This is a genomic window from Pantoea sp. ARC270, assembly GCF_003236725.1.
Taxonomy (GTDB): Bacteria; Pseudomonadota; Gammaproteobacteria; order Enterobacterales; family Enterobacteriaceae; genus Pantoea; species Pantoea anthophila.
In genome coordinates, this window is sequence record NZ_PUGA01000012.1 from 1 (window position 1) to 57,671 (window position 57,671).

General features: G+C 56.8%; 45 protein-coding genes and 1 pseudogene (1 of these 46 running past the window's edge). 17 read left to right on the forward strand and 29 right to left on the reverse strand.

Annotation, left to right across the window (positions count from 1 at the left end):
* The 5 genes and pseudogenes from CKF42_RS08050 to cmoM all read right to left on the reverse strand — a co-directional run.
* Positions 1 to 842: pseudogene (locus CKF42_RS08050) on the reverse strand (L,D-transpeptidase); the annotation flags it as partial.
* Between the two features lie 149 nt (positions 843 to 991).
* Entirely contained in the window at positions 992 to 5,479 is a 4,488-nt protein-coding gene (gene mukB, locus CKF42_RS08055; protein ID WP_111207940.1) for a chromosome partition protein MukB, read from the reverse strand.
* Positions 5,476 to 6,201 carry a chromosome partition protein MukE gene (mukE, locus tag CKF42_RS08060; protein WP_009091092.1) on the reverse strand — a complete coding sequence of 242 codons (726 nt, stop codon included), beginning with the start codon at positions 6,199 to 6,201 and terminating at the stop codon, positions 5,476 to 5,478. Before mukE ends, mukB begins: the two co-directional genes overlap by 4 nt.
* A complete protein-coding gene (mukF, locus tag CKF42_RS08065; RefSeq protein WP_009091093.1) occupies positions 6,182 to 7,504 on the reverse strand; it encodes a chromosome partition protein MukF in 1,323 nt (440 codons plus the stop codon). Before mukF ends, mukE begins: the two co-directional genes overlap by 20 nt.
* Positions 7,501 to 8,286: a tRNA uridine 5-oxyacetic acid(34) methyltransferase CmoM gene (gene cmoM, locus CKF42_RS08070; protein WP_058957450.1), complete on the reverse strand. Its 786-nt coding sequence runs from the start codon at positions 8,284 to 8,286 to the stop codon at positions 7,501 to 7,503. The genes mukF and cmoM overlap by 4 nt, the downstream gene beginning before the upstream one ends.
* Positions 8,287 to 8,411: 125 nt before the next feature.
* On the opposite strand from cmoM, the gene elyC reads away from it, so the two are divergent.
* Positions 8,412 to 9,197 carry an envelope biogenesis factor ElyC gene (elyC, locus tag CKF42_RS08075; RefSeq protein ID WP_111207941.1) on the forward strand — a complete coding sequence of 262 codons (786 nt, stop codon included), beginning with the start codon at positions 8,412 to 8,414 and terminating at the stop codon, positions 9,195 to 9,197.
* Here elyC and CKF42_RS08080 read toward each other — a convergent pair.
* From CKF42_RS08080 to serC, 12 genes are all read right to left on the reverse strand, one after another.
* Entirely contained in the window at positions 9,177 to 10,070 is an 894-nt protein-coding gene (locus CKF42_RS08080; RefSeq protein WP_111207942.1) for a hypothetical protein, read from the reverse strand. The genes elyC and CKF42_RS08080 overlap by 21 nt on opposite strands.
* A gap of 111 nt (positions 10,071 to 10,181) precedes the next feature.
* Entirely contained in the window at positions 10,182 to 10,931 is a 750-nt protein-coding gene (kdsB, locus tag CKF42_RS08085) for a 3-deoxy-manno-octulosonate cytidylyltransferase (protein ID WP_009091099.1), read from the reverse strand.
* Positions 10,928 to 11,110 carry a Trm112 family protein gene (locus tag CKF42_RS08090; RefSeq protein WP_009091101.1) on the reverse strand — a complete coding sequence of 61 codons (183 nt, stop codon included), beginning with the start codon at positions 11,108 to 11,110 and terminating at the stop codon, positions 10,928 to 10,930. The genes kdsB and CKF42_RS08090 overlap by 4 nt, the downstream gene beginning before the upstream one ends.
* 104 nt (positions 11,111 to 11,214) lie before the next feature.
* A complete protein-coding gene (locus CKF42_RS08095; RefSeq protein WP_111207943.1) occupies positions 11,215 to 12,429 on the reverse strand; it encodes a winged helix-turn-helix domain-containing protein in 1,215 nt (404 codons plus the stop codon).
* Between the two features lie 40 nt (positions 12,430 to 12,469).
* The gene (gene lpxK / locus CKF42_RS08100; RefSeq protein ID WP_111207944.1) at positions 12,470 to 13,456 is read right to left on the reverse strand and encodes a tetraacyldisaccharide 4'-kinase; all 987 of its coding nucleotides are present in this window, start codon (positions 13,454 to 13,456) and stop codon (positions 12,470 to 12,472) included.
* Positions 13,453 to 15,201, reverse strand: coding sequence for a lipid A ABC transporter ATP-binding protein/permease MsbA (gene msbA / locus CKF42_RS08105; RefSeq protein WP_046101523.1), 1,749 nt, complete (start codon positions 15,199 to 15,201; stop codon positions 13,453 to 13,455). The genes lpxK and msbA overlap by 4 nt, the downstream gene beginning before the upstream one ends.
* Positions 15,202 to 15,235: 34 nt before the next feature.
* Complete coding sequence (locus CKF42_RS08110) at positions 15,236 to 17,491, reverse strand: DNA internalization-related competence protein ComEC/Rec2 (protein ID WP_199559862.1); 2,256 nt, start codon at positions 17,489 to 17,491, stop codon at positions 15,236 to 15,238.
* Between the two features lie 204 nt (positions 17,492 to 17,695).
* A complete protein-coding gene (gene ihfB, locus CKF42_RS08115) occupies positions 17,696 to 17,980 on the reverse strand; it encodes an integration host factor subunit beta (protein ID WP_003849360.1) in 285 nt (94 codons plus the stop codon).
* 82 nt (positions 17,981 to 18,062) lie between these two features.
* Positions 18,063 to 19,736 (reverse strand): 30S ribosomal protein S1, encoded by a 1,674-nt coding sequence (gene rpsA / locus CKF42_RS08120; RefSeq protein WP_009091109.1) that lies wholly within the window; start codon positions 19,734 to 19,736, stop codon positions 18,063 to 18,065.
* A 108-nt stretch (positions 19,737 to 19,844) separates the two neighbouring features.
* The gene (gene cmk, locus CKF42_RS08125; RefSeq protein ID WP_009091111.1) at positions 19,845 to 20,531 is read right to left on the reverse strand and encodes a (d)CMP kinase; all 687 of its coding nucleotides are present in this window, start codon (positions 20,529 to 20,531) and stop codon (positions 19,845 to 19,847) included.
* Between the two features lie 198 nt (positions 20,532 to 20,729).
* Entirely contained in the window at positions 20,730 to 22,016 is a 1,287-nt protein-coding gene (gene aroA, locus CKF42_RS08130) for a 3-phosphoshikimate 1-carboxyvinyltransferase (protein ID WP_111207946.1), read from the reverse strand.
* Positions 22,017 to 22,098: 82 nt separating this feature from the next.
* Positions 22,099 to 23,184: a 3-phosphoserine/phosphohydroxythreonine transaminase gene (serC, locus tag CKF42_RS08135; protein WP_111207947.1), complete on the reverse strand. Its 1,086-nt coding sequence runs from the start codon at positions 23,182 to 23,184 to the stop codon at positions 22,099 to 22,101.
* A gap of 314 nt (positions 23,185 to 23,498) precedes the next feature.
* Here serC and ycaO point away from each other — a divergent pair, with 314 nt between their 5' ends.
* The 4 genes from ycaO (at position 23,499) to pflA (ending at position 29,755) form a co-directional block, all read left to right on the forward strand.
* Entirely contained in the window at positions 23,499 to 25,262 is a 1,764-nt protein-coding gene (ycaO, locus tag CKF42_RS08140; protein WP_111207948.1) for a 30S ribosomal protein S12 methylthiotransferase accessory factor YcaO, read from the forward strand.
* Between the two features lie 372 nt (positions 25,263 to 25,634).
* The gene (gene focA, locus CKF42_RS08145; RefSeq protein ID WP_111207949.1) at positions 25,635 to 26,495 is read left to right on the forward strand and encodes a formate transporter FocA; all 861 of its coding nucleotides are present in this window, start codon (positions 25,635 to 25,637) and stop codon (positions 26,493 to 26,495) included.
* Positions 26,496 to 26,567: 72 nt separating this feature from the next.
* Positions 26,568 to 28,850, forward strand: coding sequence for a formate C-acetyltransferase (gene pflB / locus CKF42_RS08150; protein WP_009091120.1), 2,283 nt, complete (start codon positions 26,568 to 26,570; stop codon positions 28,848 to 28,850).
* Positions 28,851 to 29,014: 164 nt separating this feature from the next.
* Complete coding sequence (gene pflA / locus CKF42_RS08155; RefSeq protein WP_009091122.1) at positions 29,015 to 29,755, forward strand: pyruvate formate lyase 1-activating protein; 741 nt, start codon at positions 29,015 to 29,017, stop codon at positions 29,753 to 29,755.
* A gap of 53 nt (positions 29,756 to 29,808) precedes the next feature.
* Here the strand turns inward: pflA and CKF42_RS08160 are convergent, their stop codons facing one another.
* From CKF42_RS08160 to CKF42_RS21055, 7 genes are all read right to left on the reverse strand, one after another.
* On the reverse strand, positions 29,809 to 30,960 hold the full coding sequence (locus CKF42_RS08160; RefSeq protein WP_058957478.1) for an MFS transporter: 1,152 nt from the start codon (positions 30,958 to 30,960) through the stop codon (positions 29,809 to 29,811).
* A 319-nt stretch (positions 30,961 to 31,279) separates the two neighbouring features.
* Entirely contained in the window at positions 31,280 to 32,572 is a 1,293-nt protein-coding gene (gene serS, locus CKF42_RS08165) for a serine--tRNA ligase (protein ID WP_046101518.1), read from the reverse strand.
* 92 nt (positions 32,573 to 32,664) lie between these two features.
* Positions 32,665 to 34,008, reverse strand: coding sequence for a replication-associated recombination protein A (locus CKF42_RS08170; protein ID WP_111207950.1), 1,344 nt, complete (start codon positions 34,006 to 34,008; stop codon positions 32,665 to 32,667).
* A gap of 7 nt (positions 34,009 to 34,015) precedes the next feature.
* A complete protein-coding gene (gene lolA / locus CKF42_RS08175; protein WP_009091130.1) occupies positions 34,016 to 34,627 on the reverse strand; it encodes an outer membrane lipoprotein chaperone LolA in 612 nt (203 codons plus the stop codon).
* A 177-nt stretch (positions 34,628 to 34,804) separates the two neighbouring features.
* Positions 34,805 to 38,413, reverse strand: a complete 3,609-nt coding sequence (locus CKF42_RS08180) for a DNA translocase FtsK 4TM domain-containing protein (protein ID WP_111207951.1) — start codon at positions 38,411 to 38,413, stop codon at positions 34,805 to 34,807.
* 118 nt (positions 38,414 to 38,531) lie between these two features.
* Positions 38,532 to 39,026 (reverse strand): leucine-responsive transcriptional regulator Lrp, encoded by a 495-nt coding sequence (lrp, locus tag CKF42_RS08185; RefSeq protein ID WP_006118610.1) that lies wholly within the window; start codon positions 39,024 to 39,026, stop codon positions 38,532 to 38,534.
* Positions 39,027 to 39,200: 174 nt separating this feature from the next.
* Positions 39,201 to 39,434, reverse strand: a complete 234-nt coding sequence (locus CKF42_RS21055) for a hypothetical protein (protein ID WP_140028290.1) — start codon at positions 39,432 to 39,434, stop codon at positions 39,201 to 39,203.
* A gap of 110 nt (positions 39,435 to 39,544) precedes the next feature.
* Here CKF42_RS21055 and trxB point away from each other — a divergent pair, with 110 nt between their 5' ends.
* The 5 genes from trxB to infA all read left to right on the forward strand — a co-directional run bounded on the left by trxB (position 39,545) and on the right by infA (position 45,444).
* Positions 39,545 to 40,510: a thioredoxin-disulfide reductase gene (trxB, locus tag CKF42_RS08190; protein WP_009091134.1), complete on the forward strand. Its 966-nt coding sequence runs from the start codon at positions 39,545 to 39,547 to the stop codon at positions 40,508 to 40,510.
* A gap of 144 nt (positions 40,511 to 40,654) precedes the next feature.
* Positions 40,655 to 42,424, forward strand: coding sequence for a cysteine/glutathione ABC transporter permease/ATP-binding protein CydD (cydD, locus tag CKF42_RS08195; protein WP_111207952.1), 1,770 nt, complete (start codon positions 40,655 to 40,657; stop codon positions 42,422 to 42,424).
* Complete coding sequence (gene cydC / locus CKF42_RS08200) at positions 42,424 to 44,154, forward strand: cysteine/glutathione ABC transporter ATP-binding protein/permease CydC (RefSeq protein WP_111207953.1); 1,731 nt, start codon at positions 42,424 to 42,426, stop codon at positions 44,152 to 44,154. Before cydD ends, cydC begins: the two co-directional genes overlap by 1 nt.
* Before the next feature lie 33 nt (positions 44,155 to 44,187).
* Complete coding sequence (gene aat, locus CKF42_RS08205; RefSeq protein WP_033736359.1) at positions 44,188 to 44,880, forward strand: leucyl/phenylalanyl-tRNA--protein transferase; 693 nt, start codon at positions 44,188 to 44,190, stop codon at positions 44,878 to 44,880.
* Positions 44,881 to 45,225: 345 nt separating this feature from the next.
* Positions 45,226 to 45,444 carry a translation initiation factor IF-1 gene (gene infA, locus CKF42_RS08210; protein ID WP_002211347.1) on the forward strand — a complete coding sequence of 73 codons (219 nt, stop codon included), beginning with the start codon at positions 45,226 to 45,228 and terminating at the stop codon, positions 45,442 to 45,444.
* 86 nt (positions 45,445 to 45,530) lie between these two features.
* On the opposite strand, the gene clpA is transcribed toward infA, so the two are convergent.
* Entirely contained in the window at positions 45,531 to 47,807 is a 2,277-nt protein-coding gene (clpA, locus tag CKF42_RS08215; RefSeq protein WP_009091142.1) for an ATP-dependent Clp protease ATP-binding subunit ClpA, read from the reverse strand.
* 52 nt (positions 47,808 to 47,859) lie between these two features.
* On the reverse strand, positions 47,860 to 48,180 hold the full coding sequence (gene clpS / locus CKF42_RS08220; protein WP_003849318.1) for an ATP-dependent Clp protease adapter ClpS: 321 nt from the start codon (positions 48,178 to 48,180) through the stop codon (positions 47,860 to 47,862).
* A gap of 316 nt (positions 48,181 to 48,496) precedes the next feature.
* Here clpS and cspD point away from each other — a divergent pair, with 316 nt between their 5' ends.
* Positions 48,497 to 48,718 carry a cold shock-like protein CspD gene (gene cspD / locus CKF42_RS08225; RefSeq protein ID WP_009091144.1) on the forward strand — a complete coding sequence of 74 codons (222 nt, stop codon included), beginning with the start codon at positions 48,497 to 48,499 and terminating at the stop codon, positions 48,716 to 48,718.
* 68 nt (positions 48,719 to 48,786) lie between these two features.
* Here cspD and CKF42_RS08230 read toward each other — a convergent pair whose 3' ends face one another.
* Positions 48,787 to 50,424 carry an ATP-dependent endonuclease gene (locus tag CKF42_RS08230; RefSeq protein ID WP_111207954.1) on the reverse strand — a complete coding sequence of 546 codons (1,638 nt, stop codon included), beginning with the start codon at positions 50,422 to 50,424 and terminating at the stop codon, positions 48,787 to 48,789.
* Positions 50,425 to 50,556: 132 nt separating this feature from the next.
* Here CKF42_RS08230 and CKF42_RS08235 point away from each other — a divergent pair, with 132 nt between their 5' ends.
* From CKF42_RS08235 to ltaE, 3 genes are all read left to right on the forward strand, one after another.
* Positions 50,557 to 51,456, forward strand: coding sequence for a lysine exporter LysO family protein (locus tag CKF42_RS08235; RefSeq protein ID WP_111207955.1), 900 nt, complete (start codon positions 50,557 to 50,559; stop codon positions 51,454 to 51,456).
* Between the two features lie 219 nt (positions 51,457 to 51,675).
* Positions 51,676 to 53,397, forward strand: a complete 1,722-nt coding sequence (poxB, locus tag CKF42_RS08240; protein ID WP_058957467.1) for a ubiquinone-dependent pyruvate dehydrogenase — start codon at positions 51,676 to 51,678, stop codon at positions 53,395 to 53,397.
* A gap of 71 nt (positions 53,398 to 53,468) precedes the next feature.
* Complete coding sequence (gene ltaE, locus CKF42_RS08245; protein WP_111207956.1) at positions 53,469 to 54,470, forward strand: low-specificity L-threonine aldolase; 1,002 nt, start codon at positions 53,469 to 53,471, stop codon at positions 54,468 to 54,470.
* Between the two features lie 3 nt (positions 54,471 to 54,473).
* On the opposite strand, the gene CKF42_RS08250 is transcribed toward ltaE, so the two are convergent.
* Complete coding sequence (locus CKF42_RS08250) at positions 54,474 to 55,298, reverse strand: N-acetylmuramoyl-L-alanine amidase (RefSeq protein WP_111207957.1); 825 nt, start codon at positions 55,296 to 55,298, stop codon at positions 54,474 to 54,476.
* The gene (locus CKF42_RS08255) at positions 55,295 to 55,615 is read right to left on the reverse strand and encodes a heavy metal-binding domain-containing protein (protein WP_009091154.1); all 321 of its coding nucleotides are present in this window, start codon (positions 55,613 to 55,615) and stop codon (positions 55,295 to 55,297) included. Before CKF42_RS08255 ends, CKF42_RS08250 begins: the two co-directional genes overlap by 4 nt.
* Before the next feature lie 106 nt (positions 55,616 to 55,721).
* Between CKF42_RS08255 and CKF42_RS08260 the strand changes: the two genes are divergently transcribed.
* The 3 genes from CKF42_RS08260 to artJ form a co-directional block, all read left to right on the forward strand.
* A complete protein-coding gene (locus CKF42_RS08260) occupies positions 55,722 to 56,261 on the forward strand; it encodes a lipoprotein (protein WP_009091156.1) in 540 nt (179 codons plus the stop codon).
* A gap of 206 nt (positions 56,262 to 56,467) precedes the next feature.
* The gene (artP, locus tag CKF42_RS08265) at positions 56,468 to 57,196 is read left to right on the forward strand and encodes an arginine ABC transporter ATP-binding protein ArtP (RefSeq protein WP_009091158.1); all 729 of its coding nucleotides are present in this window, start codon (positions 56,468 to 56,470) and stop codon (positions 57,194 to 57,196) included.
* Between the two features lie 15 nt (positions 57,197 to 57,211).
* Positions 57,212 to 57,671, forward strand: the 5' portion of a protein-coding gene (gene artJ / locus CKF42_RS08270; protein WP_009091160.1) for an arginine ABC transporter substrate-binding protein. 272 nt of this gene lie beyond the right edge of the window; the window shows 460 of its 732 coding nt (coding positions 1–460); it begins with the start codon at positions 57,212 to 57,214; the stop codon falls past the right edge of the window.

Genomic DNA, 57,671 nt, shown 5'->3' on the forward strand with positions numbered 1-57,671 from the left:
GGCAGATCGTTGACCGGCGTAGCGGAAGGACTCACTGCCACCGGCTGATCGCTGTGGGTTACCGGCGAAGGAGCGACCGGCACGGCATCATCATCCGGTGCCGGAGCGTTGCTCTGTGCGGTCAGCATGCCGCTGCGCTGCAGAATTTCACGCAGTGCGGGCACATCGTCACTGACCTGCCCCGGACGCAGCGTTTCGCTGTTCTTCAGCTGCGGCCAGGGCTGTTTATCACTGAGCAGCGCTTTCAGCGCAGCGTGCATCGGCTGATACTGAGGATGCTGCGGCTGCAGGGAAGCAACAAACGTACTGCTCGCGCCCGCATTGACCGCATTCTGCCACTGATTTACCACGGCCACCGACGGCTGTGTCAGCCTGTAGGGAACATTACTGTAGAGCCAGGTTTCCCCCTGCGTCGGCACGTTAGAGACAAACTGCAGGTAGCCCAGCATGGCGTCGGAGAGGGTCACGTCACGGGCAAAACCAGTGATAGCCGGGTTAGTCAGACGGTCAACCCAGCGCGTGAACTGCGGCTGAACGCCAGAGAGCGCCACCTCAGCCAGCTGCTGCTGAAACTTCTGAACCGCCTGCTCATCCTGCCAGAGCGGCTGCATGTGGCGGGACGCATACAGCGTCGCCAGCGGCGCAAGATAAAATGGCTGATCGGCGCTGGAAAACGCCTGGCGGATACGTTGCTGACTGGCGGAAACCGAAACTGACGCGTGCGCGGTGCCGGGCATCGCGGCGATAACAGCGGCCTGTGGTAGCGTAAATGGAACAACCGTTAGCGCCAGCGCTAACAATGATATAACACGATGATGATTAACCTTTTTTGCCAGCAACATCCCTGCCCCCTTATCTTCTTAACTGCGCAGCGTTCCCTGTATCCGCTGCGATCGGGCTGTGACTCATTATGTTGAGTATACAAACAAAAACGGCATTTGCCTCATGCGACAAATGCCGTTTCCAGATTAACCAATGGTTCGGTTTTTGACTACGTCTCAGCCTGAGATTTTTCAGTGGTCAGATCGGGCAGAGCGGCCTCCCCGCTCCCGGCGCGAGTGGGCAGCGGATCGGCCGCAAATCCACGCAGGCCGACGACATGCACGTGCTCGGTGTTATTAAACACCTTACGCACGAGTTTGTAGGTCGTGCCTTTCTCCGGGCTGATGTTCTCCGGTGCGGCAATCACCAGCTGCATCTCCAGACGTTCACACAGCTCAAACAGCGTGGCGATAGAGCGGGCATCCAGACGGGCCGCTTCATCCAGGAACAGCAGGCGGCAAGGTGAGATATCCTTGCCACGCAGACGGCGTGACTCCTCTTCCCAGCTCTGCACGACCATCACCAGAATCGACATCCCGGTGCCGATCGCTTCACCGGTTGAGAGTGCGCCACTTTCTGCACGCAGCCAGCCATCCGAACCGCGGTTAACTTCCACCTCCATCTCCAGATAGTTGCGGTAGTCCAGCAGCTCCTCACCGATAGTCTGCGGCGTCCGCTGACCCATATCGATATGCGGGTTCAGACGCTGATAGAGCTTCGCCAGCGCCTCTGAGAAGGTCAGACGGTTACTGTTGAAGAGGTCCTGATGCTGTTCATGCTCTTCCGACAGCGTATCCAGCAGCATGGCATGGGTTTCGCGAACGTTAACGTTGAGACGTACGCTGCGCACCTGACCAAAGCTGACGGTCTGCAGGCCCTGATTCAGCTGACGGATACGGTTCTGTTCACGCTGAATGGTTTTACGGATAATGTTCGCCGCACTGCGAGAACTGATGGCCAGCATCTGCTCACGCGCGGTCAGCTCTTCCGTCAGGCGATTCAGCTCAATCTCCATCTGCTCAATCGCTTCCACCGGATCGTCAGTCCGGATAATGTCCTGACGAATACGCTCACGCAGATGCTGATAAACGGCGATAAAGAACTGAATTTTACGTTCCGGACGTTTCGGATCTTCTGACAGCCGCAGCACGTCGCGCAGATGCTCATTGTCCGCGACCGCCAGACGCAGCGCACCCAGCGCCTTATCCGACATCGAACGCAGTTCATCGCCACTCATGTAGGCGAGTTCACGACGATGCAGACGGCGTTCCACGCCATTCTCTTTGACCAGACGCAGCACCGTGCACCAGCCCGCTTTCGCGCTGACCACCTGTTCACGCACCTGATGATACTGGCGCTCCAGCTGACGCAGTCGCTTCTGCAGGTTATCCATCTCCGCTTCGCAGAAGGTCAGCTGTTTCTCCAGCTGATTCCGGCGTGCGCGGTTGTGGCTCAGTGCGGTATAAAGCTCATCGCGACGCGCCCGCGCCCGCGCTTCTGCGCTGCTGTCCGCATGGACGCCAATCGTCTGCATCTCCTGCTGCAGCTCTTTCAGCATGTCGCGCTTGGCATCCCAGGCGCTTTTCAGCGAGGCCAGCAGCTGAGCGTATTGGGTCAGCTGTGCCTGATGTTCACGCAGACGTTCACGGCAGCGGCTGCGCTCGCCTTCAGCCTGCTCCAGGCGCTGACGCAGCTTGTCGCTGAGGTCATTGTTGCCACTGAGCATGCTGGCTGAATCGTCATAACTGAAGTGAGCACGACGCTGCACCACCTCGGTCAGGGCAAATGCCTGCTGACGGGCGTTGCGCTGCTGCTGCTGCGCCTGCTGATAGTCCGCCTGCAGCTGTTCGTGCTGTTCCGGGTCGCTCTGCAGAACCGCGATGATCGGTTCCAGTTTCGCCAGCTTAGCGCCATGCTGATGCAGGAAGCGCGCCGCATCCTGAGCGGCATCAACCTGCTCACGAATCTCTTCGCAGCGATCGGCCAGGGTGTCATCCAGCAGCAGATTAACGCGTGGCAGCAGGCGGTTTAACTGCGATACGCCCTCTTTCGCCAGCTCATACTGCTGACGCTGCTGCTGATTGTTACTTTCATGCTGATTGAGCGCCCGCTCCAGCTCCCCGCGGCGCGCGCCCAGCTGACGGATCTGCGCTTCCGGGTCGGCATCAAAGGCGACGGCCAGGTGACTGCCGATAAAGCGACTGAAGGACTGATGCAGACGCTGCGTTTTCTGTACATCGAACGACAGGGTCGCGTAGCGTTCCGCCAGCTTGTCGCGCTCCAGATGCAGCAGCTCAAGCTGGTTTTCACGCGCCGCGCGGCCAAACAGCGGTATTTTCGGGAAGCGGGAGTAGCGCCACTGACGCTCAGCCACTTTTACCACGACCGCATTCTGCAGCTCATCAACACTGAAGACGCTGTCGTCGAATGACTGCGGATCGCCCTCGATCAGATAGAGATCTTCCGGGCACTCTTCCAGTCCGTCCAGTAACTCGCGCACCCGTGAAAGATCAGGTACAACGATCGCATGACGTGACGGGCCATAGAGCGCCGAGAAGTACGGCGCATCGTCCAGGGTCACATCATCGTAAATCTCTGACAGCAGCACGCCGCCGAAACGTTCTGCCAGCTGGGTCAGACGCGCATCCTCAGCACCGCCCGGCTGACTGAGCCGTTCAATCTGCTGCTCGATGTCGCGTTTACGTGCTGCCACTTCGTCGCGCTCGACGGTGGTTTCACGCTCCTGTTCCAGCAGCTGCTGCATGTACTCGGTGACATCCTGGCTGCTGTTCAGCGCCTGGCCGGTCTGTTCGCTAAGCTGCGTCAGGATCTCCTGGGCGGCAAGCCAGTGCGGCGCGCGCGCCGTCAGGCCTGCAATGCGTTCACGCAGCTGCTCCAGCTCCTGGCGCATCTTCATGCGCTGCTCACCCGCGTCCGCCACGCTGCTGTTCAGCTGTTCAATCTGCGCTTCCAGCTCCTGCTGCAGGCCAGCCAGCGCATCCGCGTCGTAGTGCTGCCCCTGACGCTTGCAGAACTCGGCCAGCAGACGCTCAGCCTCATGCTGCTCGCGCAGTCGCTGTTCCAGTTCATTGAGACGCAGACGCAGCGAGGAGAGCTGTTCGGCGTGATGGCGCTGATTGCTGGCATCCCGCAGCAGTTCGCGGCCGGTTTGCCAGGCATCCTGCCGACTCACCTCACCGGCGATGCTGGTCACCAGCGCCAGCGCCTGTTCAAACTGACTGTGCGCCGCTTCCGCCACGCTCAGCTTCTGCTCCAGACGCAGCAGGTGCTCTGTCGCCTCCTCCTCTTTAGCCTGGAAGCTCTCCTGCCATTCGGCTGCATTGTCGATGCTCAGGTCGGGCAACTGGCAAAGGGTGCGGGCGCGCTCCAGTGCTTGCAGTGCCTGCTGATACTGAATGGCACGGGTTTGCTGCACATCGAGCGCCTGCTGGAAATCAGCCAGCTGACTTTTCAGCTCATCCACTTCCAGCTCAGCCGCTTCAGCCCGCGCTTCGTTCTCTTCCTGAATCTCACGCGCTTCGGCCACCACTTCGGTCTGCTCTTCCAGCCGCAGCGTCAGGTCTTCGATATCGGCATCGTAGCGTTCAATCTTCTCCTGCTGACGCATCGCCGTCTGCACAAGGTTAAGGTGATCGCTGGCGGACTGATAATCGACTTCGAGATCGTTTTCGGCGCCGCTGTGCTCAGCCAGTTCGCGCGCCATTTCAACATGACGATACTGCTCGATGGCGAGTTGCTTGCGGCTGCTGAACAGTTCATTGCGCAGCTGTAACGCGCTGTCGAGATGAACCCGACGCTCGTTAGCATGGCGCATGTAGTCAGCCGAAACGTAGCTGGTCGCCTCAGAGATCAGGTGTTTAAAGAGATCGCGATCGGACTGAGTTACGCGGATTGCCTCCAGCGTCATGCGGTTCTCGCGCAGTGCGGCTTCCATATCCTGGAAAGCTTTGCGCACGCCGCTGTTTTCAGGCAGCAGGTAATCACGCAGCGATCGGGTAATCGCACTGGAGATACCGCCGTAGAGCGAGGCTTCGATCAGGCGATAAAACTTGCTGCGATCGCTGGCGGAGCGCAGACGACGCGGCACCACGCCCAGATCAAACATCATGGCGTGATAGTCAGTGACCGAGTTATAGGCGCGGAACTGTACCCCTTCCTGCGCCTCAACCCGCTCTTTCACCTCATTCAGCGGCAACACGCGCGCCTGACGGCTGTTAAGCACTTCAGTCAGCATGTCGGTCGGATTGGTGTCGGCAGGCAGACCGTGGATACTGAACGGCTTGATGTCCACCTTTTTATCCCGGCCGGCGACCTGCTGCAGGCGAACACCCACCACCACACGCTGGTGGCGTGAGTTCACCACATCCAGCATGGAGTAGCAGACGCCAGCGCGCAGTTTGCCGTGCAGGCCTTTATCGCGCGACCCGGAGGTCGCACCCGCTTCGGTGGTATTACGGAAGTGCAGCAGTGTCAGATCGGGGATCAGCGCGGTGACAAAAGCCGCCATCGTGGTGGACTTACCGGCCCCGTTACCGCCTGACAGCGTGGTAACTAATTCATCAAGATCAAATGTGCGGGCAAAAAAGCCGTTCCAGTTGATCAGCGTAAGCGAACGAAACTTTCCGCGCTCAATCATGCCTGTTCTTCCTCTGCGTTCTCACTCGCGTCGCTCTCCTGCCCGTCACCTTCATCGGTGTCAACCGGTGCAGTGGCGTTTTCCAGTAGCATCGCTTCCCCGTCACGAATCAGACGAAGCTGCGCTTCACGGGCATCATCCCCGCCGCGCACGTCAGCGCCAAAGCGGAACACCGATTCCGTGATGCGGAATTTGCTGCTGTCGTTGCCGAAAAACCACACCATGCCGAGACGTCGCAGACGGCTCAGTGAGGCGCGCACTTTCTCCTGCAGCTTGGTGCGGTCCAGATCCGACCCGGTTGAACGCTGATTCACCAGCTTCAGCAGCCGGTTCTCGTCCGCCAGCGAGAGCAGTTCATCGTAGAGCTCCTGCTGGGTGAAAATCCCTTCATTGGCCAGCCGTTCCGGGCTGAGATAGAGATAGCAGAGAATTTTCCCGACCATCATATCCAGCTCAGAGAGTACCGAGCGCGGGATCAGCGTGGTTGAACGCGGACGCAGATAGAAGAAGCCTTCCGGCGCACGGATTAACTCCACGTGATAGCGGCTGTAAAACTCTTCGAGAAACGACTGGTAGTCCATCAGAAAAGCGTGGTTATCCAGCTCTTCAATACCGATGTGGCGTCCCGCGCGTAACTGGCTGTCCAGCGCGGGGAAAATCGGGTTGGCCAGTGCCTGTGCCAGCTTAACCGGCATCACTTGTTCAATATTTGTCGATGACATGTGCCTGCACCTTGGCTCCGTAATCATTGATGGCTTGCCATTCCACAGGCAAACCGGCTAAATCGGCTTCCGCTACGCCAAGACGCACCGCCTGGTCCACCACAATGCGCGCCAGATCGAAATGACGGGCGCGGGGATACTGGGCCAGGTAGTCGCGCATTACTGACGCGAGGTTGAGCGGTTTTTGTTGCAACTTGTAGACCTGCAGCGCTTCTTCAATCATGGCTGCCAGCTGTTCGCGGATTTCGTTGATCTCTTCGTACTCCATCTCCGGCGGCAGTTCGCCCATGACTTCGTCGTTACGCAGCGTCAGGGCCTCATCGCGCATGTCATAGAGACGGTCGGCGTTGGCATAGGTCAGCGCCCACGGCGCGTCGAAATAATTCTGAACCGATACCCGCAGACGCTGCGCAAAGACGCGGTTTTTATCCATGTCGATGGCAGTACGAATAAATTTATGGACGTGGCGGTCGTAGCCGATCCAGAGGTCAATCGCCTGCTGGCCCCAGCTGGTGATTCGGTCAAGTTTGCTCTGCAGATCAAACACCAGCTTGTCGACAAACCCGAGATCCGGGCTGTTCAGCGTGGCATCCTGAATGCGTAACAGGTTTTCCTGCAGCTTGTCACCCGCGGCTTCGAGCGTATCCTGCAGTTCGCGCAGGGTTCCCGAGGTCTCTGAAAGCAGCATTTCGCAGCTGGAGATAGCCGCGCGCCAGTCTTTGTTCAGCAGCTCGGCGATATCGTTTTTGACCGCCTGCTGCTGCTCATCCATCAGACGCTGGGTCATATCGATGCTGTCGAATATCTCTGCCACCGAATATTTCAGCGGCGCGAAAACATTACGGTGCCAGTGAAACTCATCGCCATTTTCCTGGGCGGCATCGGCGGCCCGCTTCAGCTCACTGGCCACAATGGAAAGCTGCATCGACAGGCGCAGGGTCGAAAACTCCCGCTGACGGATGTAGTAGTCGGTGATACCGATCGCCAGCGGCGTCAGGCGATAGATGGCGTTGCCTTCGGTGAGCTCGCTGGTAAAGCGGTTGAGCAGGCGCTGTCGCACCATGTCATTGATGGCGTTATTGGCGCGAACCAGCACAGTTTCATGGGTTTGTTCAAACGCTTTACTGACGTGACGAAAAGCATCAATCAGATCGCCTTCGCTCATTTCGCCGTCCATCCGCTCCCCGTTGAGGGTGGCGATAGCCAGCAAAAAGGCCAGCCGTTCCACTGGCAGCGCAAGGGAAAAGTCATTTTTGCGCGCCCAGGATACCAGTTCAGGTACCGTCTGGGAAAATTCACTCATAATTCGTCCTTCTGCCCGGGTTTACGTGCGGTCACGTGGATGTAACGCCCTAAGCTTAAAAAGGGTTCCTGACGGCAGTAACGCCGCTCCATCTCAATAATTTCGTCGTCGCTTTTGGGCTCGCCCTTTGGCGGTTTCATGTAGTCGCTGAAAACCCGGATACCGGCACGCCGCTCAATCACAAAGCCACAGGCCTCCAGCCAGCGATAAACCTGATCGGGATCGCGGGGATAGTCAGGCGATAGCGTGCGCTTTTTGCGTTTGGTCAGGTTGGTGCGCAGATAGCCAAAGTTGCCCAGCGTTAAGGTGCGCAGTGTCAGGCCGTGCAGATTGTAAAACATCAGTGACATGACCCCACCCGGACGCAGCACATCATACAACGCTTTCAGCACCGCCTCCGGTTCGGCGACCCACTCAAGCACAGCGTGGAACAATACCAGATCCACCGGCTTATCCAAATGTTCACCCACCTGCTGGGCGCTAATTTGTCTGAATTGCATGTTGTGGCTCACACCCTGCGCCGTGGCATTTTCTTCCGCCCGGCGCAGCATCTCACCGGAGAGATCGCACAGCAGCACCTGATGGCCCTGCGCCGCCAGACCGCTGGAGACCTGGCCAATTCCGCCACCCGCATCCAGCACGGAGAGCGGGTGTGGCGACAGGCCTGGCAGGATCATCGCCAGCTCATCATGGAGGATGGCCTGGCGTATCCGGCCTTTGGTGGTGCCGTAAATATTTTGCGAAAATTTATCCGCGAGATCGTCAAAGTTACGATCCTGCATGGCATGCGCTCCGGTATGCTGCGGTAAGACTTGTGCTATTTTGTCACAGGCACCAGAAGAATGAACCTTTCATCCCCATCTTCCCTTCCGGGTGCTCTATTTTCGGACAACAGGACGCGTTTTTGATGTTATTTACCCTGAAAAAAGTGACTGGCGGGCTGCTTTTACCCCTGCCGTTTCTGCTTTTGCTGATGGCATTGGGCATTTTACTGCTTTGGCTGACTGACTGGCAGAAAAGCGGTAAAACCGTGATCTCTGTCAGCTGGCTGTTACTGCTGCTTCTGAGTCTGCAACCGCTGGCCGATCGCCTGCTGTTGCCGCTGGATAGCCGTTATCCGACCTGGAACGGCAGCCGTGAGGTGGACTATATCGTCGTGCTGGGCGGAGGCTACACGTTCAATCCGGCGTGGGCGCCGAGTTCAAATCTGCTGAACAACAGCCTGCCGCGCGTGGCAGAAGGAGTGCGCCAGTGGCAACGCAATCCGCAATCGACCCTGATTTTCACCGGCGCCGCAGGCGGCACCAATCCGAAGAGCAGCGCCTGGGTCGCGGCACAGGTAGCCGAAAGTTTGGGTGTTCCCCCGGCACATATTCAGCTTCTCGATCAGCCGCGCGATACGGCGGATGAGGCGCAGGCGATGAAAGGCGTGGTGGGTGAACATCCATTCCTGCTGGTCACATCCGCGAATCATATGCCGCGGGCAATACGTTTTTTCCACGCGGTCGGATTGCAGCCGATTGCCGCACCCGCCAACCAGCTGGCAATTACCTCACCGCTGAATGGATGGGAGCGGGCGATACCTTCCCCGATCTGGCTGAGTCACAGCGAACGGGCGGTGTATGAAACGCTTGGCGCACTATTACAGAGGCTGAAAGGCGAGAAACCGGACTCAGCCGAGCCAGGGAAGTAGCTGCGCGCAGGCATGGTCAAAACGGGGACGATTAAAGGTGCCGGTCTGGATCAGCTGGTCGACGCAGTCCCACACCTGATAAACCCACCGACGCCAGACAAAGCCTTCTGAAACCGGTGCCCGCTGCAGATAGCTGTGCAGCAGCGCGGTTTCAGCAGGAGAGTCATCCAGATGGATGAGATCAATCTCACGCGGTGCCCAGAGGAGCGGGCCGGGCTGGGTCATCGCGATTAGCTGATCGCTGCGGCTGTTTTTCAGCATGCTTTGCAGCCGGACGTTGCCATGCACCATTACGCAGGGATCGTCAAAGCCGCGGAACAGATGCACCAGTCGCGCCCGGCAGCGAAACAGAATCTGGCGATCTTCGAGCGTCAAAGCCGGTGGTCGCACATAATTCAGCGTCGCCCACAGCACCTCAACCCGCTGAGCATACCAGGCGGGCCAGCGATTCTGCTGAGTGCTGTCCACCGTACCCACCAGCCCATGGCTGTCGAGCCGATGCCAGGCAAGCAGCCCCTCGACTACCTGCTCACAAAACTGCTGCCAGCGCTGAGCATCCCGCGCCGGGGCCTCCGACGTCACCCCATTGAGTCGCGCCAGCAGAAGCATTTCATGAACCGGAGGACGCTGGCTCATCACCAGACCATACACGGCTGGCACTGCAATCCGTCCGGCCTGACCGAGCAACGTCAGCTTTTTCGCTTCTATCGCTGCCCGGCCCTGATGACGAAAATATTTTGCCACGACCGGCATAGGGAGACCTTCCCGATCGTATAGCGCATAAAGTCGGGTGGGCGGCTGATCGCTGATGATTTCGAGGCGGCTGATCGTTTCCCCCAGCGCCAGCGTGAGTTCCGATTTAAGCTCTTCCATGCGGCATCCTCCTCAGATGAGTATCACAATATCCTGAAGGAAGTGGTGGCGATAAGTTTAGTGGCGGATCAATAAGGTTGTGCGGAAACGGGGAGACAGGCTCCCCGATAATCAGGCCTGCATGGCCTCGCGGACACGTTGCAGATCGTCTGGCGTGTCTACTCCCACGCTGGGAATAGTTTGCGCAACAGCAACATGAATTTTCTCGCCGTACCATAACACCCGCAGCTGTTCGAGCAGCTCAATCTGCTCCAGCGGACAAGGTGCCCAGGCAACATAGCGGCGGATAAAACCGGCCCGATAGGCGTAAATACCAATGTGGCGCAGTAGCGTGTCACCAATCTGGTCGCGTGACGCAGCATAGCGTTCACGATCCCAGGGGATAGTCGCCCGTGAAAAATAGAGCGCGTAACCCTGCGCATCCATGACTACTTTCACCGCATTGGGATTAAACGCTTCCTCCGCATCCGTGATGGGTACGGCCAGCGTCGCCATGCCCGCTGCCGACCCCGCCAGATTATTCGCCACCTGACGCACAATCTCTGCCGGAATCATCGGTTCGTCGCCCTGCACGTTGACGATGATTTCATCATCAGCAAACTGATACTTTTCGATCACTTCCGCCAGCCGCTCTGTGCCGGACTGATGATCGGCGCGCGTCATGCAGACTTCGCCGCCTGCCGCTTCCACGGCCTGCGCCACATCGGGATGATCGGTGGCCACAATGACCCGGCTGGCACCCGACTCGCGGGCGCGCTCCATCACATGCACCACCATCGGTTTACCATGAATATCGAGCAGCGGCTTGCCGGGTAAGCGGGTTGACGCATAACGTGCAGGAATGATGGCGGTGAAACTCATGGATGAATCTCTTCAACAGAGAGCGTACGGGCTTCTGTTTCCAGCAGTACCGGAATCCCCTCTCTGACCGGAAAGGCCAGGCCATCGGGTTTGCAGATCAGCTCCTGCTGAGCATTGTTAAAGTAGAGTTTGCCATTACAGACCGGGCAGGCAACGATTTCGAGTAAACGATGATCCATATGTCCTCCATCAGGGAGCAAATGCTTAAGGGGTAAAGCATACCATAGCCCGCTTCATGCGGGATGGGGTAAAACGTTCTCTGCGGCAGCTGCCGCAAAAGAGATTATGCCAGTGTCCACAGCGCAGGCCAGCAATCGCTAAGGGCCTCTGGCATGTTGAGGATGACGACGCTCTCTGCACCCTGCCATGCGGCGAAACGTTCGATCGCGCGCCGGATATCCACGACAAAGCGTGCCGTCACACGGGTCTTCTCTTCAAGCCAGATATTTTTAATTTCCAGCTGTTTAGCCTTACGCAGCATGCGGGCATCCAGCCGGCCTTTCAGCTGACCGCGATGGAGAATGGGCAGCACAAAATAGCCAAATTTCCGCTTTTCCGCCGGGGTATAGCACTCAATACGATAGTCAAAGCTGAACAGCTCCAGCGCACGTTTACGATCCCAGACCACCGGATCAAACGGCGACAACAGCGCGCTGTGCGTCGCCTGCAGCGGGGTCTCCAGTAACGGCAGCAGGTCCCGGTGAAGCCACATCGCCCCCAGCCCTTCCGTGTTGACGGCCACCAGTTCTCCGGCTGCCTGCGCCTCGGCGATAAACGCGTTCAGCGGTGCCCGTTTCAGACGGTAGTAGTCGGCCAGCCAGGCAGTGCGAAAGATACCCAGACTGCGGGCACTGTTCAGCAACATCTGGTGGATGGCTTCCGCTTCGCTGATGCCATGGATGGCATCCTGCCAGTCAGGCATCACGCGGCTGCGCAGGTCATAGACTCGCTGAAAATTGCGGCGTTCGGTAACCATCAGTTCACCGGCGCTGAAGAGATTTTCCAGATGGCGCTTATGCGGTTTCCATGCCCACCATCCCGATTTTGGGTTATCAGCATGGCTGAAGTCGGCGGCCCGTACCGGCCCCTTCTCCCTGATCTGCTGCAGGAGATCGGCTATTTCCTGCTGATGCTCAGCAACCCACTGCGCATTATATTTCCAGCCCAGCCGCTCCGGCGACAGCATACGATGACGCAGAAGCCGGTAATCAGCGCGGGGAATAAAGCAGGCCTCGTGCGCCCAGTATTCAAACAGCTCACCCTCAGCCAGCGCCTGTTCCAGCCAGCGCTGTGGAAAGTCACCAAGACGGCTGAAAAGCACCAGATAAGGACTGCGGGCCACCACATGGATCGTATCAATCTGCAGCAGCGACATGCGGGAGATGCACGCGATCAGATCCTGATAGACCGCGCGCTTTGCGGGGGCGCGCAGCAGGCTCTGGGCAGCAAGATGAAGGTGACGGGCCTGCTGTAACGAAAGTGAATGCGTGGTGTTCATTCTTTTCCTTATCAGGCCTCACCTGAATGCGCATTGGGGGTCAGGACATGCGGCGGCTGAGCTGTTCGATATCGTCCAGTAAGGGCGTCACGGCCTGGCCGGATAACCGGGCATCTACCGGCAGATACCACCACGACGGCTGGGCAAACGGGCGGCATTTCACCGCATCTTTTTCGGTCATCAGCAGTTGCTGGCCCGGCTGCAGTAGGCGGGTCAGCTCATCTTCGCTGTAGGCGTGATGATCGGCAAAGGCGACTTCTGCCAGCGGCGTCATACCCTGCTGCTTCAGCGTGTTGAAAAAGCGGGGCGGATGACCAATACCGGCCATCGCCACCACTGCCTCCAGCTGCTGCAACGGACAGGTTTCGCCGGTCAGCAGATTAGTGGCCAGGCCAGGCTGGAGATGCATGGCAATCTCGCCGGCCAGCGCATCGCCGTCGTTGATGATTACCGCATCAACCTGCTGCAGACGACTGGCACGTTCGCGCATCGGACCGGCGGGCAACCACCAGCCATTACCGAAGCGACGCAGGCCGTCCACCACCACAATTTCCCGGTCGCGCTGCAGAGCGTAATGCTGCAGGCCATCATCCGTGATAATGACATCCAGCGGGCCCTGCTGCAGTAACGCCTCAATTGCCTGTCGACGCCGGGGGGCGACCGCGACCGGTGCCCCGGTGCGCTGGGCAATCAGGACCGGTTCATCCCCGGCCTGATCGGTGCCGGTCTGGGTGGTCACCCGCAGAGGATAGTGATCCGCCTTGCCGCCATATCCCCTGGAGACGACCCCCACACGCAGCCCGCGCTGCTGCAGCGCCTCAACCAGCCAGATCACCACCGGCGTTTTCCCATTGCCGCCAGCGGTTAAGTTACCCACCACCACAACCGGCAAGGGCGCACGCCAGCTTTTTCGCCAGCCCCGGCGGTAACTGAAACGTATCAGAGCCGTAATCGCCCCATACAGCAGGCTTAATGGCCAGAGCAGAAGCCACAGCGGTGAGCGACCACTCCAGATACGTTCAATCATTGGCCGAATTGCATTTTGTGCAGCTGGGCATAGGCACCACGTTCAGCCAGCAGCACCTGATGCGTTCCGCGTTCAACGATCTGACCATCTTCAATCACCACAATCTCATCCGCTTTCTCAATCGTGGAGAGTCGATGCGCAATCACCAGCGAGGTGCGGTTCTTCTGCAACTCATCCAGGGCTGACTGAATCGCACGTTCGGACTCGGTATCCAGAGCTGAGGTCGCTTCATCAAGGATCAGAATCGGACAATCGCGCAGCAGGGCACGGGCGATGGCAATACGCTGACGCTGGCCGCCAGACAGCAGCACGCCATTCTCACCAATGACCGTATCCAGACCTTTGTCCATTTTATTGATAAAGTCCATGGCGTGCGCCATGGTCGCTGCCCGTTCAATCTCCTCACGGCTGTATTGCTCACTGCGCGCATAGGCGATGTTATTGGCAATCGTGTCGTTGAAGAGATGCACATTCTGCGACACCAGCGCCACCTGATTACGCAGCGACCGCAGGGTGTACTCACGCAGGTCAAAACCGTCCAGCAGAATTTCACCCTGCTGGATGTCATAAAAGCGGGTCAGCAGACTCGCCATCGTGGACTTACCGGAGCCGGAACGGCCCACCAGCGCGACCGTTTTTCCGGCGGGCAGCGACAGATTGATATTGCGCAGTGCCGGGACTTCACGGCCCGGATAGGTAAAGGTCACGTCGCGGAACTCAATATCGCCTTTGGCGCGGGTGATTTCGCGGGTGCCGTTGTCCACTTCCTGTTCACTGTCCAGAATGGAGAACAGGGTCTGACAGGCTGCCATGCCGCGCTGGAACTGGGCATTGACGTTGGTCAGAGACTTAAGCGGGCGCATCAGAGCAATCATCGAAGAGAAGACGACGGTGATGGTGCCAGCGGTCAGGGTATCCATGACGCTCGGGAAACTGGCGGCGTAAAGGACAAAAGCCAGGGCCAGAGAGGCGATCAGCTGAATCACCGGATCGGAAATAGAGGAGGCTGAGACCAGCTTCATTCCCTGCTGACGCATACGGTTACTGACGCGGTTAAAGCGCTCTGACTCAATTTCCTGACCGCCAAAAATCAGTACCTCTTTATGTCCTTTCAGCATCTGCTCGGCGCTGGTGGTCACCTGCCCCATGGTGTTCTGCATACTTTTGCTGATTGAACGGAACCGCTTAGAAACGGTGCGGATGGCAAAGGAGACGATAGGTGCCAGCACGATCAGGATTAACGACAGCTGCCAGCTGTAGTAGAACATCATGATAAACAGGCCAATAATCGACGCCCCTTCACGCACCACGGTGACCAGCGCACCGGAAGAGGAGGAGGCGACCTGTTCAGAGTCATAAGTGATACGCGACAGCAGGGTGCCGGTCGACTGCTGGTCAAAAAACGAAACCGGCATGCCCATCATATGGCTGAACAGGCGACGGCGAATATTCATCACGACATTGCCGGAGACCCAGGAGATGCAGTAGCTGGAGATATAGCTGGTTACGCCACGTACCAGCATCAGGCCGATCACCACCAACGGCATCCACAGCATCACTGACCGGTCGGCTTTACCAAAACCATCATCCAGTAACGGTTTCAACAGGGAGAGCATTAAGGCGTCGCCCGCAGCATTAATAATCAGGGCGACAGAGGCCACAATTAATCCCGCTTTATTTGGCGCGATCATCGGCCAGAGTCGGCGGAACGTCTGCCACGTAGAGAGATCTTTATCTTGATGCATTATTTATTCACGCTGTTGGAAATAGCCGGCCATTCTACCTGGAATCACGTTTGACGCCAAACCACTGATGATACCAACGGGGCATTAATTGATCCCGCAGGCTGAAAACCTGCACGCTGCCCTGCTCTATCCTGATGCTGATTTGCCCTGACTGACCGGTATCCAGCCAGTGAAAACCGGCGGCGTGATAAGCTTCCACGACCCGTTTTGCAGGCATACGCCATGCATTGTAGCGCGCCAGAGAGGCGATGGCGGTGTGGCCTGCCGCTTTGCGCAGAAGCAGTGAGGTGGACGAAGTGCGGCTGCCGTGGTGCGGCACCTGCAGGATATCGACTTTCAATCCCTCCTTTTCCAGGGCCACCAGCTGACGCTCCGCCCTGGCTTCAATATCGCCGGTTAACATCAGCCGCACCTGACCATCATCAACAATCATCACGCAGGAGTCGTTGTTTCCACCGGGTAAAGGGGCCGTCAGCGGCCAGATGACCCGAAAAGTGAGCTGTCGCCAGCGCCACTGCGTGCCACGCACACAGGGTAAGTGCGTCCTGTCCGCCAGCGCACTTCTGATTTCCGCTGCGGGCCAGCGCTTTTTGATCGCATCCAGCCCGCCGGTATGATCAAGATGTTTATGGCTGAGGATCACCTGCTTCAGGCGCAGCTGCCTGCGCTCCAGCCACGGAATAATCACCCGACTGCCTGCATTATCGTTCTGCCAGCGTGGCCCGGTGTCATAGATCACCGCCTCGTCGCCCTGGCTGATCACCAGGCTCAATCCGTGTCCGATATCCAGCATATCGATACGCCAGCCCCGTTCCTGGTTGGGCTGGCGACTGAGTATCATCGCCAGGGCTATCGCGCTGCTGCTCACAGGAAAAGCGAAAAAGAGCTGCGCGCGCCAGAGGATCAGGCCGCCCCAGACCATGACCGTAAACCAGGTTGTGCCACTCAGTGGATACCAGCCCGACGGCAGCTGCTTCAGGCAGTAAAACAGCGCTCGCAGGGAAAGATCGGCCGCGATCCAGAAGAAGCCGGAGAGCTGTGTGACCGGCAACAGCATGGCGAGCGTCATCAGGGGCATGGTAATGAATGAGACAACCGGAATCGCGACGAAATTTGCCATCAGGGCCGTCAGGCTGATGCCGTTAAAAATCGCCACCTGCAGCGGTACCATTAAAATCATCATGCCCGCCTGCAGATGCAGCAGCTGAAGTGGCAGCCAGCGTCGTTGATGCCGAAGCGCGGCAGGCAAGGGAAACCAGTGATACCAGACCAGCAGCATGCCGACAGCCAGTACCGAGAGCCAGAAGCTGTCAGAGAGTACGGTTAAGGGTTCTGCCACCAGCAGCAGTGCAATACAGAATGTCCAGACCTGCCAGCTGTTCAGCTGAATACCGGCAGTCCGGGTTATTCCCCATAGCGTCAGGGCAAGCAATGAACGCTCTGCGGGCGGCTGCGCGCCTGAAAGCCAGGTATAGAGTGCGGCGAACAGCCAGCTCACGATGAGAGGAAAAAGATAGCTGACACAGCGGGCAGGCAAAAGGAACTGCACGCCGCGCGCAATCAGCCAGCCGGTGCTGGCCGCTAAGGCGATGTGCATACCGGAAATCGCCATCAGGTGCGCAGTGCCCGTCTCCCGCAGAAGCTGACGTGTCTGCTGGCTCATCTCATCACGAACGCCAAATGCCAGCGCTTCCAGCGTCGCCCGTGAAGCGAGGCCGCGGGTGCTCTCCCGATGCCCCAGAATAAACCGCCAGCGCGCGTCACAGCGCTCATCAATTGCGACCTGCTTCAGGATCCGACCCTGTATCGGCGTATTGTTAGCGAGTGCGAAACGCTGGGCATCATAATCGCCTTCGTTGAGACGGGCATGGACCGGTCGCAGACGCAGTTGCATCGTCCAGCGCTGTCCGGGACAGTAGAGCGCTGAGTCAGCATCGAAATAGATCCAGGCGAAGCGCGGCGGAAATATCCTTCTGCCCTCTTCTTCCAGCAGGCGAACCTGGATTTGCCTGCGCGCCTGGCGAAGTTCAGCGATCTGAATCGTGTAGCTCCTGGTACGTGCAGAGAAATGTTCAATATCCCGCACCATCAGACGGGCGTCGTAGCACGCCCAGCTCAGCAGCAGCAGCGTGATACCGATCAGACGAACAGGCTGATAAGGAGAATGCAGCAGCGCCAGACCGGTAAGAAGGAACATCAGTATCATCTGGCCTGAAGGCAGCCGGGCCATCAGCAGTAGCGGCAGTGTGGCCACAATCGTCAGTCGCGCCAGAATAGTCCATGTCAGCATAATCATATCCATCGGGTCAGTTCGGTAAGTCTGAACCCCTCAGGAGAAAGTAACAGGAGAGAATTGCGCTGGCCCGAGCGGGCTCGCAAAGAACTTGTGATGGATAGCGTCAGATGAGAACAGCGTGGATAGCCGATCGCAGACAGGATAGCGGGCAAAAAAAAACGACATCCGGAGATGTCGTTTATCGGGTTCGGTATCGGCTTAGCCGTAAATATTTGCGCGATCGCGAAGCTCTTTGCCTGGCTTAAAGTGGGGAACGTATTTACCTTCCAGATCCACTTTGTCACCCGTTTTCGGGTTACGCCCGGTGCGCGGAGCGCGATAGTGCAAAGAAAAGCTGCCGAATCCCCGGATTTCGATGCGCTCACCCTGTGCCAGCGTCGTGGCCATGTGCTCGAGCATCTCTTTTACTGCATCCTCAACGACTTTCGCCGGTATATGAGTATGCTGTCCCGCCAGTCTTTCAATCAGTTCTGACTTGGTCATGTAACCTCCGGTTTATCCCTCAGGGAAAGTATGACAGCTTTTACCGAAACCGGGTGGTTGCCCACCCGGTGCTTCAGGTCGATTACTCGCCTTTAGCCGCTTTGAACGCTTCAGCCATCGCGTTAGAGAAGTTGCCTTCTTCCTGTTTGGTGTTAACAGTGTTGATAGCTTCTTTCTCATCAGCCTGGTCTTTCGCACGGACAGACAGGCTTACGACACGGTTTTTACGATCAACGCCGGTGAACTTAGCTTCAACGTCGTCGCCAACGTTCAGAACCAGAGTGGCGTCTTCAATGCGGTCCAGTGAAGCTTCAGAAGCGCGCAGGTAACCCTCAACGCCGTCTGCTAATTCAACTGTAGCACCTTTAGCATCAACTGCAGTCACTTTACCGGTGACGATCGCACCTTTCTTGTTCAGAGTGATGTAGTTGTTGAACGGATCTTCTGCCAGCTGTTTAACGCCCAGAGAGATACGCTCGCGCTCTGCATCAACCTGCAGTACAACGGCAGCAATTTCGTCGCCTTTTTTGTACTCACGAACGGCTTCTTCGCCAGTCGCGTTCCAGGAGATGTCAGACAGGTGAACCAGACCGTCGATGCCGCCGTCCAGGCCGATGAAGATACCGAAGTCAGTGATTGACTTGATTTTACCTTCAACACGATCGCCTTTGTTGTGCGTCTCAGCGAACAGCTGCCATGGGTTAGATTTACACTGCTTCAGACCCAGGGAGATACGACGACGCTCTTCGTCGATGTCCAGAACCATAACTTCAACCACATCGCCTACGTTAACAACTTTAGACGGATGGATGTTTTTGTTGGTCCAGTCCATTTCAGAAACGTGTACCAGACCTTCAACGCCTTCTTCGATTTCCACGAAGCAGCCGTAGTCAGTCAGGTTGGTCACACGACCGGTCAGGCGGGTGCCTTCCGGATAGCGTTTAGCGATAGCAACCCATGGATCTTCGCCCAGCTGCTTCAGACCCAGAGAAACACGGGTACGCTCGCGGTCGAACTTCAGCACCTTAACGGTGATTTCATCGCCAACGTTAACGATTTCGCTTGGATGCTTAACGCGCTTCCACGCCATATCAGTGATGTGCAGCAGGCCGTCAACGCCGCCCAGATCAACGAATGCACCGTAGTCAGTGAGGTTCTTAACGATACCTTTAACTTCCATGCCTTCCTGCAGGTTTTCCAGCAGCTGATCGCGCTCTGCGCTGTTTTCAGATTCGATAACGGCACGACGTGAAACCACGACGTTGTTGCGTTTCTGATCCAGCTTGATTACTTTGAACTCAAGCTCTTTGCCTTCCAGGTGCAGCGTATCGCGCACCGGACGCACATCAACCAGTGAACCTGGCAGGAACGCACGGATACCGTTCAGCTCAACTGTGAAGCCGCCTTTAACTTTGCCGTTGATAACACCGGTAACAGTTTCAGCGTCTTCGTAAGCTTTCTCCAGCGTGATCCATGCTTCATGGCGCTTAGCTTTCTCACGGGACAGCAGGGTTTCACCGAAGCCGTCTTCCACTGCATCCAGAGCAACATCAACTTCGTCGCCAACCTGGATTTCCAGTTCGCCGGCTGCGTTCTTGAACTGCTCTGCAGGGATTGCAGATTCAGATTTCAGACCCGCATCAACCAGAACGACATCTTTGTCGATAGAAACGACGATGCCACGAACGATAGAACCCGGGCGGGTTTCGATTGTTTTTAAGGATTCTTCAAATAGTTGAGCAAAAGATTCAGTCATATTGATAATCTTCAGGATTCTTCAATTTAACGTCCATCTGACTTCATGTCGGATGGGGTTGTTTCACATGCCCTGCACCGGATCCGTGGTACAGGGTTATTAATTCAGTTAAGCCGGGATGCCCAGCTTTTCGCGGGCATAGTGTAGCGCTTTTTCAATGACCTGGTCGATAGACATCTCAGTCGAGTCTAATACCAGTGCATCGCCAGCGGCGACCAGAGGCGCAATTGCGCGGTTACGATCGCGGTCGTCGCGCTCTTTTATCTCGGCTAAAAGGCGGTCAAAGTTAACATTAAAGCCCTTTTCCTGCAACTGTAGCATACGGCGCCGGGCGCGCTCTTCCGGGCCGGCATCCAGGAAAATTTTCACTGGCGCATCAGGAAAAACCACGGTGCCCATGTCCCGGCCATCCGCAATCAGACCCGGCATCTCGCGGAAACCACGCTGGCGGCGCAATAGTGCTTCGCGCACCCGGGGAAAGGCAGCGACACGGGAAGCGGTGTTGCTCACCTCCTGCGTACGGATCTCGCCGGTGACATCCTCCCCTTCCAGTATGACCTGCATTTCACCCTTTTGAGAGACAAAGCGCACATCAAGGTGTGCAGCAATCGGCACTAACGCCTCTTCCGAATCGATATCCACCTGATGATGCAATGCGGCTAACGCCAGCACGCGATAAATAGCACCGGAGTCTAGCAGATGCCACTGCAGCGATTCTGCCATGGCTTTGCACAGGGTTCCTTTCCCCGCGCCACTTGGCCCATCGATAGTTATGACCGGGGCAGTTACTGTCATTATTCCCTCCTGTTGCTGCGTGCTTCATGGCCTGTCGGCCACCCTTAATGGTTAGCATTATACGCTGCATAGCCGTGCTTGGTTACCCTTTCGCACTGAGCGGCTGGGAAAATTTAGTCAAATAAGAGGATATCCGGGCGATTAAAGCCAGATTGAATCAGGGAAAATCCGGTGCGGGAACGCACCGGAGCAGGTCTGTCAGGCACGCAGGCTGATTTTCTCAAGCTGCACAAAATAGTCCGGGAAGGTTTTTGCCGTACAGCCTGGATCAAGAATGGTGACCGGCGTATCAGAGAGCGCCACCAGAGAAAAACACATCGCCATGCGGTGATCGTTATAGGTGCCAATATCCGCATGAATCAGTGTCGCTGGCGGCGTGATGCGGATGTAGTCATGGCCCTCTTCGACCTCTGCGCCCACTTTACGCAGTTCAGTGGCCATCGCGCTCAACCGGTCGGTCTCTTTTACCCGCCAGTTATAAATATTACGTAACTGCGTTGTCCCTTCTGCAAACAGTGCCGTGGTCGCAATGGTCATCGCCGCGTCCGGGATATGGTTCATATCCATGTCGATCGCCTGCAGTTTTCCGGCGGTGCAGGCAATATAGTCATCGCCCCACTCAATGCTCGCGCCCATCTTTTCCAGCACGTCAGCAAAACGGATGTCACCCTGCACGCTGTTACGTCCGATCCCGGTGACCCGAACCGTTCCGCCTTTGATCGCGGCGGCGGCCAGGAAATAGGAGGCGGAAGAGGCGTCGCCTTCGACCAGGTAATCCCCTGGCGACTGATACTGCTGCGCACCTTTGATCAGGAAGCGTTGATAGTGCTGATTTTCAACGTCGACGCCAAAGCACTGCATCAGATTGAGCGTGATGTCGATGTAGGGTTTTGATACCAGATCGCCTTTAATGGTGATGCAGGTGTCCTGCTGAGCCAGCGGCGCAGTCATCAGTAGTGCCGTCAGGAACTGACTGGAGACGCTGCCATCAACACTGACGTCACCGCCGGTAAACCCCCCGCGTAAACGCAGCGGCGGATAGTGTTCGTTTTCCAGATACTCAATGGCCGCTCCACCCTGACGAAGCGCATCCACCAGATGGCCGATTGGGCGCTCTTTCATGCGTGGTTCGCCGGTCAGTTCGACATCGTGCTGACCCAGGCAAAGTGCTGCTGCCAGCGGGCGCATTGCGGTTCCGGCATTCCCCAGAAACAGCGACAGTGGTTGTGTGGCGTGCAGCGGGCCGCCATTCCCCGTCACTTCACACACGGTGCGATCGTCTGAAAGGGTATAGCTGACGCCCAGTGCGGTCAGCGCATTCAGCATGTGCTTTACATCATCGCTGTCGAGTAAATTGGTGAGTCGGGTGGTGCCTTTTGCCAGTGCAGCCAGCAGCAGTGCACGATTGGAAACGCTCTTGGAGCCAGGCAGATTTACCGTGCCGTCGACGCGCGCAATCGGTTGGAGAGTCAGGGAGTCCTGCATGTGAAACGAAATCCTCAAAAAATACAGAGACCTCGTCGCAGGACGAGGTCTGGCATCAGCATCAGCGCTGATATCTTATCGGTTAGCCGTGACGGCGTTCAAAATCGACCATGAAGTCAGTCAGGGCCTTAACACCTTCCAGCGGCATCGCATTATAAATAGAGGCGCGCATACCACCTACTACACGATGTCCTTTAAGCGCATGTAATCCATTCTTAAATGACTCTTCCAGGAACAGCGCATCCAGTGAGGCATCGGCCAGCTGGAAAGGAATGTTCATCCGCGAGCGGTTTTCTGTCGCCACATCATTGCGATAGAAGTCGCTGCCATCAATCACACCGTAAAGCAGATCAGATTTTGCCTGATTGATGCGATCAATTTCAGCTACACCGCCTTTCTCTTTCAGCCATTTAAACACCAGACCCGAAAGGTACCAGGCAAAAGTCGGTGGCGTGTTAAACATGGAATCGTTATCGGCCAGAACTTTGTAATCGAGGATAGAGGGAACAGAGCTGTGTGCCTGACCCAGCAGATCTTCGCGTACGATGACCAGCGTCAAACCAGCCGGGCCCACATTCTTCTGCGCGCCGGCATAGATCACACCGTAACGGCTGACATCAATCGGACGTGAAAGAATGGTAGAGGAGAAGTCAGCGACCACGGTTTTGCTGCCAAAATCGGGCTGTTCATCAATAGCGATGCCGTCGATGGTCTCATTCGGACAGTAGTGCAGGTAAGCGGACGCTTCGCTGACGGCCCATTCGCGCATCGGCAGAATGGCACGTTTACCGTCACGGGTTGTTTTGACATCCAGCGTGCGCGGGGAGCAATACTTTTCCGCCTCTTTAATGGCACTGTGCGCCCAGTAACCGCCATCAACATAGTCGGCCGTTGTCGCTGAACCCAGCAGATTGCCCGGCACGGCAGCGAACTGCGCACGTGCGCCCCCATGACAGAATAAAACTTTGTAACCGTCCGGGATTTTTAGCAGATCACGGAAGTCCTGTTCGGCTTCCTCAGCCACCTGAATAAACTCTTTACTGCGGTGACTGATCTCCATTACAGAGGTACCCAGACCGCGCCAGTTCGTCAGTTCCTGTTCTGCGCGACGGAGCACTTCTACCGGTAGCATCGCCGGGCCAGAGCTAAAATTATAAACCTGCGTCATTTCCCCTCACCACTGTCATATCGAACGGTTATGAATAATCATCCGGTTTTATCACTGCATTCTGATAGCTGCAATCATAAATCAGGAGGCGGTCACATTTTCTGACTCTGCCGCGCCGGATGTTATGTTACCAATGCAAACCTGCACGAAATTTTGTGAGGCGTCGTTCAGCACGATAAAAGTGCGTCTGGCCGGTAAAGCGAAGTAATGGAAAACTACAGCGGTAAATTTATCCCGCCCTGATAGCGGTCTTCAGGCAAAATCCGTATCATGGCGCGCTTTACGCACCCTATGACAACTGAGAGAGCGGCACTATGACGCAAACATTTATCCCGGGCAAAGATGCCGCACTGGAAGACTCCATTGCGCGTTTCCAGAATAAGCTGCAGGATCTTGGCTTTAATATTGAAGAAGCTTCCTGGCTGAATCCTGTTCCCCATGTCTGGTCTGTGCATATTCGCGACCGCGATTGCCCGCTCTGTTTTACCAACGGCAAAGGCGCCAGTAAAAAAGCGGCGCTGGCCTCCGCGCTGGGCGAATATTTTGAGCGTCTCTCAACGAACTATTTCTTTGCTGACTTCTGGCTTGGAAAAAAGATCGCGAACGGCGATTTTGTTCACTATCCCAATGAAAAATGGTTTGCTGTCCCTGAGGATGAATCCTTACCTGAGGGGATTCTGGACCCGCGTCTGCGCGCCTTTTACGATCCAGACCAGGCGCTGACGGCGTCCGGATTAATCGATCTGCAGTCCGGTAATGCTGAACGGGGCATCTGTGCCCTGCCATTTACCCGCCAGTCCGACCAGCAAACCGTTTATATCCCGATGAATATCATTGGTAACCTCTATGTCTCTAACGGCATGTCGGCGGGTAACACGGCCAATGAAGCGCGTGTTCAGGGGCTCTCTGAGGTGTTTGAGCGCTACATCAAAAATCGCATTATTGCTGAGGCTATCAGCCTGCCGGCGATCCCGGATGAGGTGATGCAGCGCTACCCTGACGTGATCGAAGCGATTGCCCGTCTTGAAGCGGAAGGTTTCCCGATTTTCGCCTACGACGCCTCACTGGGCGGTAAATATCCGGTGATTTGCGTGGTGCTGTTTAACCCGGCCAACGGGACCTGTTTTGCCTCCTTTGGGGCGCATCCCGATTTTGGCGTTGCGCTGGAACGTACCGTCACCGAGCTGCTGCAGGGCCGAAGCCTGAAAGATCTGGATGTGTTTACCCCACCGACGTTCGACGATGAAGAAGTCGCCGAGCACGCCAACCTTGAAACCCATTTCATTGATTCAAGCGGCCTGATCTCCTGGGATCTGTTTAAAGAGACGGCGGATTATCCCTTTGTGGACTGGTCCTTCGCAGGCAGTACTGAAGAGGAGTTTGCCACACTGATGGCGATCTTTGCTTCAGAAGATCAGGAAGTCTATATCGCTGACTATGAGCATCTGGGTGTCTACGCCTGTCGCATCATCGTGCCTGGCATGTCTGATATCTATCCGGCAGAAGACCTCTTCCTGGCAAATAACAGCATGGGAGCGGGCATACGTGAAACCCTGCTGGCACTGCCTGATAGCAACTGGAATCCGGAAGAGTATCTCGATTTAATCGGGCAACTGGATGACGAAGGTTTCGATGACTTTACCCGCGTCCGCGAGCTGCTGGGTCTGGCCACCGGTAAAGATAACGGCTGGTCGACGCTGCGTATCGGTGAATTAAAGGCGATGCTGGCTCTGGCAGGTGGCGATCTGGAGCAGGCCCTGATCTGGACAGAGTGGACAATGGAATTTAACAGCTCCGTCTTTACGCCAGAGCGGGCAAATTACTACCGCTGCCTGCAGACCCTGCTGCTATTAGCAATGGAAGATGAGCGTGACCCGCTGCAATACCATCATGCCTTCACGCGGATGTATGGTGAAAGCGCAGTGGAAGCCGCCTCGGCCGCCATTAGTGGTGAACAGCCGTTTAACGGACTTCAGGCGGTTGATGATGAGCTGCTGGCATTCCCGGCTCATCAGTCTCTGCTTGCGGCTTACGAAAAACTGCAAACGGCCAAACGCCGCTACTGGAAAAACGCGTAATTCCTGACGCGTCAGCGGGTCGATAGTCGATCCGGCATGGCACTGCATATACCGGGTGCCATGCTATTTTCTTTTCATGAAAACATTAGCTGCATTAAATCCCTTTCCCGCAACATCCCATTGTTTTATTTAACATACGGATGACCAATAAGTTACAAACGCCATTCCGGACAGGCAATCACAGACCTGGTATTAAAATAATCCTGCATATTTTAAAAAATATTTAATTCAACAAATTCAATAATTTACAACAAAATCATTCGGTTTTCCTGTGACAAAACGGTTACCGTTCCGGCAAACATGATCCACATCAATTACTTGCTACTACTCCTTTGTTACTATTTTTTCAGACAACTTCTGGAGTAAGTTAGTGTGAAAACTGACAACCCTTTTAATCTATTACTTCCGGCCGCAATGGCAAAAGTTGCTGAAGATGCCGGAATTTATAAAGCCACCAAACACCCCTTTACCACTTTCTTTCTGGCGTTAACCGCTGGCGTATTTATCTCAATCGCATTCGTTTTTTATATCACAGCCACCACCGGCAGCGGCACAATGCCCTATGGCATAGCCAAACTAATTGGGGGTATCTGCTTCTCACTCGGCCTGATGCTGGTCGTCGTGTGTGGTGCCGATCTCTTCACATCGACGGTCCTCATCGTTGTGGCCAAAGCCAGTGGACGTATCAGCTGGGGCCAGCTGGCCCGTAACTGGATCAACGTTTATGTCGGTAACCTGGGCGGTGCCCTCTTCTTTGTCGCCCTGATGTGGTTTGCCGGACAACATATGGTTGCTAACGGTGCCTGGGGATTAAATGTGCTGCAGACCGCCGATCACAAAATGCACCACACCTTTATTGAAGCGGTCTGCCTGGGCACATTGGCTAATCTGCTGGTCTGCCTCGCGGTCTGGATGAGTTATTCCGGCCGTAGCCTGACCGATAAACTGGTGGTGATGATTCTGCCCGTTTCGATGTTTGTAGCCAGTGGTTTCGAACACAGTATCGCCAACATGTTTCTGATCCCCTATGCCATTACTATCCGCGACTTTGCGACACCTGAGTTCTGGCAGGCGGCAGGGGCGACAGCAGCACAGTTTCACTCACTGACCGTCACTCGCTTTATTCTCGACAACCTGATCCCCGTAACTCTGGGTAACATTATTGGCGGCGGCGTTCTGGTGGGTCTGACTTACTGGGTGATCTATCTCCGTAAAGGTGACCCGGTACACTAAACGTATTTTTGATGGCACAGCCCATCCGCTGTGCCTGACCGTAACAGTCTCTTCATCTAAGGCAGGTATAGTATGACCGAACTTAATGCAAAACTGGCCACAGCATGGGAAGGATTTGCTGAAGGCGAATGGCAGAATAGCGTCAACGTGCGCGATTTCATTCAGAAGAACTACACCCCTTATGAAGGTGATGAGTCATTCCTGGCGGGTGCAACTGAAGCCACTACCAAATTGTGGGAAAGCGTGCTGGAAGGGATCAAAATTGAGAACCGCACCCACGCGCCTGTCGACTTTGACACCGATCTTGCTTCAACCATCACCTCACACGACGCTGGCTACATCATCAAGCCACTGGAAAAAATCGTAGGTCTGCAGACTGAAGCCCCTCTGAAGCGCGCCATTATTCCTTACGGCGGCATCAAAATGGTGGAAGGCTCATGCAAAGTTTATGGCCGTGAGCTTGATCCTTCACTGAAAAAAATCTTTACCGAATACCGTAAAACCCACAACCAGGGTGTGTTCGACGTCTATACACCAGACATCCTGCGCTGCCGTAAATCCGGTATTCTGACCGGTCTGCCGGACGCGTATGGTCGCGGACGTATCATCGGTGACTATCGTCGTGTCGCGCTCTACGGCATCGATTTCCTGATGGCGGATAAATTCGCGCAGTTCACCTCACTGCAGAACGATCTGGAGAATGGCGTAAATCTCGAAGCAACGATTCGTCTGCGTGAAGAGATTTCCGATCAGCACCGTGCGCTGGCGCAGATCAAAGAGATGGCGGCAAAATATGGCCACGACATTTCCGGCCCGGCCACCAACGCTGCCGAAGCGGTACAGTGGACCTACTACGGCTATCTGGCCGCCGTGAAATCACAGAATGGTGCTGCGATGTCCTTTGGTCGCGTATCCACCTTCCTGGATGTCTACATTGAGCGTGACCTTAAAGCCGGTAAGCTGACAGAAGAACAGGCCCAGGAGCTGATCGACCATCTGGTGATGAAACTGCGCATGGTCCGCTTCTTGCGCACGCCTGAATATGATGAGCTGTTCTCAGGCGACCCAATCTGGGCCACTGAATCCCTGGCCGGTATGGGCGTTGATGGCCGTACACTGGTCTCAAAAAGCACGTTCCGCTTCCTGAACACCCTCTACACCATGGGACCGTCACCCGAGCCGAACATGACCATTCTGTGGTCAGAGAAACTGCCGATTAACTTTAAGAAATTTGCCGCTAAGGTCTCTATCGACACCTCATCCCTGCAGTATGAGAACGATGACCTGATGCGTCCGGATTTCAACAATGATGACTACGCCATTGCCTGCTGCGTCAGCCCGATGATTGTCGGCAAACAAATGCAGTTCTTTGGCGCGCGAGCCAACCTGGCGAAAACACTGCTCTATGCAATCAACGGCGGTGTTGATGAAAAACTGAAAATGCAGGTGGGCCCGAAAGGCGACAAAATCAGCGACGACGTGCTGAATTTCGACACCGTCATGGAGCGTATGGATCACTTCATGGACTGGCTGGCAAAACAGTATGTGACCTCGCTGAACATCATTCACTACATGCATGACAAGTACAGCTACGAAGCGGCACTGATGGCCTTACACGACCGGGACGTCTATCGCACCATGGCGTGCGGTATTGCGGGACTCTCTGTGGCGGCGGATTCACTTTCCGCGATTAAATATGCCAAAGTGAAACCTATCCGTGATGAAGACGGCCTGGCAATTGACTTCGATATCGAAGGTGAATATCCACAGTTCGGTAACAACGATCCGCGGGTGGATGACCTGGCCTGCGATCTGGTTGAACGCTTCATGAAGAAAATCCAGAAGCTGACCACCTATCGCAATGCCGTGCCGACTCAGTCTGTCCTGACCATTACGTCAAACGTGGTATATGGTAAGAAAACCGGTAACACCCCGGATGGACGCCGCGCTGGTGCACCGTTCGGACCAGGTGCTAACCCGATGCACGGTCGCGACCAGAAAGGTGCGGTAGCGTCACTAACCTCCGTTGCGAAACTGCCGTTTGCCTATGCGAAAGATGGTATCTCGTACACCTTCTCCATCGTGCCGAACGCGCTGGGCAAAGATGATAACGTGCGGAAAACCAACCTTGCCGGTCTGATGGATGGTTACTTCCATCATGAAGCCAGCATCGAAGGCGGTCAGCATCTTAACGTCAACGTGATGAACCGTGAAATGCTGCTGGACGCGATGGAGCATCCTGAGAAGTATCCACAGCTGACCATCCGCGTTTCCGGTTATGCTGTTCGCTTTAACTCGCTGACTAAAGAGCAGCAGCAGGATGTGATTACCCGTACCTTTACTCAGTCACTGTAATCACCGCCCTACCCGCTTAAAAAGGCTCCGCGCGGAGCCTTTTATTTAAAAGTCTGTTCTGGTGGTCGTCTCTGTGAAGGTGTCCACCAGAATCGATTTCCTGCCCTGAGCGCAACAGAGATTGCGCCGTCTGTTACGGCAGACTCACTGGAGAAAACATCGCAATGTCAGTTAACGGTCGTATCCACTCGTTTGAATCCTGCGGCACCGTCGATGGTCCCGGCATCCGCTTCATTACCTTCTTCCAGGGCTGCCTGATGCGCTGCCTTTACTGTCACAATCGAGATACCTGGGATACCCATGGTGGCAAAGAGATCAGCGTCGAGGCCCTGATGGCGGATGTGCTCTCCTATCGCCATTTCATGAACGCCTCTGGCGGTGGCGTCACCGCATCCGGAGGCGAAGCCATTCTTCAGGCTGAGTTTGTGCGCGACTGGTTTCGTGCCTGCAAGGCGGAAGGCATTCATACCTGTCTCGACACCAACGGTTTTGTCCGCCGTTATGATCCGGTGATCGATGAACTGCTCGACGTGACCGATCTGGTGATGCTCGACCTCAAGCAGATGAATGACGATATCCACCAGATTCTGGTGGGCGTGTCGAATCATCGCACGCTGGACTTTGCCCGCTACCTGCAGAAAAAAGGCAAACGCACCTGGATTCGTTTTGTCGTAGTGCCAGGCTATTCCGACGATGATGATACTGCGCACCGGCTGGGTGAATTTACTCGCGACATGGAGAATGTTGAGAAGATTGAACTGCTGCCTTACCACGAACTGGGTAAGCACAAATGGATTGCGATGGGGGAAGAGTACAAACTGGATGGCGTGAAGCCGCCGAAGAAAGAGACAATGGAGCGGGTAAAAAATATTCTTGCCAGCTACGGACACGAAGTCATGTACTGAACCATTTAATGCCAGAAAAGGGAGCCAGTGGCTCCCTTTTTGTTATTCCGCGATCAGGCATGCGCCACTGGCGTAGCGTGATGATTCGCTTTACGCAGCAGCATCACCAGATAGATCAGCGCCACCGTCGCAATCATGATAAACAGTGAGCGATCAGAGTAATTCTGCATCAGAACGGAGGTCATCGCCGGTCCCGCCAGACTGCCGACGGTATAACTCAGTAGCAGCGCCTGATTCATGGCAACCAGCTCATGGTGTGACACCGTCTCACAGGCCCAGGACATCGCCACCGGATAGAGCGTAAAGCCCGCGAGGCCGAGCACAAACAGCGACGGTGCCATTGCGGCATTGGCCAGCATCGCCATCGCTCCCAGGATAACCACAAAGACCTGCACCCGCAGCACCAGCATGCGGCCAAAGCGGTCAGCCAGACGACCGATGGGCCACTGCCCCACAATCCCGGCACTGACCAGTAACGCCATCCAGTAGCCCACGTGAGCATCACTCATTCCCTGATGCGACAGGTAAAGCGGCATCAGACCGTAAAGTGAACCCAGGACGATACCAGAGATAATGCAGCCATTGATGCCAAGGCGCGAGCTGCGGCGACGAAGCATAGGCCAGATGCGGGCCGGTACGGGCTCCGCCGCGTCTGCGCTGGCGGAGACGCGGGTAAAGACTAGCGGCAGTACCGCGCAGAACACCAGCGACGTGACCCAGGGGATCACACTCAGCAACTCTGTTGAGAGTCTGCTGACCAGCAACTGACCGGCCACCGTGCCCAGGTAGTAGACGATCATATAGGCTGCCAGAAGCTGGCCGCGGTTACGCACCGTTCCGCTGCAGAGTAGCGCACTCTCAACCACCACCCACATCAGCGCACAGCCAACGCCCGCAATAAAGCGCAGCGAACTCCACGCCCAGAAGCCTTCCAGAGTCGCAAGGCAAAGCGTGGCGACAGCAAAAAGTCCGGTTGCCAGGTAATAGCTGCGATTAAATCCGTAGTGTCTGATCAACCAGCCAGCCAGCAGCGTGCCTGCGAGATTACCGGTGTAATAAGAGGAGCTTACGATGCCCACCTGCCAGGTTGTCAGTAAGTCATGGGTCAGCCACAGTGGAACCAGCGTATTCAGTACGGCGATGGCTACGGTCATTAACATCAGGCCGCAAAGCAGCAAAATCACAGGGCGTGACCAGGTTGACATAGGGGATCGAAACCAGAACAGATAAAGGGAAATTGCGCGCAGTTTGCCACTGGCTTTTTTAAAGTCAATGGGTGCCATTTAGCAGCAGCACATTTTGCTGCTCAACCATTTAATTTACTAATCTTCAGTGGGTTACAATCCGACAGGGCATCGAGACATCAAATGCTATCTCTATGAAAATACAGATTTTTAAGCATTACGGCCCATCTGCTGTCGATAACGTTTATTTGTGATTCATTTGACGCTAATCAGGCTGGGTATTGAAAACTGCGGGCATAAAAAAACCCGGCGGGCGCCGGGTTTAGTCCGTCAGGCTTACTCAGCCAATGATCTCAGCGCCATTCATATACGGGCGTAAAACCTCAGGCACAATAATGCGGCCATCTTCCTGCTGATAGTTTTCCAGCACCGCAACCAGGGTACGGCCTACAGCCAGCCCCGAGCCGTTCAGGGTGTGTACCAGCCGTGGTTTCTTATCCTGTTTATTGCGGCAACGTGCCTGCATACGACGCGCCTGGAAATCGCCCATGTTCGAACAGGAGGAGATTTCACGATAGGTGTTCTGAGCCGGTAACCACACTTCAAGATCGTAGGTTTTGGTCGATCCAAAGCCCATGTCCCCGGTGCAGAGTAAAACCTTACGATAAGGCAGGTTCAGCAACTGCAACACTTTCTCGGCGTGCCCTGTCAGCTCTTCCAGCGCATCCATCGAGTGCTCCGGGCTGACAATCTGAACCATTTCCACTTTATCGAACTGGTGCATACGGATCAGACCGCGGGTATCACGGCCGTACGAACCCGCTTCAGAACGGAAGCACGGCGTATGCGCGGTCAGTTTGACCGGCAGGCTCTCCTCTTCGAGGATTTCGTCACGCGCCAGGTTAGTCAGCGGCACTTCTGCAGTCGGAATCAAGGCATAGTGGCTGCTGTCTGATTCTTCTTCCAGCGGGCGGGTGTGGAACAGATCTTCGCCAAATTTCGGCAGCTGTCCGGTACCGTAAAGCGTTTCGTGGTTAACCAGATAAGGCACATAGGTTTCCAGGTAGCCATGCTGCTCAGTGTGCAGGTCAATCATAAACTGACTCAGCGCACGGTGCAGGCGGGCAATCTGTCCCTGCATCACGACAAAGCGCGAACCGGTCAGTTTTACGGCGGCCGCAAAATCCAGGCCTTTGGCTGCTTCACCCAGCTCAACGTGATCTTTAACCTGGAAATCAAACTGACGCGGGGTTCCCCAGCGACTAACTTCTTGGTTTTCGCTGTCATCTTTACCCAGCGGCACTTCGTCTGCCGGAATGTTCGGCAGTGCCAGCGCAAAGTCACGGATTTGATTCTGCAGTTCATCCAGTTCTGCTTTTGCGGCATCCAGGCGTTCGCCCAGCGCGTTCACTTCCTGACGCAGCGGCTCGATATCTTCCCCACGGGCTTTGGCCTGACCGATGGATTTGGATCGGGAGTTACGCTCTGCCTGCAAATTCTCTGTTTCTACCTGCAGGACCTTGCGACGCTCTTCCAGCGAACGCAGCGTTTCCACATCCAGTTTATATCCCCGGCGTGCCAGTTTTTCTGCGACTGCGTCTGGCTCGTTACGCAGCAGATTGGGATCGAGCATGCTTATCCTGTGTTTAAAAAGTTGGTTGAAAGAAGGGACGCACTCCGGCGGAATGCGTTGAAAACATTGCCCACATTACCGTAACGTCTGTTTCAGCGGTAGCGTTTTGTCGGGCTATTTTGATCCTGTTCAGCCAGCCAGCTTAGCTTTTCGCCAATCTTGCCCTCAAGCCCGCGCTGGGTTGGACGGTAATAACGCGCGTCAGCCAGTTCCGGCGGGAAATAGACTTCACCTGCGGCATAGGCGTTGGTTTCATCGTGGGCGTAGCGATACTCTTTGCCGAGTCCCATCTCTTTCATCAGCTTCGTTGGCGCGTTGCGCAGATGTTCCGGCACATCGAAATCCGGATGATCACGGGCATCCCGCATGGCGGCCTTGAAGGCGGTATAAACGGCATTACTCTTCGGTGCGCAGGCCAGATAAACAATCGCCTGCGCAATGGCGCGCTCCCCTTCTGCCGGGCCTACGCGTGTGAAACAGTCCCACGCGGCAATAGCGACCTGCATCCCGCGCGGATCGGCATTGCCGACATCCTCAGAGGCGATAGCCAGTAACCGGCGCGCCACATAGAGCGGATCGCCCCCGGCGGTGATAATACGTGCATACCAGTAGAGCGCCGCATCAGGCGCAGAGCCACGCACGGATTTGTGCAGCGCCGAAATCAGATCGTAAAAGCGGTCACCTTTGTTGTCGAAACGCGCCGAACGCTCGCCAGACACTTCATTAAGCAACCGGGGCGTGAGCTCCCGCTGGCCGGATGCGGTGGTTTCAGCCATATCCGCCATCATCTCCAGCGTGTTCAGTGCCCGACGCGCATCACCATTCACCAGCTCAGCGATCATTCTGCGCGTGTTGTCCGGCAGGACAATATCTGTATCGCCGTAGCCGCGCGCCTTGTCCAGCATCGCCTGATCCAGCACCTGCTCGATATCTTCCAGCGTCAGGGATTTCAGCAGATAGACGCGGGCGCGTGACAGCAATGCCGAGTTGAGTTCAAAAGAGGGGTTTTCTGTGGTGGCACCAATAAAAGTAATGGTGCCATCTTCGATGTGGGGTAAAAAAGCATCCTGCTGGCTTTTGTTGAACCGGTGCACCTCGTCCACAAACAGGATCGTCCGCCGCCCGGCCTGCTTATTCTGCCTGGCACGCTCAATGGCCTCCCGGATCTCTTTAACCCCGGAGGTCACGGCTGAGATACGCTCCACATCGGCATTGCCATAGTGCGCAATGATTTCAGCCAGCGTGGTCTTGCCGGTCCCGGGGGGTCCCCAGAGGATCATGGAGTGCAGGTGCCCTGCCTCAATGGCACGCGACAGCGGTTTACCGGCACCCAGCAGATGTTGCTGGCCAATGTACTGTTTCAACGTTTCTGGCCGCATACGCGCGGCCAGAGGTTTGAAATTTTCAGTGGAAAAATCCAGGGACAGGTTACTCACCGTGACCTCACTGACGTTGGTCGTCCACCGTCACGCCTTTTGGCGGTGTGAACGTGAATTTGTCCGGGCTGATTGCACCATTCTGCTGACTTTTCAGCTGATAATCGCTGCGCTGCCCATCCTGTTCGACCGCGCTGAAGCGATTGATGGTTCCGCCAGGCGTTACCTGAATCGTAAACTGTTTCAGATTGCCGTCACTGCTTTTCGGCGTCAGTTCGAAATTGTCGCCCTGCTGTTTGATGTTGTACTGCTTCCAGTCATTGGACTGATTGCGGGCAATCAGCATAAACGGCGTGTTGCTCGTCGCATTCTGCAGCAGGCTGACCGTCGCCTGTTCAACAAACGGGTTGTAGAACCACAGCGATTTGCCGTCAGAGATGATGATGCTTTCGTCCGGGGCGGTCATATGCCAGTTAAACAGGCTGGGACGCTTGACCCACAACTCGCCTTCACCATCCTGCACGCTGGCGCCACTGCTGTCCGTGACTTTTTGTGTGAAGCTGGCGTGGAAGCTGCTGACCTTATTCAGGCGCTGTTGCAGATCACTAGACGCATCAGCCAGCACGCTGGCTGAAGCAAAGGTGGCCAACAGGCCCAGAGCGATTACGCGTAATTTCATCTGCTTCAATTCCTTATTTAAACGTTCCCATCGATGACTGCTTTAAGCCTGGTCGCCGTTCCGCCATCAGGATAGAGGAAAAAACCGAAAGCTGATTCAGATATGGGGGATAAACCGCATAAAAACAATGAGCCAGTCGGAACTGGCTCATTAAGACGTGTTACAACCTGTTAACCGTTACATATCGTGTGGCGGTGGCGACAGCACTTCACGGTTGCCATTGTGTCCGGGTGCAGAGACGATACCCTGCGCTTCCATCTGTTCAATGATCCGTGCCGCGCGGTTATAGCCGATGCGGAACTGACGCTGCACGCCTGAAATGGACGCGCGGCGCTTGTCGATGACAAAGCTGACAGCCTGATCGAACAGCGGATCCAGCTCTTCATCACTCTCCATTCCACCGGCACTTTCGCTCTCTTCGCCCGCCGTAATGTTTTCGATATATTGCGGACGGCCACGCGCTTTCCAGTCCTGAACCACCGCGTGAACTTCCTGGTCGCGAACAAACGCGCCATGAACACGAATCGGTATTGAGGAGTTTGGCGGCATGTAGAGCATGTCACCCATACCCAGCAGCGACTCTGCGCCACCCTGATCGAGGATGGTGCGCGAGTCAATCTTGCTGGAAACGGTAAAGGCGATACGTGTCGGGATGTTCGCTTTAATCAGACCGGTAATAACATCGACAGAAGGACGCTGTGTGGCCAGCACCAGGTGAATACCGGCAGCACGGGCTTTCTGTGCCAGGCGCGCAATCAGCTCTTCAACCTTTTTACCGACCGCCATGATCAGGTCAGCAAACTCATCGACCATCACCACGATGTAAGGCAGTTTCTCCAGCACCGGCGGCGTCATATCCATGCTGTCACCCGGCTTCCAGAACGGATCAGGAATCGGCCGTCCCATCGCTTCCGCCTGCTCAACTTTTTCGTTGTAGCCCGCCAGGTTACGCACGCCCAGCGCCGACATCAGCTTGTAGCGACGCTCCATCTCACCCACGCTCCAGCGCAGCGCATTCGCCGCATCCTTCATGTCGGTTACCACTTCCGTCAGCAGGTGCGGAATGCCTTCATAGACCGACAGTTCGAGCATTTTCGGGTCGATCATGATGAAGCGCACTTCTTCCGGCGTCGCCTTGTAAAGCATGCTGATGATCATGGCGTTTACGCCCACCGATTTACCGGAACCTGTCGTACCGGCAACCAGCAGGTGAGGCATTTTCGCCAGATCGGCGACGACCGGCTGACCGGCAATGTCTTTACCCAGCACCACAGCCAGCGGAGAAGTATTGTCACGGAATTTAGGACAATCCAGTACTTCACGCAGATAGACGGTCTGACGATGTTTGTTAGGCAGTTCCAGACCGACATAAGGTTTGCCTGGAATGACTTCCACCACACGCACCGCGACTGTCGACAGTGAGCGAGCCAGGTCGCGTGACAGGTTGGAGATACGTGCCGCTTTCACACCCGGCGCCAGGTCAAGCTCGAAACGGGTGATGACCGGCCCCGGTGAAATGCCGACCACCTCCGCCTTGACGCGATAGTCACCCAGACGCGACTCCACCAGGCGGGCAGTCTGCTCCAGTGAGAACATATCTACCGGCTCTTCCTCTTCCGGCGGTGCGGTCAGCAGATCCAGCGAAGGCAGCGGCGTGGAAGGTTTCTCCAGCGGCTGCTCATGACGCATCAGGAACGGGTGGATCAGGCTGTCATGCAGTGACGGCTTCGCTTCTTCAACCGGCTGAACCGGTGCCGCTGGCGAACCATAAGCGGGCGCAGCATTGTCCGCAGCCGGTGCACTATAAGCAGGAGCCGCGGGCGCAGCGTAGGCTGACGCAGAGGGGGCCGGAGCCTGAGGCGCGGCCGGGGCGCTGTAAGCAGGCGCAGCATAATCCGGCTCAGGCGTTGCCGCTGGCGGAGCATAGGCGGGCTCTGCCGGCGCATAGCGTGGGGGAGCAGGAACCTGAGCCGGAGCCTGCGGTTCTGACACCTCACGCACCTGCTGCCAGGGTTCATGTGAAACCGCCGGCGCTTCCGGTTCCGGCGTAACGGCAATGGTGAACAGCGGTTCAGACGGGCCTTCATCAACCAGATCCTTCATTGGCGAAAAATCAAAGGCTGACGCGGTATCCAGATTAAAGATCGGTTCTTTTCGCTCTTGCGGTTCATAGCGCTGCTGCTGCTGTTCGGCGAACTGCCGCGCCAGGGCGGCCTGCTGCTGCGCCTCCTGTTCTTCCTCATCATCCTGCTGCCAGCCGGCGCCATACCGCTGCTGCTGTTCAGACTGGAAGGCCTGGCGCAGTTCAGCCTGCTGCTGCGCTTCTTCAGCCTCCTGAGTCGGAAGATCGGATGCAGCCGCCGCCGATTCAGCGCTTTCCGCTTTCGCTTTCTCTTCAGCCATACGCTGCGAAGGTAATTTAATACCATACGAGGCCAGCTCACGGCGGGTAGGCAGTTTTACCGGATTAGGACGCGGCAATGCCGGGCCAATACCCTGCTTAACCTGCGGATTCAGATTCGTTTCAGGTGCCAGGTCAAAGACCGGGGCCGTGCGCGTCGCGGTTCGGGAGGCAGCGGCAGCGGCGGTGACCGCGGCTGTTGCGGCGGGCACCACAGGGTTGACCGGCGTGTCGCGCCAGTTCCCCATTTTCGGCTCATCATCGTCACAGGCACTGAACGCCGGAGCCGCTGGCGCCTCGTCAGGCATTTCAAAGTGATAAAGCGGAGGTGCGGCAGCAGGAGCAGATGCACTCTGCGTTGCCGTCGGCGCAGACGCTGCCACATAAGCAGGGGCGCTCTGAGCCGGTGCCGGCTGCACAGGCGCAGCTGGCTGCGAGGCCGACAGGCTTTCTGCTGCTGCTGGATGCACCGCTGACGGCGGTACGGCTGCAGGTGCCGCGGACGCAGCAGTTCCTGGCGTTGCCGCTGCAACAGGCGCAGCCGGAGTCAGCAGCACATCGGCCGCTTCTGTGGTAGTGGCAACGGCCGCGCTGGTGGCTGCGGCGGCTTTAGCCAGCAACGGATCCTGCTCAGACGGTGAGGGTTCAGCGGCTTTGCGGGGGGCAGACAACAGCACATCATCATCCTGATCGCCGGTATACAGCACAGGCGCGTCATCATACTCACGCGTATCCTGTTCATCCTCTTCCTGCCAGGGTTCATCGTGACGGGAGCGGTTGCTGGCAAAGGTCAGCACGCCCATCACGACCCCACCAATTCTCTCGGCGATAGTGAGCCATGACCAGCCAGTGTAAAGCGTGATACCTGCCGCCCAGACGCAGAGCAGCATCAGCGTGCCGCCAGCCGGACTGAACCAGGGAGCGATGGCATTACTCACCAGGCTGCCGATCACCCCGCCTGAGGCAAAGTACCAGATGTCATCTGCGTTGAGCGCCGCCATGCCACAGGTGGTGACCACCAGCGCAAGAACGCCGATCAGGCGCAGGCCGACAGCAAAGTAGTCAAAATAGTCCTGATTATCGCGCTGACGAAAGGCAATCCAGCACAGACCCAGGATAACCGGCGGAATGGCGTACGCCATTACACCAAAGATGAAAAGTAAGGTGTCAGCCAGCCAGGCACCGACGCTGCCGCCGATATTGTGGATAGGTTCATGCCAGGCCGTTTGCGACCAGCTCGGGTCGGAAGGGTTAAAACTGACCAGTGAAACCATCAGGTAGATGGCAAACAGCGCCACCAGAATGAGCAACGCTTCCAGCAGACGACGTCCACTGCTCAGCGACTGTAACGTAACGTCTTTATCTTCTGTATATTCCTGGCTCAAGAGGACTCTCCAGGTGCCTGTAAAGTAAGAAGCAACAGCGTCGGGCAAGCCCGACGCTGATCCTGTATGAATTCACAGGAGTGTACCGAAATATCTCAGGTTTTGCACCTGCCCCGCATCAGCGAGTCTTGATCACCAGGCGATTGCTCTGTTTGACCTCTTCCATGACGACATAGGTTCGCGTGTCATTTACGCCCGGCAGGCGCAACAGGGTCTCACCCAGCAACTTACGGTAGGCAGACATGTCAGGAACGCGCGTTTTCAGCAGGTAGTCGAAATCACCGGAAACGAGGTGACACTCTTGAGTTTCCTCAAGTTTTTGCACAGCGGCGTTAAATTGCTCAAACACATCCGGCGCACCACGATTCAGAGTAATCTCAACGAATACCAGCAGAGAAGCATCAAGATAGTGCGGGTTCAGCTGTGCGGTATAGCCAAGAATAAATCCCTGACGTTCGAGACGGCGCACGCGCTCAAGACATGGCGTAGGCGATAATCCTACGCGTTTGGAAAGCTCTACGTTTGAAATACGACCATCTTTCTGAAGTTCGTTCAGAATGTTCCTGTCAATTCTGTCGAGGTCTTTCCCGGGGCGTTTCTTATTATCTACCATTATTATTGTCTCTCTTCATTCCTTCCCTTTACCTGCCACACCCTGAAAACGCTCATTGTTCGGGGCATTTTTGAAGTGAGCTAACAGAGCCTGTGGGTGAGACTTATCGATATGACGCATGCTGTCTGTCCACATCATGCGTCATTATCCATACCAGGCTGCTTTTATTCGGCGTTAAGTGCAAAACAGGCGATGAAAACCTGTTTTGTTCCGATAAATGTTATCCGCTTCTGATAATGTTTTCGCAAAAGCGCAGGCGATTGTCAAAGTAAAATCACCAAATTCAGGACAAGATGCCAGACAGACCGCTGGGTTACTGTTTTTAAATGAGGTTTTTTCAGCTATTGCACCGCTTAAGCGGAGTTTTGCCCCCTTTTGGCGCATTGCAGAGGCAAAGTTGCCATTCATCGTCTACGCCACTTGCAGCTATCGTTAACAAAATTGCCTAAACCTTGTCATTGCTGCCGGATATTCCCTACAATCGCAGGCTATGTCAGCCGAATGAAACTGAGGAACGCATGAGTACGGCCAAACACAGTAAGCTACTCATTCTGGGCTCCGGCCCAGCGGGTTATACCGCAGCGGTTTATGCTGCACGCGCCAACCTGAACCCGGTGCTGATCACCGGTCTGGAAAAAGGCGGACAGCTGACCACGACCACTGAAGTGGAGAACTGGCCGGGCGACCCGCACGATCTGACAGGTCCATCACTGATGGAGCGTATGCATGAGCATGCCGAAAAATTCAATACTGAGATCATTTTCGATCACATCCACACCGTTGATCTGCAGAACCGTCCGTTCCGTCTGACCGGCGACAGCGGCGAATACACGGCTGACGCCCTGATCATTGCGACGGGTGCGTCAGCGCGCTACCTGGGTCTGCCTTCCGAAGAGGCGTTCAAAGGCAAAGGCGTCTCTGCCTGCGCCACCTGCGACGGTTTCTTCTACCGCAACCAGAAAGTGGCCGTGATTGGTGGTGGCAATACGGCCGTTGAAGAGGCACTCTACCTGGCGAACATCGCGTCTGAAGTGCATCTGATCCATCGCCGTGACAGCTTCCGTGCAGAGAAGATCCTGATTGATCGTCTGATGGAGAAAGTGCGCAACGGGAATATCGTGCTGCACACGCATCGCACGCTGGAAGAGGTGGTCGGCGACCAGATGGGCGTCACCGGGCTGACCCTGCGCTCGACGCAGAACGAGGAAACCGAATCGCTGGATGTGGCGGGTCTGTTTGTCGCTATCGGCCACAGCCCGAATACCGCAATTTTCGACGGACAGCTGGCGCTGGAAAATGGCTACATTAAAGTGCAGTCCGGCCTGCACGGAAACGCGACGCAGACCAGCATCCCGGGTGTGTTTGCGGCAGGTGATGTGATGGACCACACATACCGCCAGGCGATCACCTCTGCGGGCACCGGTTGTATGGCGGCGTTAGACGCTGAGCGTTTTCTTGATGGATTAGTTAAAAACGATCAGTAAGTTGTTAACCCGCTGATCTCAAATGTTCCAGGCGACGGTTTTTCAGTCGCCTTTTTTATTGCCCTCATGCTAGATTCTGGCGCCAGAAAGGAGGGAAGTGCCTTTCCCTCTCCTCCCCGTCATCGACATTTAGCATGGTCTCGCATGGATAAATCGCGGCAGCAGCATCTCACCCGCTGGCTTCGTCAGCAGCGTCATTTCGGCGGTCGCTGGTTGCGCCTGAATACGCTGCTGGGCACCGTCAGTGCCCTGCTGATTATTGCCCAGGCAGGTTTATTGGCCTCACTGCTTCAGACGCTGATCATCGGGCAACAGCCGCGTGAAACCGTAACGGCCAGCCTGCTGCTGTTGCTGCTCTGCTTTGTGCTGCGCGCCCTGATAAATTATGCCCGTGAACGGACCGGCTATCGTGCCGGGCAGGCGATCCGTCAGGCGTTACGTCAGCAGGTGCTGGACCGGCTCGCCGGGCTGGGTCCGGCGTGGATTCAGGGTAAACCGGCCGGTAGCTGGGCGACCCTGCTGCTGGAACAGATTGAAGAGATGCAGGAGTACTATGCACGCTATCTGCCGCAGATGACGCTGGCAGTGCTGATCCCCTGCTGCATTCTGCTGACAATTTTTCCGCTCAACTGGACCGCGGGTCTGATCCTGTTTGCCACTGCTCCTCTGATCCCACTGTTTATGGCGCTGGTGGGGATGGGCGCCGCTGAAGCCAACCGGCGGAACTTCCTGGTGCTGGCGCGTCTGAGCGGTAACTTCCTGGATCGCCTGCGCGGCCGGGAGACGCTGCGACTCTTCTATCGGGGTGCAGCTGAGAAGCAGGCAGTGGCAGACGCCACCACCGATTTTCGCCAGCGCACCATGGAAGTGCTGCGCCTCGCTTTTCTCTCCTCCGCCGTACTGGAATTTTTTGCCTCCCTGGCGATTGCCGTCGTAGCAGTCTATTTTGGCTTCTCCTATCTGGGCGAATTGCATTTCGGCGACTATGGCCGCGGCGTAACGCTGTTCGCCGGTTTTCTGGTACTGATTCTGGCGCCAGAATTTTTTCAGCCACTGCGCGATCTCGGCGCGTTTTATCATGCGAAAGCTCAGGCGGTAGGCGCTGCCGATGCACTCGAGGCGTTTATGCAGGCTACGCCAGCCGCCACACCTCAGCAGGGTCAGATCCCCTTTACGGCCAATCGATCCCTCTCGCTGACCGCCGACCAGCTGGAAGTCTGTGCTCCCGATGGTCAGGTACTGTGTGGCCCGCTCACGTTTACCATCGCCGCCGGTGAGCAGATTGCGCTGGTCGGTCAGAGCGGGGCTGGCAAAACGGCGCTGATGAACGCCCTGCTCGGCTTCCTGCCTTACCGGGGATCGCTCAGGGCTAACGGGGTTGAATTGCGCGATCTGCAGCGGGCGGACTGGCATCAGCAGCTCAGCTGGGTAGGACAGAACCCTCAGCTACCGGCCGCCACGCTCCGTGACAACATCGTGATGAATGCAGCCTGGGAGGCGGAACGATTTGCCGCGCTGCTGGAGACGTGCGGAATTAATGAGTTCCTGCCGCGTCTGCCCGATGGCATCGGGACCCGCCCCGGCGAGGGGGGTCAGCTGCTCTCTGTGGGTCAGGCGCAACGGATCGCCGTCGCGCGCGCGCTCTACAAAAGGTCGCATTTTTTACTGCTTGATGAACCCGCTGCCAGCCTGGACGCACTCAGCGAACGTCATGTAATGACAGCGCTAAATCAGGCGGCCTCCCGACAGACCACGCTGATGATTACCCATCAGATTGATACGCTGAGCCGCTGGCAGACCCTCTGGGTTTTGGAGGCGGGTAAGCTGGTGCAGCAGGGAGAGTGGCAGGCGCTGTCGCAACAGCCCGGTGCTTTTCGTGAGATGCTGCAACATCGTCAACAGGAGATCCGCTGATGTCCGCCCTGCGCCCCTTTCTTCGTCTCTGGCTCCGCCACCCTTTTCGCCTCGCGCTGGGCATCGTCCTGGCGATTGCGACCCTGCTGGCGAGTATTGGCCTGCTGACCCTGTCTGGCTGGTTTCTGGCCGCCTCATCCGTCGCAGGAGTGGCCGGCCTCTACAGCTTTAACTATATGCTGCCTGCGGCCGGCGTGCGGGGCGCCGCCATTATTCGTACGGCGGCGCGCTATGCGGAACGCCTGGTGAGTCACGATGCGACTTTCCGGGTGCTTCAGCATCTGCGTCTCCACACCTTCAGCCGTCTGATGGCGCTTTCGCCCGGCCAGCTGTTGCGGTTCCGGCAGGCGGATCTGCTCAACCGCTTTGTGGCCGATGTGGACACGCTGGATCATCTCTATCTGCGCGTCATTTCGCCGCTGACCGGTGCCCTGGTGGTCATCGTGGTGGTCACTATGGGCATGAGTTTCATCGACATCGGGCTGGCCCTGACGCTGGGCGGCATCATGCTGGTCACCCTGATCGTGATGCCCGCGCTCTTTTATCGTCTGGGCCGGCCCGCGGGCGTCGCCATTGCGCGTGGCCGGGCCCGCTGGCGCTTACAGCTGATGCAGTGGCTGACGGCGCAGGCAGAACTGACGTTATACGGTGCGTCGCCGGCGTGGCGTCAGCGACTGGATGAGGATGAACAGCAGTGGCAGCAGTCGCAAAGCCAGCAGCAGCGTCTGCAGGCCCTGGCGCAGAGCCTGCTGCTGCTGATTAGCGGCGTGACGGTGACACTTCTGCTCTGGCTTGGGGCTGCGACAGTCAGTCAGCAGCAACTCCCCGGCTCGCTGATTGCGCTGGTCGTGTTTTGCGCGCTGGCAGCCTTTGAGGCGCTGGCTCCGATCGCGGGCGCCTTTCTGCCGATGTCTCAGGTGACCACCGCGGCTCAGCGGGTCAGTGACATTATCGATCAATCACCTGCCATCACCTTTCCGGCCCATTCCGCTGCCCGGCCCGGCAGCCTGACGGTCGATATCGATCGGCTCGACTTCAGCTATCCCGATCGGCCAGACCGGGTGCTTGATCAATTTACGCTTAAGGTGGATGCGGGCGAACACATTGCACTGCTCGGGCCCACCGGCTGCGGAAAATCCACCCTGCTGGCGCTGCTGACCCGCGGCTGGAACAGCCAGCAGGGTGATATCCGCCTGAACGATCTGCCGATCGCCGCCTGGTCAGAATCAGCACTGCGCCAGCGCATCAGTGTGGTTACTCAGCGGGTGCATCTTTTTAGTCAGAGCCTGCGCGATAACTTACTGCTGGCTTCTCCCGGCGCCAGTGATGAGCAACTGAATCACGTACTGAACCAGGTTGGCCTGCAGCGCCTGCTGGAGAATCAGGAAGGCTTAAATGCCTGGATGGGCGAAGGCGGCCGGCCGCTTTCCGGTGGTGAACTGCGTCGGCTGGCGCTGGCGCGCGCATTACTGCACGACGGCGATCTCTGGCTGCTGGATGAACCCACCGAAGGGCTGGATGCCACCACTGAACAGCATATTCTCGCCCTGCTGCAGCAGCTGACCGCCGGAAAAACCGTCATTATGATTACCCATCGCCTGAGCGGTCTGGAAAAGATGGATCGCATCTGTGTGATGGACAACGGGACGATTGTCGAACAGGGCAGCCATTGCGAATTAATCTCAAAAGCGGGTCGCTACTGGCGTTTCCGGCAACGGATTGCGCTATAGTCTTAGCGAAATGCTGATGAGTAACCTATCGCGATGAGACTGATACAACTGTCACGGGAATCTCTGCAATTTCCGCCTCCTGAAATGGCACTGCGTGAGCCGAATGGCCTGCTGGCCATGGGGGGGGACCTCTCCCCTGCCCGGTTACTGAATGCGTATCAGCGCGGCATCTTCCCGTGGTTTTCGTCCGGCGATCCTATCCTGTGGTGGTCACCCGATCCCCGCGCAGTTCTTCTGCCTGAGCAGTTCCATCTCAGCCGCAGCATGAAGCGTTTCCATAACCAGTCGCCCTATCGCGTCACGATGAATGAGGCATTTGCCGAGGTGATCGAGGGTTGCGCCAGCGGACGCGAAGAAGGCACCTGGATCACGTTTGAAATGAAGCGCGCCTGGCTGCGACTCTATGAGCTGGGCCACGCCCACTCCATTGAGGTGTGGGACGCGCATCAGCTGGTAGGGGGCATGTATGGGCTGGCGATGGGGCAGATTTTCTGCGGCGAGTCGATGTTCAGCCGCCAGCAGAATGCCTCGAAAACCGCGCTGTTAGTCTTTTGCCAGCATTTCATCCGCCATCAGGGGCGTCTGGTCGATTGCCAGGTGCTTAACCCGCACACCGCCTCGCTGGGCGCGCAGGAGATCCCCCGCAGTGACTATCTGCACTATGTTCAGAACTTTGCCAGCCAGCCGGTCAGCGAAGGCTGCTGGCAGACACAGACCCTTTTTTAGTCACGCCGAGATGTTTTGCACACATAAAGACGGTTAAGTGGTATAATAGTCGGGTTTGGTATGTCGTCCGCGCTTCGCAATAACGAGCCGGAATTGCCAGGCTGGGAATCTCAACGCACTCTCGGAACTGTTTTCAATCGTGCGCGTGTAACCGGTTGATACAGATTCTTAGCCCGCTAATCCCCCGCAGACGCCACATAAACACCCTAATTTTACCGGATGCCCGCCACTGACGAGCACCCCCGGCAAAGCGTTGGCAAAATCGCCGACGGTTCTTTACATAAATCGTTGAATTGGGCATTATCTTGCCGGTTCAACTGAAAGGTAGTACACCCAGAGGATTCGATGGCCAAAGAAGACAATATTGAAATGCAAGGTACCGTACTGGATACGTTACCTAACACCATGTTCCGCGTAGAACTTGAGAACGGACACGTGGTTACTGCTCATATCTCCGGTAAAATGCGCAAAAACTACATCCGCATCCTGACGGGCGACAAAGTGACCGTTGAGCTGACCCCGTACGACCTGAGCAAAGGCCGCATTGTCTTCCGTAGTCGCTAACAGACATTAATTTCGCCGCCCTTCAGGTTGCAGCGAAAAAAAAGGCCGGATAATTATCCGGCCTTTTTCACATCTGCAGCAGGCGATTAATGCACCGTGCCTTCAGTTTTCCGTTTTTCCGCACTCAGGAAGTGATAGGTCAGTTCACCTTTCTCACGATCCAGCGCCACGGATACCGAGCCACCATCCACCAGCGAACCAAACAGCAGCTCATTGGCTAATGGTTTTTTCAGGCTGTCCTGCACGGTACGCGCCATCGGACGCGCGCCCATCGCCTTGTCGTAACCCTTCTCCGCCAGCCAGTCGCGGGCTTCATCACTGACTTCCAGCGACACGCCTTTGGCATCCAGCTGCGCCTGCAACTCGACAATAAACTTGTCGACCACCTGATGGATCACCTCTGGTGACAGGTGACTGAACCAGATGATGTTGTCGAGACGGTTACGGAACTCTGGCGTAAAGATCTTTTTGATCTCTTCCATTGCGTCGGTGCTGTTGTCCTGATGAATCAGGCCAATCGACTTACGTTCTGTCTCACGCACACCGGCGTTAGTCGTCATGACCAGCACCACGTTGCGGAAGTCCGCTTTGCGTCCGTTGTTATCGGTCAGCATACCGTTGTCCATCACCTGCAGCAGCAGGTTGAACACATCCGGGTGCGCTTTCTCAATCTCATCCAGCAGCACCACCGCATGAGGATGCTTGATAACGGCATCCGTCAGCAGGCCGCCCTGATCAAAGCCGACGTATCCCGGAGGCGCACCAATCAGACGACTGACGGTGTGACGCTCCATGTACTCAGACATATCAAAGCGCAGCAGCTCGATACCCAGCGCTTTCGCCAGCTGCACGGTCACTTCTGTCTTACCGACACCGGTTGGTCCGGCAAACAGGAAGGAACCTACCGGCTTGCGATCCTGACCCAGACCTGCGCGGCTCATTTTGATCGCTTCAGTCAGCGCCTCAATGGCGTTGTCCTGACCAAAGACCAGCATTTTGAGACGGTCGCCCAGATTTTTCAGCGTATCGCGGTCAGTTGCAGAGACGCTTTGCTCCGGAATACGGGCAATACGCGCAACCACGGTTTCAATGTCGGAGACATTGATGGTTTTCTTGCGCTTGCTGGCAGGCATCAGGCGCGCACGCGCACCTGCTTCATCGATGACATCAATCGCCTTGTCAGGCAGATGACGATCGTTGATATATTTCACCGCCAGCTCCACGGCGGCGCGCACCGCTTTCGCGGTATAACGCACATCGTGATGCGCTTCATACTTGGTTTTCAGGCCATTCAGGATCTGCACGGTCTCATCAACAGACGGCTCCGTGATATCGATCTTCTGGAAACGACGCGCCAGCGCACGATCCTTTTCGAAGATGTTGCTGAACTCCTGATAGGTGGTAGAACCCATCACCCGAATCTTGCCGCTGGAAAGCAGCGGTTTGATCAGGTTGGCCGCATCGACCTGGCCACCGGACGCAGCCCCTGCACCGATGATGGTGTGGATCTCATCGATAAACAGAATGCTGTGTTCGTCCTGCTCCAGCTGCTTCAGCAGCGCTTTGAACCGTTTTTCAAAGTCACCCCGGTATTTGGTGCCAGCTAACAGCGAACCAATATCCAGCGAGTAGATGGTGCACTCTTTCATCACTTCCGGCACGTCGCCCTGCTCAATGCGCCAGGCGAGACCTTCTGCAATGGCGGTTTTACCGACACCGGATTCCCCCACCAGCAGCGGGTTATTTTTACGGCGACGGCACAGCACCTGAATGGTACGTTCCAGCTCTTTATCGCGACCAATCAGTGGATCGATCCCACCGACGCGAGCAAGCTGATTAAGATTGGTGGTGAAGTTTTCCATACGCTCCTCCCCGCCTGCTTGCTCTTCGTTAACCGGATTTTCAGCGCCTGGCGCCTGGCCCGGCTCATCTTTGCGCGTACCGTGAGAGATGAAATTCACCACATCAAGGCGGCTGACTTCATGTTTGCGTAACAGATAGGCCGCTTGCGACTCCTGCTCGCTGAAAATGGCGACCAGCACATTCGCGCCGGAGACTTCGCTGCGACCGGATGACTGGACATGGAAAACCGCACGCTGCAGAACGCGCTGGAAGCTGAGCGTCGGTTGGGTATCACGCTCCTCTTCGCTGGCGGGCAGCACCGGCGTGGTTTGTTCGATGAAGGCTTCGAGTTCCTGCCTTAGAGCCACAAGGTCCACCGTACAGGCTTCCAGTGCCTCTCTGGCCGACGGGTTACTGAGCAATGCCAGTAACAGATGCTCGACGGTCATAAATTCATGACGGTGCTCACGCGCTCTGGCGAAAGCCATATTTAAACTGAGTTCCAGTTCTTGATTGAGCATTAGGCACCTCCCCCAATTATCGCCCTTACCAGTTTCCTATATGGAGACGTGTTCAGGCTTTTTCCAGCGTACACAGCAACGGATGATGATTTTCCCGCGCATAGTTGTTCACCTGGGCCGCTTTTGTTTCGGCGACTTCTGCAGTAAATACACCACAGATCGCCTTGCCGTGATAGTGAACTTTCAACATCAGCTGCGTTGCACGTTCAACATCATAAGAAAAGAACTTTTGTACAACGTCAATAACAAATTCCATAGGTGTATAATCGTCATTATTCAGAATGACTTTATACATTGAAGGCGGCTTTAACCCTTCGCGTACTTTGTCTTCGGCCAGATGTTCAAAATTAAGCCAGTCGTTTGTGTTTGCCATAGTGTTCCGTTGAGATTTCGCTTTGAGCTTTTACGTCGCTACATCCTGAGAGTTTAACATGTCTGTCAAGCCGCTGGCCGCTGCTGAAAATTTATTCAGAAATTTCCTCGCGCGACCTGCATCACAAAATTCGCAATAGCGTTAACTGCCTCAAATTTTGATGATTTTTTCCCCACCTGGCCCGGTGGTTTGCTTGACGCCAGCGGCGCTTTCTCTACATTCTACCTGCACAGGCTGATTGAGTTTTAATCAACTCTGACTCACAGCGTCTGAGACCTCACCTACTTATAAAATGTCTTGCGAGGGAAGTAAAAGCATGGAGACGGGCACCGTTAAATGGTTCAATAATTCCAAAGGCTTTGGCTTTATCTGTCCGATCGGAGGCGGCGACGATATTTTTGCGCACTACTCCACCATTCAGATGGAGGGCTACCGAACGCTAAAGGCAGGCCAGCAGGTTCAGTTCGATGTTCATGAAGGTCCGAAAGGCAATCACGCCAGCCTCATCGTCCCCGTTGAGGTGCAGGTTGTGGCCTGACACTTCTCCCCTTATGAACGGTGGACCCAAATGCCAGCCCGTGCCGCTGGCATTTTCATTTAGGGCATTCAGTCTGCCTGCCCCTGTGCCAGCCGGATAACCCGGGCAAACATCTGCCGCATCAGTGGCGGAATCGCCTCTGGCCCGCGCTCTGCCGCCGATGAGGCTACCGCAATCGCCAGCTCAGGTTTGGAACTGCGGTGAATCGCTTTGGTAATAATACGCCTGGAACTCATCGGAACGTTTAACGGCAGGTGCGCCATCTGATGATAAACCTCCTGGAAGCCGTGCTGATAAAGAAAATTTTCCATATCCAGCGCCGGTAGCTGCGTCAGAAAACGCGGCTCCGCGTCACCCGGCTGCAGCTGACTGCGCGCCGTAGCGGCATACTTATGCCCCGCCTGATCGCCATCGGTCAGCACATGCCAGGCGATGCCCATACGCCGGGCAAACTTCAGCAGGGGCTTGAGGCCGGACTGCGCAAACTCAATCACTTTGATCCCTTCAGCCGCAAAGTTGTAGCCACACTGCTGCGCCAGCTCATTCATGATCCAGACTTCGGTCTCCCCCTCCACCAGCAGCCAGCAGCGGGCGAACAGCGCCGCAGGACGGTTGACTCGGATATGAAAGCCGATACGCCGACTCTCTTCGGCACTCAGTCCTTCCGGACCGATGCGCCAGGCCGCCACGCGTGACGATTCACGCACCAGACGGCAGACATTTTCCACTGGCACCTGCGACAGCAGCTCAGCGGAATTGGTGGTGGCAATTTTCTGCAGCGGCAGCAGCCTCAGCAGGTTCCACGCTACCGAGAGCATAATCGGGTGCAGCCGGGTTTCCGGGTCTTCAATCAACAGCAGCGGCCGGGCATCGGCGGCCAGAGGCAGATCGCCCCGCGCCTCTATCAACAGAGTAAAAATTTGCAGCAGGATCAGCTGGCGGCTGCGGGAGTCCGTTCCGGCAATCAGCTGGTTGAGGTGATCCAGCGCCCGCCAGCCCTGCCCGCCGTCGCGCGTCTGCCCATCCCGCGGCCGCGCCGCCTGACCGGTTTCCGGCGTCTGCACCTGAAAGTAGTGCTGCATCAGCTGCTGCATGGTCTTTAGTCCCTGCCGCAGCGCTTCATCGCTGAGCTGCTGTGGATGGCGCGCCAGATCGCGCGCCAGCGACTCCATCCCCGCCAGCAACGGGGTATGCGCAGAATCCAGCGGCGCACTTCCCCGGGTGCGCTTGCTGAAACGCGCATCGCGCAGTCGCAGAACCGGATGACGTTTCAGCAACCGATCGATGGCCGCGGCACAGCCCGGCTCAGGCAACAGCTGACCGTCAGCGTCTGTAAAACGGCGCTGGGTTTCAATACCGCTATCCCGCCAGATGGCGCTGACGCGGTAAAAGAGTCTGCGCTGTCCCTGAGCGTCACGCTGCCAGAAGGGAGCAAACAGCTCATCGGCGTCGCGGTCATCGTCGCGAAAGTGAAACAGAACCGACAGACGGCGCATCGGATCGTCTGCCTCACCCGGGGTAAAGTGAAAATCGGCGGGCGTAAAAACGTGCGCCGGTTGATGCGGCGACAGCAACAGGCTCAGGGCATCCAGCAGGCTGGATTTGCCCCAGGCGTTCTCACCAATCAACAGGTTGGTCCGGGTCAAAGGCAGTGAAAGCTTATTGATGCCGCGGAAACCCCGAATATAAATATGTTCCAGAATCACAGGCGTCCATCCTCAGTTTATAAGAAGCATGGTTGCCGTAAGCCAGCCGGTCAAGCCGCGTTTTCGGGGTTTACTCTGTCACCCTTTTTCGTTAGCTTGTCGCCTCTTTTCCCAGGGATGGAACCTGCTGTTATGTACTCCGGACTTCTGATTATTCTGCTGCCGCTGGTAGCGGGCTGGCTGTTACCCTTCCGACAGACTGCGACCCTGCGCCGGGTCAACCAGCTTCTGGGCTGGATGGTTTACGTCATTCTGTTTTTTATGGGCATCAGCCTGGCCTTTCTCGACAACCTCAGCAGCAATCTGCTGGCGGTGTTTCACACCGCGCTGGTGGCTGCATTCTGCATCCTGATCTGTAACCTGCTGGCACTGCGCGGACTGGAAAAATATGCCCCCTGGCAGCATGCGCATCGCCAGGAGAAGCTGCCGTCACGGCTGCATATGGCGCTGGACTCGCTGAAACTCTGCGGCGTGGTGGTGATCGGTTTTCTGCTCGGCCTGACGCAGTGGCCGCTGCTGCATAACGCCTCGACGGCCAGCGAATATGCCCTGATCTTTCTGCTGTTCCTGGTCGGTATTCAGCTGCGCGGCAGTGGGATGACGCTGCGTCAGATTATCCTGAACCGCCGCGGCCTGCTGGTCGCCAGCGTGGTGCTGGTCAGCGCGCTGGCTGGCGGCGTGATCGCCGCGCTGCTGCTTGGCATGCCGCTGAAAACCGGTCTGGCGTTGGCCAGCGGCTTTGGCTGGTACTCCCTCTCCGGGATCCTGATGACCGAAGCCTTTGGCCCGGTCATCGGCAGTGCCGCCTTCTTCAACGACCTGGTGCGTGAACTGGTGGCGATCATGCTGATCCCGGCGCTGATTGGCCGCCATCGCTCGAGCGCGCTGGGCCTGTGCGGCGCCACCTCGATGGACTTTACCCTGCCGGTGCTGCAGCGGGCGGGCGGCAATGAGATTGTCCCGGCGGCCATCGTACACGGCTTTGTGATGAGCCTGCTGGCCCCGATTCTGATCGCCCTTTTCTCTGCCTGATCCCTGTCTGAAATGCGCAGGTCACCATTTACCTGGCCGCGATAAATAAGCGCAACGCGCAGGGAACAGGGTCAGAGGTGAAAAATGGCCCGTCCTCTGCCCGGCCCCCGGCGCTGCCAGCGCATTTTTTCACGCCTGCTTTTCTGCCGTGTCGTCTACGCTTCTTTTTTCAGTTCTGGTCACGTCATACATCAGGGCAAGCCGACAAAGGAGAAGAGCATGAAACAAACCGTGGCGGCGCTGGTCGCCAAAACGCTGGAAAGCGCGGGCGTAAAACGCATCTGGGGCGTCACCGGGGACTCCCTGAACGGTCTGAGTGACAGCCTTAATCGCATGGGCACCATCGAATGGATGCCGACGCGCCATGAAGAGGTAGCGGCATTTGCGGCGGGCGCAGAAGCGCACATCAGCGGCGAACTGGCGGTCTGCGCCGGCTCCTGCGGGCCGGGCAATTTACATCTCATCAACGGTCTGTTCGATTGCCACCGCAACCGCGTGCCGGTGCTGGCGATTGCCGCGCACATCCCCTCCAGCGAAATCGGCAGCGGCTATTTTCAGGAAACCCATCCGCAGGAGCTGTTCCGCGAATGCAGCCACTACTGCGAGCTGGTCTCCAATCCGGAGCAGTTACCGCAGGTGCTGGGCATCGCGATGCGTAAAGCGATCCTGAACCGGGGGGTTTCGGTGGTGGTCTTACCCGGCGATATCGCGTTGCAGCCCGCGCCGGAGAGCGCCCGCACCGAGTGGTATCCACCGCAGCTGCCGCAGGTTCTGCCGCAGCCTGCCGAACTGGCTCAGCTGGCCAGTACGCTGAACGACGCCAGCGACATTACGCTGCTGTGCGGCAGTGGCTGTGCCGGAGCACATCAGGAAGTGGTCGCGCTGGCCGAAGCGCTGAAGGCCCCTATCGTGCATGCGCTGCGCGGCAAAGAACACCTGGAATATGATAACCCTTATGATGTCGGGATGACCGGCCTGATTGGCTTCTCATCGGGCTTCCACGCCATGATGAACGCCGGGACGCTGGTGCTGCTGGGTACCCAGTTCCCCTATCGCGCTTTCTATCCGGAAAAGGCGCGCATCATCCAGATCGACATCAATCCCGGCAGCCTGGGATCGCATTGTCACGTTGATGAGGCCTATGTCGGTGACGTGAAAACCACCCTGCAGGCGCTGCTGCCGCAGCTGACGCACAAAAACGATCGTACCCATCTCGACAGCGCCGTTAAGCACTATCGTGAGGCGAGGAAAAGTCTGGATGAGCTGGCACAGCCCAATGACAAACAGCCTATCCATCCGCAATATCTGGCGCAGCAGATCAGCCACTACGCCAGCGAGGATGCGATTTTCACCTGTGACGTCGGCACGCCTACCGTCTGGGCGGCGCGCTACCTGAAGATGAACGGCAGACGTCGCCTGCTGGGGTCGTTTAACCACGGCTCGATGGCAAACGCCATGCCGCAGGCGCTGGGCGCGCAGTCCATCGATCGGAATCGTCAGGTGGTGGCGCTGTGTGGCGACGGCGGATTCAGCATGCTGATGGGCGATTTTATCTCGCTGGCGCAGCTGAAAATGCCGGTGAAACTGGTGATTTTCAACAACAGCGTGCTGGGCTTTGTGGCGATGGAGATGAAAGCGGGCGGCTACCTGACCGACGGCACCGAACTGGACAATCCCGACTTTGCCGCCATCGCTCAGGCCTGCGGCATCAAAGGGATCCGGGTGGAGAAAGCGTCAGAACTCAATGGCGCGCTGGAGCAGGCATTTGCTCATGACGGGCCGGTGCTGGTCGATGTCATCACCGCCAAAGAGGAGCTGGCGATGCCGCCGCAGATCAAACTGGAGCAGGCCAAAGGCTTCAGCCTCTACATGCTGCGCGCCATTATGAACGGTCGCGGGGATGAAGTGGTAGAACTGGCGAAAACCAACTGGCTGCGGTAAAACAGGGGTTCCATCCAGGCGGGCGCGATGCCCGCCTTTTTTTTGTCTTCCGCTACGTTCAGGAGCATAAGGTGATCGATTTACGCAGTGATACCGTGACCCGGCCCAGCGCCGCCATGCTGAACGCGATGATGTCTGCCGAAACCGGTGATGATGTCTACCGTGACGATCCGACCGTGAATGCGCTGGAGGCGGAGGCGGCACGACTCAGCGGCAAAGCCGCCGCGCTCTTTTTTCCGACCGGTACCCAGGCAAACCTGGTGGCGCTGCTGAGCCACTGTGAACGCGGCGATGAATATATCGTGGGTCAGCAGGCGCACAACTACAAATATGAGGCGGGTGGCGCGGCGGTGCTGGGCAGTATTCAGCCCCAGCCGGTGCTGGCCAGCGAGGACGGTACTCTGCCGCTCGACGTGGTGGCGGCCGCTATCAAGCCGGATGATATTCACTTTGCCCGCACCCGACTGCTGAGTCTGGAGAACACCCATCACGGTAAAGTGCTGCCGCTGGCTTATCTGGAACAGGCCTGGACCTTTACCCGCGCGCATCAGCTGGCGCTGCACATTGATGGCGCACGGATCTTTAATGCGGTGGTGGCGCAGCAGACCACGCTGGCGGCGATTGCCCGCTACTGCGACAGTCTCACTATCTGTCTCTCAAAAGGTCTGGGGACACCGGTGGGGTCCCTGCTGTGCGGCAACACGGCGCTGATTGAGCGCGCACGTCGCTGGCGGAAAATGACTGGCGGCGGCATGCGTCAGGCGGGCATTCTGGCGGCAGCCGGCCTTTACGCGTTAGAACACAACGTGGCGCGGCTGCAGGAAGATCATGACAATGCCGCCTGGCTGGGTGAGCAGTTGCATGAGCTGGGTGTCAACGTCATTGAGCAGCAGACGAACATGCTGTTTGTTGCCGTGCCGGAGGCGCAGGTCAGGCCGCTGGGCGAGTGGATGAAAGCGCGTGGGGTATTAATCAGCGCGGGCACCCGCACCCGTCTGGTCACCCATCTGGATACGGATCGTGCCGCGCTGGAACAGGTGGTCGCACACTGGAAGGCGTTTCTGCAGCAGTAACGGCTACTGCGCCGCGCCATAGCGTTCCAGCAGCGCGGCGGCTATCGCAGCCGTCTCAGCATCAGGCAGCCCACGATAATCCGCGGGCCGGAAATGCATCTGGAAGGCGGCAATCACCTTCTGCTGCTCACGCGCGCTCATCCCGTCACTCACCGGATAGCCGTAGCGGCTTAACAGGGTCAGAACCTGCTCTGCGGGCACCGCCGCGTGCGGCGTCTTGCCAGCCAGCCAGAACTGCACCCGACGGCTATCCGGCCAGGCAACGAGTCCGCGCTGCGCCAGCTGTTGCCAGGGAAAGCACGGCCCCGGATCCTGCTTGCGCTGCGGCGCGATATCACTGTGGCCAACGATATTTTCCGGTGGGATCGCGTAACGCCGGGCAATATCCCGCAGCAGCGCCTCCAGCGCCGTCATCTGTGCAACCGTAAAGGGCTGCCATTCGGGACCGGTCGGCGTGCGACGATAGCCCCGGTTCACCAGTTCAATCCCAATCGAGGTGTCATTGATACGGGTGGCCCCGCGCCAGAAGCTGGGCCCGGCGTGCCAGGCCAGCTGCTGCTCCGGCACCAGCTGCCAGATAATCCCTTTCCCGGCGCGCTGTGGCGGCTGACGGGGGATCAGATAGTGCGCGCTGACCTCCCGATCCGTCAGCGTTGCCAGCGACGACGAAAAGTCTTCGGCCGTGTAGTGGATCACGATCACCTTCACCCGTGGGCGCGCACCCTGTGCCGGATGCCGCAGGTCGGCCCAGTAGCCGTCGCGGGATTCTATGCCGGTCTGGCAGCCGGTCAGCAGCAGCGCCGTCAGCAGCAACAGCAGGCGTCTCAACGCAGGATCACCGCCGTGCCGGTGACGCTGACCATCAGCATGCTGCTCTCTTTGCCCACCGTTTCGTAATCAATGTCGATGCCGACCACAGCGTTGGCGCCCAGCGCTTTCGCCTGCGCTTCCAGCTCGTCAAAAGCGATCTCGCGCGCCTTGCGCAGCTCTTTCTCATAAGCACCGGAACGGCCACCGACCACGTCGCGGATCCCGGCAAAAAAATCACGGAAGATGTTGGCACCCAGAATCGCTTCACCGGTGACTACGCCGCAATAGTCGCTGATGCTGTGACCTTCCAGAGTTGGGGTGGTTGAAAATTTCATCGCATTCTCCTTGTTGAAAACCGGACTAAGGCTCTATCGACTAAAAAGCATGGCTATACTCTATGCTAAAAAAGGCACCTTGCCAGAGAACCATAAGGAAATCGAGATGAGAAACAATGCGTTTGCGCTGATGATCCCGGCTGCCCTGTTGCTCAGCGCCTGTACCACCGTGGAGCCCGTGATTAAGGATAATGGGCCGCGAACCGCGCCCTGCATTGAGGGCGGTCCTGACCAGGTCGCTCAGCAGTTTTATGACCTGCGGATCGAACAGCCGGTGCCGGGACTGCCCGACAGCAACACGCTGGCGAAATACCGTCCCTACCTGAGTGACGCGCTTTATCGTGCGTTACAGGCGGCCAGCGGCAGCAACGCCGGTGCGCAGTGGCGCAATGGCGATATCTTCTCCAGCCTCTCGCAGGGTCCGACAGCCGCCAGCGTGGCCGATGCCTCAACGATTCCGAACCGCGATGCGCGCAACATTCCGTTGCGGGTTGACCTGAGCCGTGACAACCGTCAGTGGCAGGATGAAGTGCTGATGATCCATCAGGGCAGCTGCTGGGTGGTGGATGACGTGCGCTACATGGGAAATCCTGCGCATGCCGACGGTGGCAGCCTGAGCCAGATGCTGGAAAAAACGCGAAAATAGATCAGACAGTCATGAGAAGCGCGGCCAGCCTCACTGCCGCGCTTTTTTTATCTCTGCACCCTGCCAGCCCCCCCCGGAGAGGGCATGATTTTCTGCTAAGCTTTTGCTGTTTACCCCCTGTTTTACAAATTTTAACCCGCCTGAATTGCATAACTATTCTGGTGACGTTAAAATCCGCGGCACTAATAGCTATTCAAATCTGGCGCATGAGTATTCAACTAAACGCAATAAACTGCTTCTACGGTGCTCATCAGGCGCTGTTCGACATCAACCTTGAGTGCCCTCAGGGCGAGACCCTGGTGCTGCTGGGCCCCAGCGGCGCTGGCAAGAGTTCCCTGCTGCGGGTCCTCAACCTGCTGGAGCAGCCGCGTTCAGGTCAGTTGCAGATTGCCGGTAATCAGTTCGACTTCAGTCAGAAGCCTTCCGATGCCGCGATTCGGGAGCTGCGTCAGAACGTGGGTATGGTCTTTCAGCAATATAATCTCTGGCCGCATCTCACCGTGCTGCAGAATCTAATGGAAGCGCCCTGCCGGGTGCTGGGGCTCAGCAAGAGCGATGCCCGCGCCCGCGCCGACCGGCTGCTTGACCGGCTGCGTCTGACCCCTTACAGCGACCGCTTTCCGCTCCACCTCTCAGGAGGTCAGCAGCAGCGCGTGGCGATTGCCCGTGCGCTGATGATGGAGCCGCAGGTACTGCTGTTCGATGAGCCAACCGCCGCGCTGGATCCCGAAATTACCGCACAGATTGTCTCAATTATTCGCGAACTGGCGCAGACCCGTATCACCCAGGTGATCGTGACCCATGAAGTGGAAGTGGCACGTAAAACCGCCAGCCGCGTGGTTTACATGGAGAACGGTCATATTGTGGAACAGGGCGATGCCAGCCGCTTTACACAGCCGCAAACCGAGGCGTTTGCTCACTATCTTTCGCACTAAGTCAGGATGCTAAAAATGAAAAAAATGGTACTTGCTGCACTGCTCGCTGGTTTTAGCCTGACCGCTACGGCGGCGCAGACGATTCGTTTTGCTACCGAAGCCTCCTATCCTCCGTTTGAGTTTGTGGATGCGGACAATAAGATTCAGGGCTTTGATGTCGATCTGGCCAATGCGCTCTGTAAAGAGATCGACGCAACCTGCACCTTTACCAATCAGGCGTTCGACAGCCTGATCCCAAGCCTAAAGTTCCGCCGCTTTGATGCGGTGATGGCCGGCATGGATATTACTCCGGAGCGTGAAAAGCAGGTCCTGTTCACCAAGCCTTACTATGACAACTCAGCGCTGTTTGTTGCCCAGAAAGGCAAAGTGGCCAGCGTTGAGGCGCTGAAAGGCAAGCGCGTAGGCGTTCAGAACGGCACCACCCATCAGAAGTACCTGACGGAAAAACACAGCGAAATTACCACTGTGCCTTACG

Bases quoted from the DNA above. Each gene is read 5' to 3' on its own strand.
- CKF42_RS08160 (WP_058957478.1), bottom strand. From the start codon at position 30,960: ATGTCAACCTGGTCACGCCCTGTGATTTTGCTGCTTTGCGGCCTGATG.
- clpS (WP_003849318.1), bottom strand. From the start codon at position 48,180: ATGGCAAACACAAACGACTGGCTTAATTTTGAACATCTGGCCGAAGAC.
- CKF42_RS08260 (WP_009091156.1), top strand. From the start codon at position 55,722: ATGAGAAACAATGCGTTTGCGCTGATGATCCCGGCTGCCCTGTTGCTC.
- lpxK (WP_111207944.1), bottom strand. From the start codon at position 13,456: ATGATTGAACGTATCTGGAGTGGTCGCTCACCGCTGTGGCTTCTGCTC.
- poxB (WP_058957467.1), top strand. From the start codon at position 51,676: ATGAAACAAACCGTGGCGGCGCTGGTCGCCAAAACGCTGGAAAGCGCG.
- elyC (WP_111207941.1), top strand. From the start codon at position 8,412: ATGTTATTTACCCTGAAAAAAGTGACTGGCGGGCTGCTTTTACCCCTG.
- infA (WP_002211347.1), top strand. From the start codon at position 45,226: ATGGCCAAAGAAGACAATATTGAAATGCAAGGTACCGTACTGGATACG.
- rpsA (WP_009091109.1), bottom strand. From the start codon at position 19,736: ATGACTGAATCTTTTGCTCAACTATTTGAAGAATCCTTAAAAACAATC.
- pflB (WP_009091120.1), top strand. From the start codon at position 26,568: ATGACCGAACTTAATGCAAAACTGGCCACAGCATGGGAAGGATTTGCT.
- ycaO (WP_111207948.1), top strand. From the start codon at position 23,499: ATGACGCAAACATTTATCCCGGGCAAAGATGCCGCACTGGAAGACTCC.
- CKF42_RS08080 (WP_111207942.1), bottom strand. From the start codon at position 10,070: ATGGAAGAGCTTAAATCGGAACTCACGCTGGCGCTGGGGGAAACGATC.
- clpA (WP_009091142.1), bottom strand. From the start codon at position 47,807: ATGCTCAATCAAGAACTGGAACTCAGTTTAAATATGGCTTTCGCCAGA.
- mukE (WP_009091092.1), bottom strand. From the start codon at position 6,201: ATGTCATCGACAAATATTGAACAAGTGATGCCGGTTAAGCTGGCACAG.
- cspD (WP_009091144.1), top strand. From the start codon at position 48,497: ATGGAGACGGGCACCGTTAAATGGTTCAATAATTCCAAAGGCTTTGGC.
- msbA (WP_046101523.1), bottom strand. From the start codon at position 15,201: ATGCATCAAGATAAAGATCTCTCTACGTGGCAGACGTTCCGCCGACTC.
- lrp (WP_006118610.1), bottom strand. From the start codon at position 39,026: ATGGTAGATAATAAGAAACGCCCCGGGAAAGACCTCGACAGAATTGAC.
- cmk (WP_009091111.1), bottom strand. From the start codon at position 20,531: ATGACAGTAACTGCCCCGGTCATAACTATCGATGGGCCAAGTGGCGCG.
- cydC (WP_111207953.1), top strand. From the start codon at position 42,424: ATGTCCGCCCTGCGCCCCTTTCTTCGTCTCTGGCTCCGCCACCCTTTT.
- CKF42_RS08110 (WP_199559862.1), bottom strand. From the start codon at position 17,491: ATGCTGACATGGACTATTCTGGCGCGACTGACGATTGTGGCCACACTG.
- aroA (WP_111207946.1), bottom strand. From the start codon at position 22,016: ATGCAGGACTCCCTGACTCTCCAACCGATTGCGCGCGTCGACGGCACG.
- CKF42_RS21055 (WP_140028290.1), bottom strand. From the start codon at position 39,434: ATGAATGGCAACTTTGCCTCTGCAATGCGCCAAAAGGGGGCAAAACTC.
- pflA (WP_009091122.1), top strand. From the start codon at position 29,015: ATGTCAGTTAACGGTCGTATCCACTCGTTTGAATCCTGCGGCACCGTC.
- cydD (WP_111207952.1), top strand. From the start codon at position 40,655: ATGGATAAATCGCGGCAGCAGCATCTCACCCGCTGGCTTCGTCAGCAG.
- CKF42_RS08255 (WP_009091154.1), bottom strand. From the start codon at position 55,615: ATGAAATTTTCAACCACCCCAACTCTGGAAGGTCACAGCATCAGCGAC.
- CKF42_RS08235 (WP_111207955.1), top strand. From the start codon at position 50,557: ATGTACTCCGGACTTCTGATTATTCTGCTGCCGCTGGTAGCGGGCTGG.
- CKF42_RS08090 (WP_009091101.1), bottom strand. From the start codon at position 11,110: ATGGATCATCGTTTACTCGAAATCGTTGCCTGCCCGGTCTGTAATGGC.
- trxB (WP_009091134.1), top strand. From the start codon at position 39,545: ATGAGTACGGCCAAACACAGTAAGCTACTCATTCTGGGCTCCGGCCCA.
- artP (WP_009091158.1), top strand. From the start codon at position 56,468: ATGAGTATTCAACTAAACGCAATAAACTGCTTCTACGGTGCTCATCAG.
- aat (WP_033736359.1), top strand. From the start codon at position 44,188: ATGAGACTGATACAACTGTCACGGGAATCTCTGCAATTTCCGCCTCCT.
- kdsB (WP_009091099.1), bottom strand. From the start codon at position 10,931: ATGAGTTTCACCGCCATCATTCCTGCACGTTATGCGTCAACCCGCTTA.
- cmoM (WP_058957450.1), bottom strand. From the start codon at position 8,286: ATGCAGGATCGTAACTTTGACGATCTCGCGGATAAATTTTCGCAAAAT.
- serS (WP_046101518.1), bottom strand. From the start codon at position 32,572: ATGCTCGATCCCAATCTGCTGCGTAACGAGCCAGACGCAGTCGCAGAA.
- mukF (WP_009091093.1), bottom strand. From the start codon at position 7,504: ATGAGTGAATTTTCCCAGACGGTACCTGAACTGGTATCCTGGGCGCGC.
- CKF42_RS08095 (WP_111207943.1), bottom strand. From the start codon at position 12,429: ATGAACACCACGCATTCACTTTCGTTACAGCAGGCCCGTCACCTTCAT.
- ihfB (WP_003849360.1), bottom strand. From the start codon at position 17,980: ATGACCAAGTCAGAACTGATTGAAAGACTGGCGGGACAGCATACTCAT.
- serC (WP_111207947.1), bottom strand. From the start codon at position 23,184: ATGACGCAGGTTTATAATTTTAGCTCTGGCCCGGCGATGCTACCGGTA.
- mukB (WP_111207940.1), bottom strand. From the start codon at position 5,479: ATGATTGAGCGCGGAAAGTTTCGTTCGCTTACGCTGATCAACTGGAAC.
- lolA (WP_009091130.1), bottom strand. From the start codon at position 34,627: ATGAAATTACGCGTAATCGCTCTGGGCCTGTTGGCCACCTTTGCTTCA.